This window comes from Mucilaginibacter sp. P4_A11, assembly GCF_056402535.1.
Genome location: NZ_JBFUHE010000010.1, coordinates 115,343 through 173,013, shown reverse-complemented (window position 1 = coordinate 173,013; position 57,671 = coordinate 115,343). Strand labels below are relative to the sequence as shown.

Annotated in this window: 44 protein-coding genes (2 of these 44 running past the window's edge); 32 read left to right on the top strand and 12 right to left on the bottom strand. The window is 41.5% G+C overall.

Annotation, left to right across the window (positions count from 1 at the left end):
• From AC1DUD_RS19780 to AC1DUD_RS19755, 6 genes are all read left to right on the top strand, one after another.
• Positions 1 to 141, top strand: the end of a protein-coding gene (locus tag AC1DUD_RS19780; protein ID WP_477377496.1) for a response regulator. The gene continues 2,229 nt to the left of window position 1, outside the view; 141 of the gene's 2,370 nt are visible here — the last part of the coding sequence; the start codon falls outside the window, past its left edge; its stop codon occupies positions 139 to 141.
• 99 nt (positions 142 to 240) lie between these two features.
• Positions 241 to 2,619: a TonB-dependent receptor gene (locus AC1DUD_RS19775; RefSeq protein ID WP_477377494.1), complete on the top strand. Its 2,379-nt coding sequence runs from the start codon at positions 241 to 243 to the stop codon at positions 2,617 to 2,619.
• A 28-nt stretch (positions 2,620 to 2,647) separates the two neighbouring features.
• Positions 2,648 to 3,229, top strand: coding sequence for an RNA polymerase sigma-70 factor (locus tag AC1DUD_RS19770; RefSeq protein WP_477377492.1), 582 nt, complete (start codon positions 2,648 to 2,650; stop codon positions 3,227 to 3,229).
• A 4-nt stretch (positions 3,230 to 3,233) separates the two neighbouring features.
• On the top strand, positions 3,234 to 4,193 hold the full coding sequence (locus tag AC1DUD_RS19765) for a FecR family protein (protein WP_477377490.1): 960 nt from the start codon (positions 3,234 to 3,236) through the stop codon (positions 4,191 to 4,193).
• Between the two features lie 4 nt (positions 4,194 to 4,197).
• On the top strand, positions 4,198 to 5,934 hold the full coding sequence (locus tag AC1DUD_RS19760) for a carboxypeptidase-like regulatory domain-containing protein (RefSeq protein WP_477377488.1): 1,737 nt from the start codon (positions 4,198 to 4,200) through the stop codon (positions 5,932 to 5,934).
• Positions 5,935 to 5,977: 43 nt separating this feature from the next.
• Positions 5,978 to 6,448, top strand: coding sequence for a RidA family protein (locus AC1DUD_RS19755; protein WP_477377486.1), 471 nt, complete (start codon positions 5,978 to 5,980; stop codon positions 6,446 to 6,448).
• A 58-nt stretch (positions 6,449 to 6,506) separates the two neighbouring features.
• Here AC1DUD_RS19755 and AC1DUD_RS19750 read toward each other — a convergent pair whose 3' ends face one another.
• Positions 6,507 to 6,959 (bottom strand): c-type cytochrome, encoded by a 453-nt coding sequence (locus tag AC1DUD_RS19750; protein ID WP_477377484.1) that lies wholly within the window; start codon positions 6,957 to 6,959, stop codon positions 6,507 to 6,509.
• A 2-nt stretch (positions 6,960 to 6,961) separates the two neighbouring features.
• A complete protein-coding gene (locus AC1DUD_RS19745; RefSeq protein WP_477377482.1) occupies positions 6,962 to 8,257 on the bottom strand; it encodes a PQQ-dependent sugar dehydrogenase in 1,296 nt (431 codons plus the stop codon).
• A 275-nt stretch (positions 8,258 to 8,532) separates the two neighbouring features.
• Here AC1DUD_RS19745 and AC1DUD_RS19740 point away from each other — a divergent pair, with 275 nt between their 5' ends.
• From AC1DUD_RS19740 to AC1DUD_RS19715, 6 genes are all read left to right on the top strand, one after another.
• Positions 8,533 to 9,399 (top strand): hypothetical protein, encoded by an 867-nt coding sequence (locus AC1DUD_RS19740; RefSeq protein ID WP_477377481.1) that lies wholly within the window; start codon positions 8,533 to 8,535, stop codon positions 9,397 to 9,399.
• Between the two features lie 189 nt (positions 9,400 to 9,588).
• On the top strand, positions 9,589 to 10,602 hold the full coding sequence (locus AC1DUD_RS19735; RefSeq protein WP_477377479.1) for a LacI family DNA-binding transcriptional regulator: 1,014 nt from the start codon (positions 9,589 to 9,591) through the stop codon (positions 10,600 to 10,602).
• A gap of 39 nt (positions 10,603 to 10,641) precedes the next feature.
• The gene (locus tag AC1DUD_RS19730; protein WP_477377477.1) at positions 10,642 to 11,922 is read left to right on the top strand and encodes a serine hydrolase domain-containing protein; all 1,281 of its coding nucleotides are present in this window, start codon (positions 10,642 to 10,644) and stop codon (positions 11,920 to 11,922) included.
• 315 nt (positions 11,923 to 12,237) lie between these two features.
• Positions 12,238 to 13,581, top strand: a complete 1,344-nt coding sequence (locus tag AC1DUD_RS19725; protein WP_477377475.1) for a hypothetical protein — start codon at positions 12,238 to 12,240, stop codon at positions 13,579 to 13,581.
• The gene (locus AC1DUD_RS19720) at positions 13,581 to 14,792 is read left to right on the top strand and encodes a chymotrypsin family serine protease (protein WP_477377473.1); all 1,212 of its coding nucleotides are present in this window, start codon (positions 13,581 to 13,583) and stop codon (positions 14,790 to 14,792) included. The genes AC1DUD_RS19725 and AC1DUD_RS19720 overlap by 1 nt, the downstream gene beginning before the upstream one ends.
• Complete coding sequence (locus tag AC1DUD_RS19715; protein ID WP_477377471.1) at positions 14,789 to 16,678, top strand: hypothetical protein; 1,890 nt, start codon at positions 14,789 to 14,791, stop codon at positions 16,676 to 16,678. Before AC1DUD_RS19720 ends, AC1DUD_RS19715 begins: the two co-directional genes overlap by 4 nt.
• A 16-nt stretch (positions 16,679 to 16,694) precedes the next feature.
• Here AC1DUD_RS19715 and AC1DUD_RS19710 read toward each other — a convergent pair whose 3' ends face one another.
• The 5 genes from AC1DUD_RS19710 to AC1DUD_RS19690 form a co-directional block, all read right to left on the bottom strand.
• Complete coding sequence (locus AC1DUD_RS19710) at positions 16,695 to 17,384, bottom strand: arylesterase (protein ID WP_477377469.1); 690 nt, start codon at positions 17,382 to 17,384, stop codon at positions 16,695 to 16,697.
• A 20-nt stretch (positions 17,385 to 17,404) separates the two neighbouring features.
• Positions 17,405 to 19,963: an ABC transporter permease gene (locus AC1DUD_RS19705; protein WP_477377467.1), complete on the bottom strand. Its 2,559-nt coding sequence runs from the start codon at positions 19,961 to 19,963 to the stop codon at positions 17,405 to 17,407.
• Between the two features lie 4 nt (positions 19,964 to 19,967).
• Positions 19,968 to 20,657: an ABC transporter ATP-binding protein gene (locus AC1DUD_RS19700; RefSeq protein ID WP_121224841.1), complete on the bottom strand. Its 690-nt coding sequence runs from the start codon at positions 20,655 to 20,657 to the stop codon at positions 19,968 to 19,970.
• Positions 20,658 to 20,762: 105 nt separating this feature from the next.
• Positions 20,763 to 21,362: a GNAT family N-acetyltransferase gene (locus tag AC1DUD_RS19695; protein ID WP_477377465.1), complete on the bottom strand. Its 600-nt coding sequence runs from the start codon at positions 21,360 to 21,362 to the stop codon at positions 20,763 to 20,765.
• Positions 21,363 to 21,390: 28 nt separating this feature from the next.
• A complete protein-coding gene (locus AC1DUD_RS19690) occupies positions 21,391 to 22,023 on the bottom strand; it encodes a MarR family winged helix-turn-helix transcriptional regulator (RefSeq protein ID WP_477377463.1) in 633 nt (210 codons plus the stop codon).
• Between the two features lie 209 nt (positions 22,024 to 22,232).
• Between AC1DUD_RS19690 and AC1DUD_RS19685 the strand changes: the two genes are divergently transcribed.
• From AC1DUD_RS19685 to AC1DUD_RS19650, 8 genes are all read left to right on the top strand, one after another.
• On the top strand, positions 22,233 to 24,026 hold the full coding sequence (locus AC1DUD_RS19685; RefSeq protein ID WP_477377461.1) for an ABC transporter ATP-binding protein: 1,794 nt from the start codon (positions 22,233 to 22,235) through the stop codon (positions 24,024 to 24,026).
• 35 nt (positions 24,027 to 24,061) lie between these two features.
• Complete coding sequence (locus AC1DUD_RS19680; RefSeq protein ID WP_477377459.1) at positions 24,062 to 25,822, top strand: ABC transporter ATP-binding protein; 1,761 nt, start codon at positions 24,062 to 24,064, stop codon at positions 25,820 to 25,822.
• A 169-nt stretch (positions 25,823 to 25,991) separates the two neighbouring features.
• Complete coding sequence (locus tag AC1DUD_RS19675; protein WP_477377457.1) at positions 25,992 to 26,696, top strand: NUDIX hydrolase; 705 nt, start codon at positions 25,992 to 25,994, stop codon at positions 26,694 to 26,696.
• A gap of 82 nt (positions 26,697 to 26,778) precedes the next feature.
• The gene (locus tag AC1DUD_RS19670; protein ID WP_477377455.1) at positions 26,779 to 27,243 is read left to right on the top strand and encodes a response regulator; all 465 of its coding nucleotides are present in this window, start codon (positions 26,779 to 26,781) and stop codon (positions 27,241 to 27,243) included.
• 89 nt (positions 27,244 to 27,332) lie between these two features.
• Complete coding sequence (locus AC1DUD_RS19665; RefSeq protein ID WP_477377453.1) at positions 27,333 to 30,869, top strand: PKD domain-containing protein; 3,537 nt, start codon at positions 27,333 to 27,335, stop codon at positions 30,867 to 30,869.
• Between the two features lie 2 nt (positions 30,870 to 30,871).
• Positions 30,872 to 31,888: a PorP/SprF family type IX secretion system membrane protein gene (locus tag AC1DUD_RS19660; RefSeq protein ID WP_477377451.1), complete on the top strand. Its 1,017-nt coding sequence runs from the start codon at positions 30,872 to 30,874 to the stop codon at positions 31,886 to 31,888.
• Positions 31,889 to 32,162: 274 nt separating this feature from the next.
• On the top strand, positions 32,163 to 32,564 hold the full coding sequence (locus tag AC1DUD_RS19655; protein WP_477377449.1) for a hypothetical protein: 402 nt from the start codon (positions 32,163 to 32,165) through the stop codon (positions 32,562 to 32,564).
• Positions 32,565 to 32,582: 18 nt separating this feature from the next.
• A complete protein-coding gene (locus tag AC1DUD_RS19650; protein ID WP_477377447.1) occupies positions 32,583 to 32,816 on the top strand; it encodes a hypothetical protein in 234 nt (77 codons plus the stop codon).
• A gap of 59 nt (positions 32,817 to 32,875) precedes the next feature.
• Here the strand turns inward: AC1DUD_RS19650 and AC1DUD_RS19645 are convergent, their stop codons facing one another.
• Positions 32,876 to 34,270: an arginine decarboxylase gene (locus AC1DUD_RS19645; protein WP_377022733.1), complete on the bottom strand. Its 1,395-nt coding sequence runs from the start codon at positions 34,268 to 34,270 to the stop codon at positions 32,876 to 32,878.
• Positions 34,271 to 34,515: 245 nt separating this feature from the next.
• Complete coding sequence (locus AC1DUD_RS19640) at positions 34,516 to 35,496, bottom strand: GlxA family transcriptional regulator (protein WP_477377445.1); 981 nt, start codon at positions 35,494 to 35,496, stop codon at positions 34,516 to 34,518.
• 162 nt (positions 35,497 to 35,658) lie between these two features.
• Between AC1DUD_RS19640 and AC1DUD_RS19635 the strand changes: the two genes are divergently transcribed.
• The 3 genes from AC1DUD_RS19635 (at position 35,659) to AC1DUD_RS19625 (ending at position 37,131) form a co-directional block, all read left to right on the top strand.
• Entirely contained in the window at positions 35,659 to 36,081 is a 423-nt protein-coding gene (locus AC1DUD_RS19635; RefSeq protein WP_477377443.1) for a DoxX family protein, read from the top strand.
• A gap of 63 nt (positions 36,082 to 36,144) precedes the next feature.
• Entirely contained in the window at positions 36,145 to 36,720 is a 576-nt protein-coding gene (locus tag AC1DUD_RS19630; protein WP_477377441.1) for a dihydrofolate reductase family protein, read from the top strand.
• A 90-nt stretch (positions 36,721 to 36,810) separates the two neighbouring features.
• Positions 36,811 to 37,131, top strand: coding sequence for an HTH domain-containing protein (locus AC1DUD_RS19625; protein WP_477377439.1), 321 nt, complete (start codon positions 36,811 to 36,813; stop codon positions 37,129 to 37,131).
• Here AC1DUD_RS19625 and AC1DUD_RS19620 read toward each other — a convergent pair.
• Positions 37,113 to 38,387, bottom strand: a complete 1,275-nt coding sequence (locus AC1DUD_RS19620) for a hypothetical protein (protein WP_477377437.1) — start codon at positions 38,385 to 38,387, stop codon at positions 37,113 to 37,115. The two genes, AC1DUD_RS19625 and AC1DUD_RS19620, sit on opposite strands and share 19 nt — an antisense overlap.
• Positions 38,388 to 38,539: 152 nt before the next feature.
• Between AC1DUD_RS19620 and AC1DUD_RS19615 the strand changes: the two genes are divergently transcribed.
• The 4 genes from AC1DUD_RS19615 (at position 38,540) to AC1DUD_RS19600 (ending at position 42,516) form a co-directional block, all read left to right on the top strand.
• Positions 38,540 to 38,911: a hypothetical protein gene (locus AC1DUD_RS19615; protein WP_477377435.1), complete on the top strand. Its 372-nt coding sequence runs from the start codon at positions 38,540 to 38,542 to the stop codon at positions 38,909 to 38,911.
• 67 nt (positions 38,912 to 38,978) lie between these two features.
• The gene (locus tag AC1DUD_RS19610) at positions 38,979 to 39,233 is read left to right on the top strand and encodes a hypothetical protein (RefSeq protein ID WP_477377433.1); all 255 of its coding nucleotides are present in this window, start codon (positions 38,979 to 38,981) and stop codon (positions 39,231 to 39,233) included.
• A 26-nt stretch (positions 39,234 to 39,259) separates the two neighbouring features.
• A complete protein-coding gene (locus AC1DUD_RS19605) occupies positions 39,260 to 40,369 on the top strand; it encodes a serine hydrolase (protein ID WP_477377431.1) in 1,110 nt (369 codons plus the stop codon).
• A 410-nt stretch (positions 40,370 to 40,779) separates the two neighbouring features.
• The gene (locus AC1DUD_RS19600) at positions 40,780 to 42,516 is read left to right on the top strand and encodes a phospho-sugar mutase (protein WP_477377429.1); all 1,737 of its coding nucleotides are present in this window, start codon (positions 40,780 to 40,782) and stop codon (positions 42,514 to 42,516) included.
• Positions 42,517 to 42,597: 81 nt separating this feature from the next.
• Here AC1DUD_RS19600 and AC1DUD_RS19595 read toward each other — a convergent pair whose 3' ends face one another.
• Positions 42,598 to 43,017: an RNA recognition motif domain-containing protein gene (locus tag AC1DUD_RS19595; protein ID WP_477377427.1), complete on the bottom strand. Its 420-nt coding sequence runs from the start codon at positions 43,015 to 43,017 to the stop codon at positions 42,598 to 42,600.
• 508 nt (positions 43,018 to 43,525) lie between these two features.
• On the opposite strand from AC1DUD_RS19595, the gene AC1DUD_RS19590 reads away from it, so the two are divergent.
• The 5 genes from AC1DUD_RS19590 (at position 43,526) to AC1DUD_RS19570 (ending at position 56,941) form a co-directional block, all read left to right on the top strand.
• Positions 43,526 to 45,139 (top strand): DUF6377 domain-containing protein, encoded by a 1,614-nt coding sequence (locus AC1DUD_RS19590; protein WP_477377425.1) that lies wholly within the window; start codon positions 43,526 to 43,528, stop codon positions 45,137 to 45,139.
• Between the two features lie 504 nt (positions 45,140 to 45,643).
• Positions 45,644 to 48,685: a SusC/RagA family TonB-linked outer membrane protein gene (locus tag AC1DUD_RS19585; protein ID WP_477377423.1), complete on the top strand. Its 3,042-nt coding sequence runs from the start codon at positions 45,644 to 45,646 to the stop codon at positions 48,683 to 48,685.
• Positions 48,686 to 48,695: 10 nt separating this feature from the next.
• Positions 48,696 to 50,237, top strand: a complete 1,542-nt coding sequence (locus AC1DUD_RS19580; protein ID WP_477377421.1) for a RagB/SusD family nutrient uptake outer membrane protein — start codon at positions 48,696 to 48,698, stop codon at positions 50,235 to 50,237.
• Positions 50,238 to 50,307: 70 nt separating this feature from the next.
• Positions 50,308 to 53,610 carry a VCBS repeat-containing protein gene (locus AC1DUD_RS19575; RefSeq protein WP_477377419.1) on the top strand — a complete coding sequence of 1,101 codons (3,303 nt, stop codon included), beginning with the start codon at positions 50,308 to 50,310 and terminating at the stop codon, positions 53,608 to 53,610.
• Positions 53,597 to 56,941 carry an FG-GAP repeat domain-containing protein gene (locus tag AC1DUD_RS19570; RefSeq protein ID WP_477377417.1) on the top strand — a complete coding sequence of 1,115 codons (3,345 nt, stop codon included), beginning with the start codon at positions 53,597 to 53,599 and terminating at the stop codon, positions 56,939 to 56,941. The genes AC1DUD_RS19575 and AC1DUD_RS19570 overlap by 14 nt, the downstream gene beginning before the upstream one ends.
• Before the next feature lie 7 nt (positions 56,942 to 56,948).
• Here the strand turns inward: AC1DUD_RS19570 and AC1DUD_RS19565 are convergent, their stop codons facing one another.
• Positions 56,949 to 57,671, bottom strand: partial view of a GyrI-like domain-containing protein gene (locus AC1DUD_RS19565; RefSeq protein WP_477377415.1) — the 3' portion only. It continues 210 nt past the right edge of the window; the window shows 723 of its 933 coding nt (coding positions 211-933); its start codon lies beyond the right edge, outside the window; its stop codon occupies positions 56,949 to 56,951.

Here is a 57,671-nt window from a genome sequence, read left to right as displayed (position 1 = left end):
GCGCTTACTGCTAATCTTCCTAAGGATGTAGAAGACGAAGCTTATAAAATAGGTTTTGACGACATTGTGATGAAACCCTTTTTACCTGATGAACTGCATAGTAAAGTACTGCATTACGTTTTTAAGCAGGAGCACGCGTAAAATCTTCGCATCAAGCATTCCATTTATATCTGAATAAAAATTTCATTTGCTCATAGGGGTAAAATAATCCTGGCGTGTTTCAGGGGAAATTTTACTTAAATGAACAAGTTATCCTTATTACTTTTATTTATTTTACTGATCAAGGGCTATAAAGTCACGGCTCAGGTTAAACCCGGCGGAACAACTTTTACCCAAACCATAAAAGGTACAGTTGTCGAAAAAAGCTCAAAGCTTACCATGCCGGGCGTAACCGTGAAAGTTGTTTCCATACAGCCCGAAAGAGCAGGCATTACCGATGCAAATGGCGTTTTTCATATCACACAAGTGCCCATAGGCAGACAGGTAGTTGAAATTAGCTACGCCGGTTACAATAAAGTGGTTTTATCAGATGTGTTGGTAACAACCGGTAAAGAAATTGAATTAAATGTGGAGATGGAAGCAGCCAACACCCAGCTTAATGAGGTGGTTGTAAGCGCTACATCCAACAAACGCCCTATCAATTCAATGGCAATGGCCAGTGGCAGGTCATTCTCGCCCGAAGAAACTAACCGTTATGCCGGTGCCCTTTTCGATCCGGCGCGGATGGCGCAGGGCTTTGCCGGTGTGGTAGCTGGCGGCGATAATAACGAAATTATTGTACGCGGCAACTCACCTAAAAGTCTTCAATGGCGTTTGGAGGGGATCGAGATCATCAGTCCTAACCATTTTAATAATGAAGGCTCGGCAGGTGGTGGGGTAAGCATGCTCAACTCAACCGTGATTGGTACATCTGATTTTTATACAGGCGCGCTCGCCGCCGAGTATAACAATGCCACTGCTGGTGTTTTTGACCTCCGTTTCAGAAAAGGAAATACCGATAAACGTGAATACACCTTTACCGCAGGCGTACTGGGCCTTGGCGCAACCATGGAAGGGCCATTCTCAAAGGGTGGAAATGCTTCTTATTTAGTCAGCTATCGTTATTCAACACTTGGTTTGCTTAAAGCTGTAGGTGTTGACGTATCTGATTCTGGCATCCCGCAATACCAGGATTTATCTTTTAACCTCGTTTTCCCGACAAGAAGCATGGGTACATTCTCCGTATTTGGCGTAGGCGGTGCGGGTAATGTAAATACCGATGCTAAACGCGATACTACCAAATGGGATGAGAGGATGGATTCGTACGATCTTCGTTATAATTATAAAGCCGGAAGTGTTGGCCTGAAGAATATCTTTATCGCCAATAACAGGCTTAATTTCAGTAATATCGTATCTTTCTCAGGCAGTCGTAATGCATCGAAGGTAGATAGCCTCACGTCTAAATTTGAGCCGAGTTTATTGCAGAAAAATCATTATGATAATACGGCTATCCGCTATGCGGGTATCGTAAATTATCGCTCGGGCGAAAACAACAACATTCGGGCAGGCTTAAACGCAGGCTTCCTTACCTATAATTTATATGACCTGGAATACCAGCGTGATACACACGATCTTAAAGAGCTGTTAAATCAGAAAGGCAGTGCAGCAACTTTTGATGGGTTCATTCAAAATAAACATGATTTCGGTAATAAGCTGAGCTTAAACACCGGTATCCATGTCAACTATTTTGACTTGAGTAAAACCTGGAGTTACGAACCAAGGGCTGGTCTTAACTGGCACGTGACAGCCGATCAGGAAATATCGTTAGCGGCAGGTGCTTACAGCAGGCTTGAACCATTGTCTTTTTATTTTGCCAAAAGTGCCGAATCGAACGATGCGGTGAGCACCAAACTTTCGCCAACCAAATCGGCTCAACTGGTGCTTGGTTATGAAAAGTTATTTTCCGGTCACCTGAAATTTAAGACGGAGGCATACTACCAGCATCTATATGATGTGCCTGTATCCAGCGATCCGGCTAATAATTTCTCTGTGCTTAACGTATCCGATAACTCTGCCATCAGCGGTACCGACTATCATTCGTTAGTGAACAAGGGAACCGGCAAAAACTATGGTATTGAGTTTTCTGTAGAGCGGTCGTTAAACAAAGGATATTATTTTATGATCACTTCTTCGGTGTTCAATTCAAAATACAAGGCCCTGAGCGGGCAGGAATTTAATACCACATTTAATACGCAGTATGTAACCAACCTGGTAGCGGGGAAGGAATGGGCTACCGGGCCTAATCATAAAAACCTGTTCGGTTTAAACGGAAAGGTTATTTATGCCGGCGGCAGAAAATATACACCTATTTTAGTTGATGAAACCTTTCAGCGCGATGAGCAGGTGATTGATCAGTCCAAAACCAACACATTAACTGCCGATCCCTATATTCGTGTCGATTTTTCGGCCAGCTACAGGATCAATAGCAAAAAAGTATCGCACTTTTTACTGCTCGATATCCAGAACCTGCTTAACAGGCGCAATAACACAGGTTTATTTTATAACCAGAGCAAGCGGATAATTGAGAAAAACAAATGGATAGGCATACTTCCAACCATTAATTACCGCATTGAGATTTAATTGAATGTTAACCCAAACTGATCATATTTTGGATTTAAATAGCGAACAACTGATCCCGCTGCTGCTCTCGGGCGATGAAGCCACCTTTGAAAAGGTGTATAAGCACTTCATCAGGCCCCTGCACGTGTATGCCATCTCTATTTTAAGGGACGAAGATACCGCGAAAGGGATGGTACAAAACGTTTTCATGCGATTGTGGGAACGTAAAGAGCGGCTGAATTTCAGCGGATCGATAAAGGCTTACCTGTACGGGGCCGTTTATAACGAATGCCTTAATAACCTCAGGCACCAAAAGGTAAAGGTTAACCACCAGCAACATGTACTGTATATGACGAAGGATAAAGTGGATGAAGGTACGGGCATGGAACTGCTCGACCTGAAAGAGAAATTACAGCAGGCATTGAATGACCTGCCCGAAAAATGCCGTACGGTGTTTCAGATGAGCAGGTTTGAGGATTTGAAATACCAGGAAATTGCCGATGAATTAGGCATCTCCATAAAAACAGTAGAAAATCAGATGGGCAAGGCCCTGAAAACATTACGGCTCAAATTAGTTGATTACCTGCCGTTGATCATTTGGCTTATTAGCAGGGCTTTTAATATTATTTAAGATGATGGAAGATTTATTAACCAAATACATGCTGAATGAAACCACGCCGGTTGAGAATGAAACCATCAACCGCTGGCTCAGCGAAAATGAAGATAACCGCAAGTATTTCGATCACTTTAAACTGATCTGGGATAGCAGCCGCGAGCTTAAGATAGAAAGCAAGCTTGATCCCGATGCCTCATGGGCCGAATTTAAGCAGCTTGCGCAAAACAGGACTGAAGTATCCGCGAAAGTGAGGCCTTTAAACGTTGCAAACCGCTGGCTTAAAATTGCGGCTATATGGCTTGCCATATTAGGAAGCGCAGGGATACTATATGCCGTGCTTAAACCTGGTAAACCGAATATGCTTACGCTGCAAAGCGGCAACATAGTACGCAAGGTTACTTTGGCCGATGGCTCATTGATCACCATGAATAAAAACTCGGTTTTGAATTACCCCGACAGGTTTACTGGTAACACCCGGGAGATCACCCTAAAAGGGGAAGCCTTTTTTGATGTAGCTCATGATAAGTCAAAACCATTTATGATCCATGTGAACGATGTGGTTGTAAAAGTGGTTGGTACATCCTTCAACATCAAAACCACTGGCTCTAATACCGAGGTTATTGTTGAAACCGGCGTAGTGCAGGTAATTCAGCAAGAGATTGTTGTAAAGCTAAAACCGAAAGAAAAGGCATCGGTGCAGGCCGGCCGCGTGCAAAAAGGCAGCAGCCAGGATGAGTTATATAATTATTACCGCACTCAAAAGTTTGTGGCTAATAAAACGCCGCTATGGCGCCTGGTTGATGTACTTAATGAAGCATATAAGGCAAATATTGTGATAGATAACAAAAAGCTGGTTAACAGAACTATTACAACCACATTTAAGGCAGATTCATTAGATAACATCCTGAAAACAATAGCGGAAACGCTTGGTGGCGATGTTAAAGTGATCAAAAAACCTCATCTCATCATAATCAAATAAGTTGATGGAAAAGAAATTAAGCATACTATTTTATATAATGCTGGTATTGGCAGGCTGCCTGCTCATTACCAATGCGCTTGCACAGGATAACCTTAACCGTACTGTAGCGCTTAATGTTAAACAAAAAAAGATAGCCGACATCCTCACTATTATTGGCGAAAAGGGGAAGTTTTATTTTTCATATAGTAATGATGTCATTAAAACTGATAGTGTGGTCAGCATGATATCTTCGGGGCAAACTATCAAAAGCCTGCTCGATGAGCTGTTTCACGGAAAGGTTGACTATAAGGAATCGCCGGGGTATATTATACTCCGGCCTACGCCGTATAGGTTAACCCTTGTACCCGATACCCTGGCAGGTCCTGGTAATGTTTATTACATAAGCGGTTATGTGTATGATGACATCACCGGAAAAAAACTTTACAATGCCAGCGTTTATGAAAAGAACTCGCTGGCATCAACATTGACAGATCAGAATGGCTACTTTCAGCTAAAAATAAAAGCCAATGGCATGATCACGGTTAATGTCAGTAAAGAACTTTATCGGGATACGAGTATCAACCTATTAAATAATGTAAACGTATCCATAAAACCGCGCGAATATTATTACAGCGCTGATGCCGCTAATTCAAAATCAGACAGGAGCTGGCTGGGCAGGATGTTCCTTTCATCAGGTCAAAAAATACAGAACCTTAATTTGGGAGGTTATCTTTCAACGGTTCCGGTACAAGCCTCGCTTATACCAAGTTTGGGGAGCCATGGTATGATGAGCGGGCAAATGGTCAACAATTTTTCGTTCAATCTTTTAGGCGGTTATAATGGTGGGGTTAATGGCGTTGAACTGGGGGGACTATTTAATATCAACAAACAGGATGTTAAATACCTGCAAGCTGCCGGGCTGTTCAATATTGTTGGCGGCAACGTCAAAGGGGTTCAATTGGCTGCTGTAAACAATAACGTTCAGAAAAGTATGGAGGGCTTGCAGGCGGGCGGCATATTTAATATGGTAAAAGATAGTGTTAAGGGCGTGCAGCTTGCCGGGATCTTTAACCATGTAAATGGTAATACCAGCGGTTTCCAGGCAGCAGGTATTTACAATTACACCCGTAAAAACAGCAAAGGTTTCAGCATTGCCGGCATAGCCAACGTTACAGGCAATGAAGCAAGCGGAATGCAGGTAGCCGGAATATTCAATAAGGCTCGTGTAATAAAAGGAGTATCATTTGCATTGGTAAATATTGCAGATACACTTGATGGTTACGGTATAGGTCTCTTGAATATCTCGCGCAATGGCTATGCTAAAATTGAGGTGTATAGCAACGAGATCACCACAACCAATCTCGCTTTCAAATCAGGTAATGCCAAACTGTATTCCATTATATCCGGAGGTGTTAATTTTACCGATAAGCACACCTTTTACAGCTATGGTTTTGGGTTGGGCCACGATTTTATTTTCAATAATAACTTCTCGCTTTCTGCCGAAGGGGCAACGCATTTGTTATTAGCCAAAGGATGGAAAAACCAAAATCAAATAAACCGGATAAGTGCTTTGTTGAATTTCAAGGCCGGTTCAAAAGTGAGCTTCTTTGCCGGGCCATCGTTTAACATTTACACCAATTATGGCGATCACCCCGGAGATAGCGATATTCAGCAAATCATAAAAAATAAGCCAGGTTTGATTGATTGGGGCAACCGTACAAAAGGCTGGATCGGTTGGTCGGCGGGTATTACCATATTGTAAGTTTGCGGCAAGATGTTCAACTTTGCATGATAATAATTACCTTATGAAAAAGCTCCTATACCTCATTGTGTTTTACACTTCTTCGGCATGTTTTGCCCAGGATGCGAATAAAGACGTGACTTTTTTAAACCCAACTACTGTAGGGAGGCCGTTTGGATATTCGCATGCTGTAATTGTTGATCTTGGCAAAAATAACATGGTGATTATCTCGGGCCAGGTTGGTTTGGATAAAGATGGTAAGCTTGCCGGCAACGGCGACCTGACAAGCCAAACCGAACAGGTTTTTACAAATATCAAAAGCATAGTTGAGGCCGCCGGCGGTACTATGAATGACCTGGTGGAACTGAATTATTACCTGACGGATGCATCGCAGGTACAGCTGGTTCGTAGTATCAGGGATAAGTTTGTGAACACAAAGCAACCTCCGGCAAGTACGCTGGTACAGGTGAGCAAACTTTTCAGGGACGATATTTTAATAGAGATAAAAGCGACCGCGATTATCAAAAAGAAGTGATTTATATATTAAGACTTACGAAGTTTCAAAAACTTCGTAAGTCTGGATATGAGCCCAACTACTTTTTATTAGTAGCCCTCGTAGCTTTTACCTGTGCAATAGTAACAGCGCTGGCTTTATTGCCAAAGCTGTTGCGTACAAAGGTCAGCACATCTGCAATTTCCTGATCTTTCATAAAATCATGTGCAGCCATGGTGTTTGAGTAAGTTTCGCCGTTTATCTCAACGTCTTCATCAAAGCCATTAAGCACTATTTTAATAAGCCTGCTTTTATCGCCTAAAACATAACTGGTGTTAACCAATGGCGGGTTCATGTGCGGTACACCCAAACCATTTGCCTGGTGGCAGGCTACACAATATTGGGTAAAAAGTGCTTGTTCCCTGCTTATGGATGCTTTTAAAGCGGCGGCAGGTTTCCTGGCCGCCGCTTTTTTATGTTTTGTTTGTGCCTGTGAGGTAATACTTGTAAATAAGGTTATAAATAATAGCAGAAGGGCTTTTTTAAAGGCCATTGTTATTTTTTATAGGTGATTTTGTAAATGTTTCCTGCCACATCATCAGTAACATAAAGTGAGCCATCGGGGCTTTGCGCTAAACCGCATGGACGGTGAGCTGCAGCACCTGAAGCTGTATTAGCTGTTGAACCCGAAAATCCATCAGCAAAAACTTCCCACTGACCGTCAGGTTTTCCATCTTTAAACGGCTGAAATACCACGAAATAACCTGCCTGTGGTTCAGGTGCACGGTTCCATGAGCCATGGAAAGCAATGAAAGCACCATTTTTATATTTTGCCGGGAACTGGTCGCCGGTATAAAATAATAAACCGTTAGGAGCAAGGTGACCGGGATAAGCAGCAGCCGGATCTATGGCATCTTTTCCGCCTTCAATTTTGCCATCACCACCGTACTCCGGCATCAGCATTTTTTTGTGTTGCTCCTGATCGTAGTACATATAAGGCCAGCCTGCATTATCACCCTTTTTTAGGGCATACATACATTCGGCGGGTAGTATAGCTGATTGTTTGGCTGTAAAATACTGTGGATAAAATTCAAAAAGCTGATCGCGGCCATGTTGCATCACAAAAAGCTGGTTATTTTGCTGGTTCCAGGTAATACCTACAACATTCCGCAGGCCTGTGGCATAGCGTACGCCATCGCCATAGTGCTGGTTTAGCTTATCAGCTTTAAATTGCCAGATGCCGCCTGCCGAATCCAATATGGGGCAACCTTTTTGGCCCGGAGAGCCTTTTTTACGGTCTTCAACCTGGCATGCGTTTGAGTAAGCACCGATGTTAACGTAAAGGTTGCCATCGTTATCAAGTGTTATTGCTTTAGCCTCGTGCTCATGACGGCTGATCAAACCTGTAACTATTTTTTCAGGCTGATCAGGATTGATCACTTCACTTTTATCATTCAGTTTATAACGGAAGACTTCTTCATCTGATGAAGCATACAGGTAGCCATTTTTGATGGACATACCCGTGCCGCTGTAAGCGCCAAAACTGTTTTTAACTGAAGCTTCGCCGCCTTCTTCATGCAGCATTAATATGCCTTTGCTGTTTTTAACGTTGGTGAGCTTTACATAAATATCGCCTTGCGGGGTAATGGCTATGTGGCGGGTTCCCCCAAGTTTTTCGGCAATGATGCTGGCGCTAAAGCCCTCGGGCGTTTTAAGACCTGCGTTTTCTGATGTCGAAGTGCTGTCGGCAGTTTTCTTTGAGTCGTTATTACTTTTACAAGCAGTAAAAAACATAAAGCCCCCTATAGCTACTGCGGGCAGTATGGAGCGTAATAATTTGCGGTTTTTCATGGTAAAGATTAATGGTTATCAAATTAAGTAAATATACCGATAATCCTAAAATCTGTTTTGTAGTATTGAAGTGACACTATCGTTTTTTATTGGAAGTTATCCATTAATAAAATTTGGCAGCAATAGATTGTAAGGAATGTGTTTTGAAATAAAATTTGGTTAAATGTATTATTGGCAGAAGATTGTGTTGATTAACTAATGTTATAACATATAATGCCGTGGTCGGTTAAACCATTGCTGATAGATCCCGTCCTAACTATATAAAATTTACAATCATGAAAAAGTTAGCCATATTATCAGCAATAGCAGCCGGAAGCTTATTTATCAGCAAAGCCAACGCTCAGGTATCTATCCAATTTGGTATCAATACCCCTGCTCACCGTGTTTATGTACCGGCTCCTCCGCCACCAGTGGTTGAAGAACAGCCCGTTTATGATGATAACGATAACGTAAATGTTAGTGACGATGATGACTACTATTATTTACCCGAAGTTGAAGCTTATTACAGCGTAGGAGCAGGATGTTATTATTATAATGATGGCAGTCGCTGGGTAAGCTGTGCTTACCTGCCAGGTGCTTACCGGGATTACAGCTGGCGTACCGGTGTACGTTATGAAGTGAGGGCTGCACGTCCGTTCATGCACCACGATTTTTACAGGCAAAGATGGGGCGGTTACATGGGCGACCGCGGTAACTGGGGCCACCGCTTTGACAGGAGACCGATAAACGGTTATGCTTACCGTCAGGGCTGGGGTGGAGACCGTGGCAGCTGGGGCAGAAGGCCTAATCCATATGATAACCGTGGTAACTGGGGTAATGGCAGAGATAACAGGGATAATCATAACTGGGGCAACGGTAACCGTGACAACCGCGGAGGTTGGGGTAATGGAAATCAGCCTAACAATGGGAATCATGACAACCATGGTGGCTGGGGTAATGGAAATCAGCCTAATAATGGCAATCACAATAATCATGGCGGCTGGGGTAATGGTCAGCAACCCGGTAATGGTGGTCACGATAACCACCGCAATGACAATCATGGCAATGGCCAGCCTGCAAACAACGGCGGTCATGACAGAGGCAATGGCGGCGAACGTTTTACTCAAAATGGAAATCAAGGCAGGGGCATGCGCAGGTTTTAATATTCTAACTCCCTATATATTAACTGAAAGGTCGCCTGTTACGGGCGACCTTTTTTGTTTAATGTGATTATCTTTTCCGAGCTTGTTCTGCAATCGATAAATTAATAAGCGATATAAACCATTTATTATCTACTAAACCTGTTTAGCATTACCTTTTATATTATATATTTGGTTTAAAATACTATACCCTTGAAGAAAAGATTATCTATAGTTGACATTGCCAATAGCCTTAATATATCTAAAACTACGGTGTCTTTTATCCTGAATGGCCGTGCACAGGAAAAGCGAATTAGTGATGAACTCGTAAAACGTGTACTGCAATATGTTAAGGAAGTTGGTTATAAACCAAATTCCTTGGCTAAAAGCTTGCGTACCGGTAAATCAAATATTATTGGCTTATTGGTACAGGATATTTCCAACCATTTTTTTGCCACCATAGCCCGTCGTATTGAAGATTTGGCCTACCAAAGTGGTTATAAGATTATCTATAGTAGCACTGATAACGATACCCAAAAAACTCAGGAACTGATAGCTATGTTTCGCGACAGGCATGTTGACGGCTATATTATTACCCCACCCGATAATATTGAAGAAGATATCAGCGACCTGATCAAGGACGGTTTTCCGGTGGTGCTTTTTGACCGCTACCTGCCTAAAGTGGCAACTGATTATGTTGTGGTTGATAACCTGTTCAGCACTTTTAATGCTACACAATATTTAATAGATAAAGGGCATAAGAATATTGCCTTTATTACCTATAGTTCTATCCAAACTCAAATGATAGAAAGGTGGGAAGGTTATGAAAAAGCTATGCGCCAAAGCAAATTGACGTCTAGTATAACCGAGGTTGATTTTCATACCACCGATCAGGTGCTCCTGATGTTAATGGCGGATTTTCTTGAAATTAACAAAAATGTCGATGCCATACTGTTTGCCAATAATCATTTGGGCAAATGCGGCCTGAAAGCTATCCGTAAGGCCGGCAAAAATGTACCCGGAGATATTGCCGTAATTGCGTTTGATGATTATGAGCTTTTTGAACTGTATACCCCGGCTGTTACGGCTATTGCACAGCCCATTGATGAAATAGCCGATAATGTGATCAAACTGCTGATGGAAAGGCTTAATGCTGCAACTCCCGAAGAAAAAAATCAACACATTACGTTGGCTACCGAATTAATTATCAGGGATTCATCAAACTAAAATAACTATTTTGCATCACCAATAAACCCAATTCGCGTGATGAAAAAAACCTTTACTTTTTTATTATTTGTAGCATTTGTTGCTAATGCCTTTGCACAGGGCACCGTTTTAAAAACTGCCGACCCTGTTTCGGCAAAGTTTTCGCCGGATAGGTTAAAACGGATAGATGCCATGATCGCGCAAAATATCGACTCGGGATATGTAAAGGGTGTTGTTGGTTTCATAGCGCGGGATGGAAAAATAGTTTATAATAAATCATTTGGTCTGGCCGACGAAGAGCAAAAGCGGCTGATGAACACCGATGCTATCTTCCGCATAGCATCACAAACCAAAGCCATCACCAGTGTTGCGGTGATAATGCTTTTTGAAGAAGGGAAGTTTTTATTGGATGATCCGATCTCCAAGTATCTGCCAACGTTCGCCCATCCTACAGTGGTTGACCAGTTTAACGATAAGGATAGCACATATACCACCGTCCCTGCAAAGCGGGAAATAACCATTCGCAATCTGTTAACCCACACTTCGGGAATTGAATATGCACAGATCGGTTCGCCAAAAATGAAGGCTATCTACGCCAAGGCAGGCATCCCGGCAGGGTTTGTAGCCGATAAGATCTTATTGGCTAATGCTATAAACAAACTTGGCAAATTGCCCCTGTTACACCAGCCCGGCGAGCGATGGACGTATGGGATGAATATTGACGTGCTCGGCTATCTTGTAGAAAAGGTATCAGGTAAAAGTCTCGATCAATTTTTCAAAGAGCGGATCTTTACTCCGCTGGGTATGAATGATACTTATTTTTATATCCCGGCGGCAAAGCAAAACCGCCTTGTTGCAGCTTATACTTTTGATAAAGATGGGCATATCACCAATTGGAGCAAATCAACTTTTCCATCATTTGATGTGAATTACCCAAAGGCTAATGGCACTTATTATGCAGGAGGAGCAGGTTTAAGTTCAACCGTAAAAGATTACGCAACGTTTTTGCAAATGATGCTTAATGGCGGTGTTTATAACGGACAACGCTTGTTAGCCCGGCATACTGTCGACATGATGACAACCAACCAAATAGGCGACTTGTACATCAATTCTGATAAAGATAAATTTGGTTTGGGCTTTGGTTTAACCTCACAGAGCAGTTCAACCAAACTGGGTATCAGCGAGGGCTCGTTTGCCTGGGGAGGCTTTTACGGAACGCTTTATTGGGTTGACCCTAAAGAGCACATGGTTTGCCTGTTGTTTGTACAAAACTGGCCTTTTCCGCATAACCAGATTCAGGATAAATTCAGGGCGATGGTATACCAGGCCCTGAACGACTGATTGATACTGATTTTATAAAAAAAAACTTTTTTCGCGCCTCCTATTAACGTTTCAAGGAAATATTATTTGTTACATGGTTATGGTAACAATAATACAAAGTATACTTTATTGATATATAGGAAATTAATTTCCTTGCAGTTTATTTTTGCGTAAAAATACGTGACAACATTACGTTAAATCCGCAATAATAAGCAGTGAAAATACTGAGATTTTTTTTATGAAAAGCGCTGATTTATAGGTAATTTCATGATGTATCCTTTAATGCACCTGTTGTGCTGGAAATAATTTTCAGAAATATCTTTAAACCTTATCGTGATGTTCAATAGCGTAGTATTAGATGTTTTCATCGGATTAATCTTTGTTTATCTTCTGTACAGCTTATTGGCAACTATTTTGCAAGAAATTGTAGCCCGTTGGTTCAATCTCAGAAGCAGGATGCTTCAAATGGCTATGAGGAGAATGTTGGAGGATGATAATAAATATTCGCAATTCTCTTTAGTTAATGCGGTTATAGAAATGTATTACGGAATGGTACGTTTTTTTAACCCACACTATAAATCAAAAAGCGAGCTTACCAAAACCTTTTTTAATTACCCTACAATTAAATACCTCGCTCAAAGCAGTTGGCAAAGTAAGCCCGCCTACCTCGATCCCTCAGGCTTTTCACAAACCTTGATCTACATGCTTCGGGGAGATAACTATAACGGAACCAATCCGCAAATGACTTTTATACAGAAATCGTTATTTGTTGAAAAGAGGATTTTGATAGGTTCTGCGTTTGTAGATATTGATGACGAAACGCTCGCCTTTCTGCAAAAGCTCTTCTACGATTCGGCTAATGATATCGATAAATTTAAGTCGCTGCTTGAAAAATGGTTTAATGATACTATGGATCGCACGTCCGGGTGGTACAAAAAGCAAACACGTGTACTATTGTTCATAATCGGTTTTTTCTTGGCTTATAATTTCAATGTTGATACTATAGCCATTTACAAGCTTTTAGCTAAAGATAAAACAGCAAGGCAAAACCTGGTAACCCTTGCTATAAACAATAAAGACAAGTACGAAGCATTGGTAACTAACATAGATAAAAAAGCGAAAGATAGTTCGATTACAGTTAGTGATAGCGATCTGATTAAAGCAAGAAAAGTAGTTGATGAAGATATAAACCAGGCAAACATGATAGCAGCAATCGGCCGGCGTGATAAAGATAGCTGCAAAGTTTGCGATTCATTGAAACTTAAACTTGGCGAGGCGAAGAAAATATATCAAAACGAAAGCCAGAAGCTGAAACGGTATTTTGTGGCGTTAAACACCAAACCTGGTAAAGTTGATAGCCTTAAATTAACAAAAACCCTTGATTCGATAAACAGAATTGCTCATAACGATAGCCTTCAATTCGAGCAAAAAATAGCTTATTACAACAAAACCTTTACCTGCGCCGGCAACCCTTATCAAAACCCCAAAAACCAGCTTTTGGGTTGGTTAATAACCGCATTGGCGCTATCGCTTGGTTCAACATTTTGGTTTGATTTGTTAAACAGGTTTATCCAGTTGCGTGGTACAGGGCCAAAGCCACAATCCGACGCAAGCAATAGCACTCCCGATCCTTCAGCCGGGGGGAGCCCGGGGCAATCACCAACTAACCGAGTAGGATAATGAAGTTAACAGTAAGCAAATATTTAAACGCGAGGATAGGTAAGCCATCAACCTACGCTGAGTGTATTTTATACCGTGCTCCGGGCTTTGTTATAGATATCGACGATATTGTTGCGGGTACCGAAATTGAAGGGAATGGTGTGTGGTATCACAGTAAAGATGATGGCTACTTTTACTGGAGCGGAGGAATCTCCGAAAATGACTTGGTGTTTCCCGGTAAGGAGTTTTCCGCTTTTAACGATGATGAAAAAATAATCCTTTTAAAATCGGCGAAGAAATATTACTCGACATTATTAAAAGCAAAAGTTACCGGTTTTAAGGGAATAGGAGTAGGCAATAAAAATAATGATCAAACAGCGGGCCTGGCTTTGCTCGTATTTGTAGATGCTAAAGTAGGTGTTAATCAGTTGGGTTTTGTTGTGCCGGATAGCCTGGTGTTTAAAGGTGTAACTGTGCCTGTTGATGTTATAGCAGTAGGAAACCCCGCAACCACGGCGCGAATTGTATACAGGAATAATGAAAACCTGCTGCTGGATAAGGGGAGTAAGATTGGAATGGGTGGTAGTATCTCATACGTGGACGATAATTTTCATGCTGATGAATACGGGTCGCGCACGATGATCGTGGTCAAGGGTACCCCCCAAAAACAATACCTCATGAGTTGTTTTCACGTATTACTACCTAAAATGGTGAATTCGAACAAAGACATTTACTATAACGCTAACAATGTACAGTGCGAAGTTCCTTCGAGCAAACTGAACAGCCATGCTTCTCAAGATATACTAACTGTTTTTGAAGGGCATTACCACGGTGGATATGATTATGCTGTTGCCGAAATAGCAAATATAAATGATTACATGAATGGGGTTGATGGCGTAAAGTTCACCGATTATTACAAACTTAATGAAATAGATAGCTTGCAAAATAAACAAGTTAAAATCTACGGCGCTACATCGTATATCCAAAATGCTACGGTAAGCAATCCACATTGCGATATCGCGATTGATTGCGGAGGTTTTGCGCGTGAATACGTAGGTCTTATAACGACTGAAAAAGTGATACTGGGTGGTGATTCGGGAGGCCCTGTAACTGACACCGCCGGTAAGCTGATTGGTTATGTTGTAGGTGCAACAATTAATGACTTATTCACCTATATATTGCCTGTATATAATATATTTTCTAACCACGGATATTTACTGTTTAAACCATGAAAAAGCTTCTAACTATTTTATTATTAACAGCAGCGTTTAATGTTGTTTTTGCGCAATCTGATTCTCTTACAATCCGATATGCAGAATTGAAAGGTATTAAACAGGTAAAAACAATTGATACAAGTAAAACTAAATATGTAATGCACATACAAGGTATACCAAAAGACACAGTGGATTTATTGTTAAAGAATTCGATCTTTAAACAAAAAAACAATGGTGATCAATCATTAGAAAATTACCTGAAAGGTGTTTTAGGGACAGAAGGGTATGCTGATAGTGTCAGCAGGATTAAATCTTCGTCAAACTTAAATCTCTCCCTTGATAATAAAATAAATAACGGCAACTTATCGGTAGGGGATTCCGTGACTTTGATACTTAGAACTGGAACAACATCAGTTGATAAATCGAAGAGTTTTGTTTTTATAAAAAGAGCCGATAGTAAAGCAGCATCCGATACAGGTAAAGTTAAGGCTGAATCAGATAGGGATAAAGTGCTGGCCGCATTATTACCACGTGACACTGCTTTCACCGGTCCTGCATTTAAATTTATTGATAGAGATATGTTTGACGGGTTAGCCACGTTTGGTTATTCATCCTTAGTGCGCTGTATGAGTGATCAGGACGATAAACGGCTTCCGGGCGAATACATTTGGCTGTATGATATGCAGCGCGGTGATTATTATACATTAAAAAAGATAATTAAAAAATCATCTGCCACCCGTAAAATTAACGGACTTAATTGTGACGGTAAATATGTGGAATACTACAAATGGGTAAAATCAATGTTTTATAGCCCGCCGGTAGGAGCGCAGTTTAAAGTTGAACTCATGAACTATACCAGCAACGATGCGCTTAGTCTAACCCTTTCGTACCGGGATAATTTTTTGGAGGATGAAGGCAAATTTTCGACAATGCTGAACAACGCTGCCAATTTTAAAAAAGATACCACAAAAACTGACACTGCAAAAAAAGGCGGCGCAAAGACAACCAGTTCGGGTGACGATAAATTGGCATTGACAACGGCGGTTAATTTAATTGATTGCAAGAACGATTTGTACTATTACACCAAAAACTTTTATTTCAATTCCGCAACCATCGAAAAACACGCCCGTAATATCCAAGCTATAAATAAACACGTCCATGAGCAATTCGGGATGTCGATGGCCGAAGTGATAAAGCTTTATAAGGGCGATAAAGATGATAAGTTAACGCTGCTTGTTAAATATATTGAACTGTTGTACAATAAGATTTATAGCTATAAAACCACATCGTTTTTGGCCGAAAAACTTAAAAATCATGATTATCTGACAATGACTTTAAAGGACGCCCAGGGTAATGTGAAGAAAACAGAGGAGATCAGGTTAAGTGGCGGGTTTAAAATTGATTTTAGTTCGGGCGTACTCATCACCGGTCTTAAAAACCAAACATTTGCTTTTATGGATACCACTGTGAAATATCGCCGTAGCAGCGATACAACAACATCACTAAAAACACTAAAAGATACAACCGGCCGTATCGCTATAAGGCAAAATAACAGTAAGCAAAAAATTGGGTTCGGAATCCTTATGCACGCCTATCCGAGAATAAGCAGCAATTACAATATCGCAATTACAACAGGCTTATCGGTAAACACGGAAACAGAATTAAATGTATTGTTAGGCGGCAGCGTATTGCTGGGTTCAACCCGTCGCCTGGTACTGTCAGGTGGTGTGATCTGGGGTAAAACGGATCGCCTAAACAGTACGGTTAAACTGGGGCTTAACCGGTCCGATCCTAACAATATATACTCAACTCCTAAGTTTTACACCGATAGCACAGTTCCGGTAATTTCCGATTGGAATCACAGCTGGTTCTTTGGTATTACTTATAACTTTACGTCAAGGTAACTGGTATTTAGAACCTTTAATTTTTTAAGGCACCTTTTAATACTTCCCAAACATTATTAGCTACAATTTTAGCACCCTGAGCGGTAGGGTGGATGCCATCACCCTGGTTGAGAGTTGGTATACCAGCCACGCCCTGCAGCAGGAATGGAACCAGCTCCATTTTATTTTTGGCAGCGAGCGTAGGGAATACGCTTTTGAACTTGTTTGAATAATCTGCACCCATATTTGGCGGTACCTGCATTCCCAGCAAAACAAGTTTGGCATCAGGGTATTTAGCTTTTACTTTATCTACTATGGACTGAAGATTTTTAGCAGTTTCGTTTACCGGGATACCTCGAAGGCCGTCATTGGCGCCAAGTTCCAGTACAAAAACATCTATCTTTTGCTTTAACAGCCAATTGATCCGGCCGTTTCCGCCTGCGGTGGTTTCACCGCTTAGTCCTGCATTTATCACTTTATAAGGCAATTTCAATGAATCAACCCGTTTGCTGATCACGCCAGGAAATGCATCAGCAGGGTCATCAAGACCGTAACCGGCTGTAAGGCTATCGCCAAAAAATAAAACTATTTTTTTTGATGCGGAATCGGTTTTTGCCACTTCGGCTGTAGCCTGCGTTTGATCATTATTGGATGATTTAGCGCCATTGCCGCAGCCCGCAATGGTGAGGGCTGTAAGCAGGATGCCGGTTAGTGTAACTTTGTTCATATAAAATAAATACAATGCGCTTAAGCGTTTGTTCTTAAAATCTCCAGCGGTGGTTTGTTTAGTACTCCACGGCTGTTTAGCAGGCCGATAACAACGGTGAGCAAACTGACTATCAAAAATAACATAAGAGCCGGTAAAACATTAACGCTATATGGTATTTCAAAACTATATTTTGCCAGGAAATAAGTACTTGCAAAGGCAATCAGGATTCCGGTCAATGCCGATAAACTGCCCAAAAACCAATATTCCAGCGCGGTTATAGCGAATATTTGCTTACGGCTGGCCCCGAGAGTACGTAATAAAACACTTTCCTGGATGCGCTGGTATTTGCTGATCCGCACCGAGGCAATCAATACTACGATGCCCGTTATGATACTGAAAGCGCTCATGAAACGGATAACATAGCTTATTTTGCTCAACAACTCATCAACAACGCTCAAAATTAAACCAAGATCAATGATAGAAACATTGGGATAAGCCCTTACTACCAATTGCTGAAAAGCTGCCGATACCTTGTTTGATGGCACATGCGTCATCAATACATGAAATTGCGGTGCATCTTCCAGTACACCTTTAGGGAAAACTACCTGGAAATTGGTTTGCACCTTTCCCCAGTTAACTTTACGGATACTGGCCACATAAGCCGGCATTTGTACGCCTTGTACGTTAAATACTATTTTATCGCCTATTTTGAGGTTCCCGCGTTTGGACAGGTTTTCTTCAACAGACACCGGGATCTCTTTTGAAGGATCAGCCTTGCCGATCCATTTACCATCCAGTAGTTTTTCTGACGCCGTTAACGAATCCCTGAAGGTTACCCGGTATTCCCAGGCAAACACGCCGTGCTGTATTTTGATGGTGCTGTCTTTGGTAACATCAGCAGCGGTTTTGCCGTTAATTTGCTCAATGCGCATGGTCACAATAGGCACCTGCTGCAATACCGGGAGGCCCTGTTGTTTTGTTAATTGCACAACGCCTTTTTCCTGGCTGTTCTGGATATCAAACAGGATCATGTTTGATTGATTGCCGCTGGATGAAAGGTTTACCTGCTGCACCAACAACGTTTGCACAAAATAAAGTGTGCAGATAAACATGGTACTTAGCCCAATGGATACATTGAGGATAATAGTTTGATTATTGGGGCGATATAAATTGGCAAAGCCCTGTCGCCATAAATAACTCCATGAGCCTTTAATAATGGTTTTAGTGATGCGCATCAGTAACCAGGCCGTTGCGGTAAGGATCATGAAAGCGATCAGGATGCCTAACGTAAACAGGATACTGCCAATCACACTGTCCAACTGTAAATAAGTAAAGGCTATCACAAAGATCAGGATCAGCAAATAAACCAGCCAGCGCAAAGGATCACGTCTGCTGCCGGTTTCGTCAAAGGAGATGCGGAGCGTGTTAAGCGGCGAAATGTTTCGTACAGATATTAATGGCAGCAAAGCAAACAGTATAGAGATGATAACACCCAGCAAAATGCCCTGGCCTATAGCCATCCATGATATTTGTACGGAAATGGTAAACGGTAAAAAGTCTTTAAATACCAGCGGTAACAAATGTTGTACAGCCGTACCTAATATTGCCCCGGTGACGGAACCAATGATCCCAATCCCTACTATTTGGATTAGGTAGATTAAAAATGCTTCGGATGATTTAACACCCAGGCAGCGCATAATGGCTATTGATGCTATTTTTTCCTTTACATAAATATGGATAGCACTGGCTACGCCAACGCAACCCAACAGTAAAGCAACAAAGCCTACCAATGATAAAAAGCGGCTCAGATCGCCAAAGGCACGGCCTGTATTGTCCTTTTTTGTTTCGATAGTTTCAAAGCGCATCCCGGCTTTGTCAAGCATCGGGTCGATCTTTTTGCTGAGCTTATCTACATTGACCGACGAATTGAATTTATAGTAAAAGCTGTAATTAACCCGGCTGCCGATTTTTATAAGTCCGGTTTGCTCCAGGTATTGCATGGGGATATAAACCACCGGGGCTATGCTCGCCATAACGCCGCTTTGCCCTGGTGCCTTGTTTAGGATCCCTGCAATCAGGAATTTGAGGTTGCCCACTTTAACCGAGTCTCCTACTTTGGCGTTGAATTGCAGCATCAGGGTTTTATCAACCAACGCCATTTTGCCCTGTTTAAAGTTAAGTCCGGCGGCCTCGGGTGTGGTTTCTAAAGTGCCATAGTAGGGGAAACCTCCCTGCAACGCCCTGATCTGCACCAGTCTTGTGCCCTTGGTGCGCGGAAAATAAAGCATAGATGCAAAGCTCCGTTCCTGCGAGCGCTCATTGCCCAATGAGTCGAGCAGGTGCTTTAATTTATCATCGACGGGTTTATTTCCTGATATAGCCAGATCAGCGCCAATGAGCGTAGCTGCCTGATCGTTTACATCATTTTGTACATTGTATTTGAACGAATAAATAGCCACCAGTGCAGCTATGCCAAATACGATGGCCGAAATGAAAAGGAACAGCCTTGAGCGGTTGCGCCTGCTATCGCGCCAGGCCATGCGGAACAGCCAGGGGATATTTATCTTTCTTTTGAAATCAACAGCGGTATTATCCATTAGCTTATCCGTTAATGGTTTTTTCGTCAGCAATCAGTTTGCCGCCCTTTATCCTGATAATGCGCTGTGTTTTGGCTGCCAGCTCAAGATCATGCGTTACCACAACAAGGGTAGTGCCCGCTTCTTTATTCAGATCGAAGATGAGCTTGATCACTTTATCGCTGGTTTCGGCATCAAGGTTACCGGTGGGTTCATCGGCAAACAGGATCCGGGGTGCATTGGAAAAAGCACGTGCCAGGGATACCCGCTGCTGCTCGCCACCTGAAAGCTGGAGTGGATAGTGATGACCACGTTCTGATAGCCCCACTTTATCTAATAGATCCAGAGCTCTTGCCTTGATGTTTTTTTCGCCCCTGAGCTCAAGCGGTACCATTACATTTTCGAGGGCAGTGAGCGTAGGTAATAGCTGGAAATTCTGGAATATGAAACCTACATGCTGATTGCGCACCTGTGCACGCTGATCTTCGGTAAGCTTGTTGAGGTTGATGCCATTGAGTTCAACAGTGCCTGAAGTGGAGCGGTCGAGCCCGGCGCAGAGGCCGAGCAAAGTAGTTTTCCCACTGCCTGAAGGGCCAACTATGGCATTGGTTGAGCCAACTGCAACTGAAAAGTTTATTTGATCAAGCACCGTAAGCGTACGGCCGGCACTTTGGTATGTTTTACTTAGACTGGAGATATTGAGGATATTGTCCACAGATGTTTTTTTATGGTATAGATACGAAAAAGCCGGGGTTGTTACCAAGCCCGGCCATTGAATGTTCAAGTATTATGCCATCTTTACTTTTAGCTGACATAGGGTTTAAAGCCGTTTTTTCAAATCATCTTTTACTTTATAATCCCACTCGCTTTTTAAAATACTGAGCACTATGGAGTCGCGGCGGGTACCATTGGCAAGCGGCGTATGGCTTCGCAAAACACCTTCAACTATACAGCCAATGCTTTTCATAGCAGCTATGCTTCGCTCGTTTCGGCCATCAGCCCTGAACTCCACACGTTCTATTCCCAGTTGGTCAAAAGCAAACTGAAGCAGTAAAAATTTACAATGTTTGTTAAGTCCGGTGCCCCTGAATTTTTCGCCATACCAGGTATAGCCTAACTGTAAGGTTTGATAGGCAGGCTGAATATCGTAGAAACGGGTACTACCGGCATATTCGCCGTTTGCTTTATCAAAAATTATAAAAGAATATTCTTTGCCTGTAGCACGACCGTTAACGGCTGCCTTAATGTAGGCCCGCATTCCATCCTCACCGGCAGCGCTTGTTAATGAATAATTCCAGGTACCGGGTTCATTAAGCGCGAATGGCAACAGATATTCGAAATCAGTTTCCACTAATGGGCGAAGCAGCACGCGGTCATCTTCTAAGGTATATGCTGTTTCGGGATTGAAAGGAGTGCTCATGATCAAGTGTTATTAGCTGTTGCGAAAGTTAAGCTTTATCCGCCATGGCATACTCGTACATCTGGTCGAAAGGTTTATTTTTTAGTTCGATGGCTATGCCGGAGTTGCGTTGCTCGCAATATTTGAGCATTTCGTAACAATCGGTTAAGATATCATCGTCAACACCTTTAAAGGTCATTTCAACCACCTTGCCTGATATTTTATAATATTCGTCAAGTGCTGCGATCCCTTTTGCATTTACTTTGATCAACTTAGCCCGTTTATCATCGGGCGAGGTACGTTCATCTATCTTGTCTTCACGGATTAGGCGATTAATAACCTCCATACCGGTGGTAGTTTCTGCAAACATGTAGTTGATCAGGTCACTTTTTCGTACTTCGCCCAGGTGAAGCAAACCATTCAGGTAGTAAAAGCTTTCGGCAGGGGGGATACCAATGTGATTTACCGCCGACCGGAAATAAAGGGAATAAGCGCTTAAGATACGGCCAATAGTTTTAAGCAGGTAAGCACCGTTCATAATCCGTTCACCTTTTTTACCTGCCTGTTTGGGCTTTGGGCGCTGCTTTTGCAGGTAATACCTGCAAAATGCCTCAACAGTAGGCTGCTCACTTATTTCCTCAAATGCAGTCCATTCGTCAACTAATTGTACTACTGGTTTCATTTTATTCCGGTTTAGGTGTAAAATTATAAATTTATTTCTAAAATGTTTTAATTATTCCTAAATAGAAATATATTTGTCAAACTATATCGAAATTGAAATATCTGGGAAATAAAAGCAGTTTGCAGTTTCGTTCTGATTTATTTCGATAATTTTAAATGCAATAAAAATGTTTTGCGGGCTCAGTCGTCAACCCTAATAAAGGCGCGATTTTGAGATCGGCAAAAGAGAATTATAAATCAAAGATCACCATGCAACCTGATCCTACAAAAAAACCAAACAGCAAACCACCTGGTGTATTTAGTTTGCTAAAACCATATAAAGGGCTTGTGGCCTTATTATTACTATTTGCTTTATTGGGTAATGCCATGAACCTTTGGCTGCCTAAAATTATAGCCAATGGCATTGATGCCTACTCCAACCACCATTTTGTGCTCAATGAGGTTATGGCGAAATTCCTGACGGCAACTGTGGTAGTGTTTTTGTTTGCCAGTTTACAGGCTGTCGTTCAGATATTTGCATCGGAAAGAGTGGCGCGTGACCTTCGGCAGCAGCTGGCCGATAAAATATCACGCCAAACTCATGCTTTTATTGAGCAGGCAAATCCTTCAAAGCTGTTAACCAACCTTACTTCTGATATCGATTCAATCAAGCTGTTTGTGTCTCAGGCATTGGTTTCTATCGTATCATCGCTGTTTATCATTATTGGTTGCAGCGTTATGTTGCTCACTATTAACTGGAAGCTTGCACTGGTTGTTATTACCATTATTCCAATCATCGGCGGTACATTTTTTTATGTTTTGAAAAACGTACGTGCGCTGTTTATCAAAAGCCGCGGCGTTATTGATCAGCTTAATAAGGTAATCAACGAGAGCATACTTGGCGCGGCACTTATCCGGGTGATCAACTCGCAGCAGTTGGAATACAACAAGTTTTTGGCCGCCAATACCGAGGCAAAGGATTATGGCTTAAAGATCCTTGGTTTTTTTGCCGGGCTCATTCCTATCGTAACGTTTACGGCTAATATGGCGGCATTCACTATTTTAGTAATGGGCGGTCATTTCGTGATCAGCGGTAGCATGAGTTTGGGTAGTTTCGCGGCGTTTAACAGCTATTTGTCCTTATTGATCTTCCCGATCTTTATTTTGGGTTTTATGAGTAACCTGATAGCCCAGGCAACGGCTTCGTTCACCCGCATCAGCCTGGTTTTGAACGCACCCGATGTTACAGACGGTGGTCCGTTGAAAGATACTTTACGTGGAGATGTTGAACTAAAAGGTGTTACCATAACTTACGGGCAAAAATCGGCACTGAAAAACATCTCCTTTAAAGTTAAGGCGGGTTCCAAGATAGCTGTTATAGGGCCAACATCGGCAGGTAAAACACAATTGTTGTACTTGCTCACCGGCCTCATCAACGCAACCGCTGGCGAAGTGTTGTTTGATGGCAAACCGCTTACCGAATATGATAGTGAAACCTTTCACCGGCAGGTGGGGTTTGTTTTCCAGGATAGTATCATCTTTAACATGAGCATCCGTGAAAATATAGCGTTCAGCGATACAGTAACTGACGAATCGCTTCAAAAAGCTATTGAAACAGCCGAGCTAAGCGCATTTATTGATGGCCTGCCCGATAAGTTGAGTACAATAGTTTCTGAGCGGGGTTCAAGCCTTTCGGGAGGGCAAAAGCAACGTATTATGCTTGCCCGGGCCCTGGCAGTTAATCCAAAGGTTTTGTTGCTTGACGATTTTACAGCAAGGGTTGATAATAATACCGAACAAAAGATCCTGGCAAATATCCAAAAGAACTATCCGGGTTTAACACTGATATCGGTAACCCAGAAGATTGCTTCTGTTGAACATTATGATCAGATCATTTTACTAATGCAGGGCGAAATTGTTGCCACCGGTGTACACGATGAGCTGATGAAAACCAGTCCGGATTATGTACAGATTTTTAACTCACAACAAAGTACCAGCAATTACGAACAGGGTGTTAACCACTAAGCATTACGTTAACAACTGAAAAAATATTGATCACAATGAACTACGATCTTAACCAATTAGGTAAAAATCAGCCCAAAACTTCCACGCTGGCCGGCTTAAAAAAGTTGTTCCAGCTTATGGCTCATGAAAAGCGTACGCTCATCATTGCTTTTTTTGCCATCCTTGTTAACTCCTCACTTAACCTGCTTGGGCCGCTTATTATCGGCCACACTATCGACAAATATGTGCAGCACAAGGATTTTAGCGGTGTTTTGCACAATGCGGCTGTTTTAATTTGCATGTACCTGGTAGCATTATTTACCAGTTATAAGCAAACTACGCTAATGGGCGGGGTGGGGCAAAGGATGTTGTTTACCCTGCGTAATTCTATCTTTAATAAATTACAGCAGTTGCCGGTAGCTTTCTTTAATCAAAACAAAGCAGGCGACCTGATATCCAGGGTTAATAACGATACCGATAAGCTTAACCAGTTCTTTTCCCAATCGCTGATGCAATTTATTGGCAATATCTCTACCATGATTGGCGCAGGTATTTTTTTACTGGCTATCAATATAGAACTGGGGGCAGCAGCTTTATTTCCGGCATTGGTTATTTTGTTTTTAACGCTGGCATTATCGCCATGGATAAAAAGGAAAAATGCGGCCAACCTGAGCAGCACAGGTTCGCTTAGCGGTGAGATCCAGGAGAGTATTAATAATTTTAAGGTGATCATCGCCTTCAACCGGCGCGATTATTTCCGCAAGCGTTTTGATATCGCCAACAACCATAACTATAAAACTGCCATTGGCTCTGGCATGGCTAACAACGTGTTTGTGCCCGTTTATGGTTTATTTGCGAGCATGGCCCAGCTTATCGTACTGTGTTTTGGTATTTATCTGATCAGTAAAGGCATGTTTTCTGTTGGTTTGCTGGTAAGTTATTTATCATATGCTACCAACTTTTACAATCCCTTGAGACAACTGGCCGCTTTATGGACAAACTTTCAGCTGGCGATGGCAGGCTGGGACAGGATCTCGCAGATCTTATCCCTTGAAACTGATTTGCCGATACTTGAAGCCGGAGTTAACGAGCCTGATGCTGCTTTATTAGAGTTCAGGCATGTGCATTTCAGTTATGATGAAAGCAGGGAGATACTTCATAATATCTGCTTTAAACTGGAACGGGGCAAAACCTATGCACTGGTTGGCCCTACAGGTGGAGGTAAAACAACAACTGCGTCATTAATAGCGCGTTTGTATGATCCAACTAAAGGGTTGGTATTACTTGGTGGAAAAGATATCAGGAGCTTTACTGCCGAAGAACGCAGCCGGAAGATAGGCTTTATTTTGCAGGAACCTTTCCTGTTTACGGGTACGGTAAGGGATAACATCCTGTATGGCAATGAGCTTTTTAAAGATCATACCAACGAAGAAATGGAACAGGTGATCAGGGATGCAAACTTGGGCAGCCTGCTTGCCATTTTTGAAGAGGGCCTGGATACCAAAGTTTTATCAGGTGGTGATAGTATCAGTTTAGGACAGAAGCAGTTGATTGCCTTTATGCGGGCCGTTTTGCGTAACCCGGAAATTTTGATATTGGATGAGGCTACCGCCAATATTGATACCATTACCGAAAAGTTATTGAGCGATATTTTGGATAACCTGCCAAAAAGTACCACAAGAGTGATTATCGCGCACCGGTTAAATACGATTGAAAACGCTGATGAGATCTTCTTTGTAAACTCTGGTGAGGTGATCAGAGCAGGATCATTTGATGATGCGATGGATTTGTTGTTACAAGGAAAAAGGGTAAGCTGATCTTTTATAGGATAAACGGTTATCAGGGTTTTGCCTTGTTTTTTATCCTGATTTGATAAATCGTTTTAAATTTTTGCTGATAAATTACCGGCTTATAAAATAGTTGTCCGATCAACACTAAATAATTGCTAAATTATTTTTACCATTGCATATAAACTTAACTTAAGTTATGCATAAGTACAGCGGCGAATCGCGCATTTTAGTAGCAACAGATTGTATCATATTTGGATTTGACGGTGCAAATATTAAGTTATTGCTTGTTCAGCGTGGCCTTGAGCCCGAAAAAAACAAATGGAGCCTGATAGGTGGTTTTATAAAGCCTACCGAATCGCCGGAGGATGCAGCTAACCGCGTACTTGAATTACGTACAGGGCTCAGGAATGTATACATGGAACAATTCCAGGTATTCGGCAAGCCAGAACGTGACCCGGTAGAAAGAACGCTGTCCATAGCTTATTTTGCGCTTATCGATATCCATCAATATGAGGCTCAATTGAGTGAAGAATATCATCCCGAATGGTTTTTACTTGATGAAATGCCCGACCTGATATTTGACCACAATGAAATGGTGCGCCTGGCTAAAAGACAGCTGCGTTATAAGGCCGCGCTTCACCCGATATTATTCCAACTATTGCCCGAAAAGTTCACCATTCCGCAATTACAGGCGCTTTATGAAGGCGTTTATCAAACCAAGTTTGATGACAGGAACTTTAGCCGTAAGCTGCTTTCAACCGGGCTGCTTGTAAAACTTCCGGAAAAGGATAAACTTTCATCAAAAAAAGGTGCTTTTTATTACAAGCTCGATCAATCACATTACGAGGAGAACTTTGAAAAGTTCCTGAACCTGGTGCCTAACCCTGATAAGTTTTTTTAGCACATGGTTTATTTGTTTTTTTGAATTATCGGTTTAAATTTAAAGAACAAAGGAGGCGGTCGCCTTTTATAAACCAATTTTAATGAACCAAAGCGTTGCGCAGGCAGGTGTGCTGTATATTGATGATACGGTATGTAAGCTTGATGATTTTAAAAGCCAGTTCGGCCAGTTATTTAAAGTTTATACAGCGTCAACAATAACGGAGGGCCGTCGTTTGCTGGCCCTTAATGAAATAGCCGTGATTATCGTTAATCAGCTAATGCCCGGGGGGACAGGTATTAGTTTTCTCGAGTCGGTTACACAAATCAATCCCCACACCATAAGGATCTTGTTGACGGGTTTTTTAGATAGCAATATTGTTGCTGATACAGTTGCAGGGAGTATAGTTTACAAAACCATAGCTAAGCCCTGGCAAAATGATGAGCTGAAATGTACTATTCAAAATGCCCTTGAAGTTTATGACCTGCGAAAGCTCAATTTTGAACTTACTCATAAACTGAATATAGCAAATTATGAACTTGAACGGGTAACTAAACAGCATGGTTAATTTTACATAGTTATCATACCATATCAATTAAAGGTTTTGTACTTTTAAAGGGTAGTTAATACTACTAAACCAAATTCAACTGAACACCTTTGAGCAGGATAAACTTTTTGCGGGCGTTAAGTCTCGTGTTTGCTTTCATATGCTTTGTTGTTTGTACTTATGCACAAGGTTCATCAAACCAGGGTACAGAGTTTTATACCGCCTATATTGATCATATTGATGGTGCTGCCGGCAGTTCTAACGCATTGGGTAAAGGCAGCCAGATGGAACTTTACATAACCGCCGATGTGAACACAGCCGTAACTGTTGAAGTTGCGGATGGTAGCTTTTCAAGCACTTACCAGGTTAGGGCGAACGACATATTAACCGTAGATATTCCTCCCGGAGCTTTTATAGGTAACCAGGGGCAATTTTTAAAAGGCATTCATATTACTTCGTTTAAACCTGTTGCAGTTTATGCGCATATTTTTGCGGAAAATGTATCTGGTGCAACACTTTTGCTGCCGGTTAATACCCTTGGTAAAGATTATCTCTCTATCAACTATAAACAAATATCAAACTCAAATAACGGTACAAAAACTACTGAAGGTGTTCCTTCATACTCTACTTTCGCGGTGATAGCTACAGAAGATAATACCACCGTTGAAATAACGCCTTCGCAACTCCTGTTAAACGGAATTCCTGCTAACCAGCCTTTTACCGTCAATTTAAAAAAAGGCGAAGTATACCAGGGGTTATCAGCTACTGACCTAACCGGAACCCGGATCCGTTCAATTGTAAGTGCTACCGGGGCTTGTAAAAAGATAGCTGTTTTTTCGGGCAGCTCAAAAATAAGTATCGGATGCCAGGGGGATAAGGGATCATCAGATAACCTTTTTCAGCAGGTTTATCCATTAGCTGTTTGGGGCAAAAATTATATAACCGCGCCTTTAAAGACACGCAATTATGATATTTTAAGAATAGTGCTTAGCTCGCCCGATACAAAGGTTACTGTAAATGGAGCAGCACCACAGGGAGGACTAATTAATGGCCTGTATTACGAGTATACTTCAACTGCAACCAATGTTATCTCGGCCGATAAACCGATCCAGGTAGTTCAGTATGCTGTAACCCAGGGTGAAGGTTTAAACTGTCAACCTATCAGCGGCGATATAGGCGATCCTGAAATGATCTATCTGACACCTATTGAGCAAACACTTGACCACGTTACGCTAAACTCGACCCATAATTATCTGATCCAGAATAATTTTATTAATGTTATTATTAAAACAGCCGCTGTGCCAACTTTTTCGCTCGACGGACAGCCATACACCCAATTTTCACAAGTGCCCAACAGCATTTATTCATACGCGCAAATCAATGTAAGCGCAGGTGTACATAATATTAAAGCATCAGACGGGTTTAATGCGATAGCTTATGGCTTTGGCCGAACCGAATCATATGGTTACGCGGCGGGTACCAACCTTAAAAACCTGAACGAGTTTATTGCCTTGTTAAACCCGGCCGATAATTCGGTGCAGGCAAATGGCTGTTCTGATACGCATTACAAGCTACAGCTTACACTGCCATTCCAAACCAACAAAATTACCTGGAACCTTAAGAACGGCAGCGTACCCGTTATTATGAATAACCCAACACCAACCGGCTCAATCATAAAGGATTCGAAAGTGCTTTATACTTATGAGTATCCGGCAGATGAAGTTTACAACGATGGCGATTACAGTGTTGTGGCTACTGTTTTTAACCCCATTGCCGATGAATGCGGATCAAATGAAGATATTGAGTTTGATTTTAATATCTCTGTGCCGCCGGTTGTAAAGTTCAGTTCTGCCAATACCTGTTTTGGCGGCAATGTTCAATTTACCGATCAGTCAACATCCGGCACGCGGCAGATTAAAACCTGGCGATGGGATTTTGGTGATGGAATAACTGACGTAGTGCAAAATCCCATACATAAATATGCCCAACCGGGCGATTACCTGGTTACATTGTTTGTTACCAACGAAAATGGATGCGGCGGGGCATCCGATCCAATAAAAATTCACATATCGCGGCTTCCTGTTGCTTCGTTTAGTTATTCATCGCCAGGCTGTGCTGGTCAGGATGTTACGTTTACAGATAACTCCACATCTGCCGAAGGGGACATTGTTAGCTGGCGATGGGACTTCGGAGATGGTACTCCGGTTGAAACCCTTACAAGCAAAAATCCGTTTAACCACACTTATAATACACCGGGGGATTATTTGGTTAAATTGACTGTAACAAATAGTAATGGTTGTGCAAGTAATATAACCCCGGCGCATGTTAACATTTATCCTGTGCCAGTAGTTGATTTTTTATTGCCCGATGCCTGTGAAGATGACTTTGCTCAGTTTACCGATCAAAGCACAATTGCCGATGCCACAATAGCTGATTTTACTTATGAATGGAATTTCGGCGATCCTAACGCAACTCCGGGTAACGCTAATGTCGCTCATGAGAAAAATCCTAAACATAAGTTTTTGGCAGGAAATTACCAGGTAACACTTAAGGTTACTTCAAAATATGGCTGCTCTTTTACCTCGGCCCCAAAATCATTGACAATTAATGGGAGTAATCCAAAAGCTGTAGTAATAGTTCAAGATCCGGCGGGCTTGTGCAGTGCCCGGGAGGTGTTTTTTAAAAATCAATCCTCAGTCAATTTTGGAGAGATTACCCGGCTTGAGGTCACTTATGACAGCAGCGACCCTTCAACTATGGTAGTTTATGACCACCCTGCATCTGGGATGCAGCTAAGGCATAAATATCCATTGTTTACAACAGGGTCGCGCCAGATTAATTTACGCGTAGTGGCATATTCGGGCACATCATGTTCTGATGTTGCAGAGGTTCCGGTTACTTTAAAAGCATCGCCTGTAGTAACCTTTGATCAGGCTCCTGTTCTTTGCATCGAATCGGAGCCTATGAAGTTAGTGCCAAATCTTGCTGGTCCTGCCGGTTCGGGAGCGTTTTCGGGAACTGGGATCAGTACCGATGGCGTTTTTAATCCGGCTGTTTCCGGTGCGGGCGTATTTGATATCAGGTACATCTACACAGCTACGGATGCCTGTGCAGATACCGTTGTGCAGCAAGTTAAGGTAGATCCGTCGCCTCTTGTTTCGTTAGGGCCGGATTTTACCATGCTGGAAGGTACTAAGCACATTTTAAAACCTGTAGTGAATGACGATAACTTAAGTTATAAATGGACACCTGCAACAGGTCTTGATCATGATGATGTAGCTAATCCCGTGGCAAGCCCGGCACAGGATATTACCTACCAGGTAATGGTTACGTCGGCACATGGATGCGAGGCTATGGCCACTGTATCAGTAAAGGTTTTGAAGTTTTTAGTTGTCCCAAATGTGTTTACTCCCAACGGAGATGGAGTAAATGATTTTTGGAATGTTAAATATTTAGAAAGTTATCCAAATAATAAAGTTGACGTATACAACCGATTCGGAGAAAGGGTATATTCGTCAATTGGTTATAGTGTGCCCTGGGACGGGAGATACAATGGTTCATATTTGCCCCCCGGAACTTATTATTATATTATTGACCCCAAAAATGGCCGCGAGGTTATTGCAGGTAATGTGACCATTATCAGATAAAAATGAAGCGAATTTTATATACTTTAATAGTTATTGCTGTAACATCTCAATTGACAAAAGCCCAGCAACGACCGCAGTACACGCAATACGTATTCAATAACTACCTCTTAAATCCTGCGTTAAGTGGTATTGAAAATTATACCGATGTGAAATTGGGCTACCGCAGCCAATGGACAGGGCTTGACGGAGCGCCTGTAACATCCTATTTTTCGGTGAACGCGCCTATCGGCAACAGGTTTTTACAGGGCGATGCTACGGCATTTCCGGCAGGTGGAGGTTTAAATCCGTCGAGCAGGTCATATACGCAAAACTATATGGCTGCAGAGCCGCATCATGGAGTAGGTTTAATGGTAGTGTCTGATAAAACCGGCCCAATAACACAAACTAACATTGATGCAACTTATGCTTACCACCTTGGGCTAACTGAAACGTTAAATTTGGCTGTCGGCGTATCTGCCGGAGTAAGCCACAATGTCATCGACGTTAGTAAACTTACGTACGTTGATCAGAACGACCCAACCATCAATAACATTACAGGTTCACAATGGAAACCTGATTTAGGTGTTGGTGTATGGGCATATTCGTCTAATTACTTCTTTGGCGCATCGGTACAGCAAATTCTGCCGCAAAATTTATATGTAACTACATCAACAACTGCTGTACAAAATAAAACTGTGCCGCACTATTTTGTAACAGGTGGGGTTAAACTTTTCGTGTCTGATGATATTACGCTGATGCCTTCTGCTTTGCTGAAGTTTATAGCGCCAGTTCCGGTAACTTTTGACGTGAACATGAAAATGTCGTTTAGGGATAAATTCTGGATAGGTGGTTCATATCGTCGCAATGATTCATATGCAGCATTGGTAGGGTTTAACTTGAACTCGCTTATTAATGTTGGTTACTCTTATGATTTTACAACATCAGCCTTGAACACCGTTAGCCATGGTTCGCACGAAATTGTGTTAGGCATCCTGCTTAATAATCGCTATAAAGTAACCTGTCCGCAGCATACTTTTTAATTTTTAAAAACGTTTTAAATATATAAACGCAAAGTATTTCCTGTGAGCAAAATTGCCGCCATCAAATGGTGATCTGTGTGCTCATTCGGGATATCTGGCTATACATTCTTACGTAAAAAATTCTACAGATAATCCTGAACATCTTTGTCACATTCAGTTATTATTGTTAGCAATAGTAGATTTGTTGCTGAAATGTATTTTCTTAAAAAGATAAAAAATAAAACAATACAATTGATTTGTAGGTTTAATTTAATAACAACTAAAATTAAAACCTATGAATACCAATAATGAGAACTGGGGAAACCAGGATAATGACAGCAATGATTTTAAAAACAGCACCAATTCATTTTCTGTAAATGACGGTGAAGCTTATCCAAACCGCGATCTTGAAAGTAACGATGGTGATTTGGATGAGGCAGATGATATTGTTGACTATGACGAAAAACCCGAGGTAGAAAAGCCTGAGAAAGAAAGGGTAGGGAGCCATAGCCAATCAGAAGTTGACCAGCCTAACAAGAGCGCGGATACTTCATTCAGTGAACAAACTGATGTAACGCCACCGAATAAAAAGGAGTTCCCTTCGGTAGGGCCGGCCAAAACCGATTTTGAGAGCCGTCCGCATGGCCGTACAACTGGCCGTATGCTTGGTCATGAGCCCGGCACTGAAGGGATTTAATAATAGGAGGGTATAATCATGATTGATTATAGAAATGATGACCCTGCCCGCGGGCAGGGCAATATTAAAGGGGCAATGGGAAGCCATATTAGCGATAGCTATAACAACGCTGTTAGAAGGAATCCCTGCCTCGAAACTAAAGGTCCTCAAAAAATGCACTTTAGGGTTTTACATGAGGATGGCAGCCTGGCCGATCTCCCGGATCCAAACGTTGAGGGAGCAGGTGTTGGTGATGGCACAATAGGCCGTTAACAAACAAAAAAGGTGACCAAAATGGCCACCTTTTTTGTTTATCTTTTTATACTGAGCAATTAAGTAGTATAGCCCAGAATTTTTAATACCTGTTTACTGTTCTGCTCTTCGCCAAACACTTCAAAGTTAAAAGTTTCGTCCCTGTTGCGGCGAATGATCACATGCTTTGGTGATGGCAACAAGCAATGATGAATGCCACCGTAACCGCTTAATACTTCCTGGTAAGCACCTGTATTAAAGAAGCCTAAATATTGCACCTTACGGGTTTTAGGCATAAATACGCTGTTCATGTGTGCTTCCTGGTTGTAATAATCCTGCCCATCGCAGGTGATACCGCCAAGGTTTACACGCTCGTATTCTGAATCCCAGTTGTTAACCGGCAACAGGATGTATTTTTGGTTCAAAGCCCAAACATCAGGCAGGTTGGTAATAAACGAGCCATCAAGCATCAACCATCGTTCACGGTCGTTTTGTTGTTTACGGCCTAAAACTTTGTATAGGATGCCTGAAGCTTCGGCTACAGTGTATTTACCAAACTCGGTAATGATATCCGGCTCCATGGTGTCATGCTCGGCGCAGATCTCTTTGATCCGGCTTACAATTTCGTTGATCATGTACTCATAATCAAAATCGAAAACCAGTGAGTCTTTAAACGGCATACCGCCGCCAATATCAAGTGTATCCAGGTGCGGGTTAACCTTTTTAAACTTGCAGTAAAGGGTTACGTATTTTTCCAGCTCGTTCCAATAGTATGGTGTATCAGAGATACCCGAGTTGATGAAGAAATGCAATAGCTTAACCTGGAAGTTAGGGTTATCCTCAATTTTGTTATGATAAAAATCGATAACATCTTCCATCCGCACACCTAAACGCGAAGTATAAAACTGAGAGTCAGGCTGCTCTTCGGCCGCTATCCGGATACCCAGGTTACAAGGGGTATCCATCTCAATTTCATCATCGTAAAGGTTAAACTCCTCTTTATTATCCAATACCGGAATGATGTTTTTGAAACCATCATGCAGCATATCGATAATATAGGTTTTGTATTGGAAGGTTTTAAAACCGTTACATATTACTGTTATGTCCTTTGTCACGGTGCCTTTTTTCTCCAGGGCATCAATCATTGGCATATCAAATGCCGAAGATGTTTCCAGGTGGATCTCGTTTTTCAGGGCCTCTTCAACAATATGCCTGAAATGCGAGCTTTTGGTACAATAGCAGTATTTATAGCTGCCGCGATAATTATTTTTGATGATAGCCTGTTGAAACAGCAGTTTGGCCTGCTGGATCTTTTTGGATATCATAGGCAGATAAGTAAAGCGTAGGGGAGTACCGTACGTTTCAATCATCTCCATCAAATTTAGGTCCTGAAAGTATAGTTCATCGTCGATGATCTCAAAACCATCCTGTGGAAAGCCTACACTTAAGTCAAGAAATTCCTGGTAACTCTGCATCCTTAAAAATTTTGGGGCAAAAATGTAATTTTTAAACGGAATATCCGGCTATTTGTTAGGATAATTTTTATTGACAGAATGTAATGTTTTTGTAGTGAAAATAAGATGCTGTCTTAAGTGCTGTAACACAGTTTGTTCCAATCAAAAAATGACAGATATTTCGACATTTTTATTTGCCGGTTATTGATGTGCTGATATACACTTCAAATGCAGTAAAAAAGTGTGCGGAATTAAGACACGCGCAGCTATGCTACCGCGGCTTCCTTATTATACTTATTACGGTAATCAATAGGTGATATCCCGGTGATTTTTTTGAAAACCGTGCGGAACGCTTTGGCATCGGTATACCCAACATCATACATAACCTCATTGACGTTTTTGGGTGTACTTTCCAGCTGTTTTTTAGCCGCTTCAATTTTTACACGCTGGATGTACTCAACCGGGGTGTTGTTGGTAGCTTTTTTAAAGCGGCGTTCAAAATGCCTCCGGCCGATGGCATATTTTGATGAAAGGTCTTCAACCGAGATCTTCTCGGTAACATTATTTTCTATGTATTCCTGGGCTCGTTTTATCGGGTCGTCTTCATGCTTCTTTTGCCCGGTGAACATGGCGAAAGGTGATTGGCTTTTCCGGTCGATCTCCAATGCATAGATCTTGGCCGCCATAATGGCTATCTCCCGACCGGCGTATTTCTCAATCAACAGCAGTAGCAAGCTCCAGTAGGAGGTAGCTCCACCGCTTGAGTACAGCCCCTGTTGTTCGGTAACAATGCGCCCGTCAACCAGCGTCACTTCCGGGAACATGCTCCGGAATTTATCAGCAGTAATCCAATGGCTCGAGCATTCTTTGCCATTTAACAATCCGGTGGATGCCAGTATAAATGAACCTATACATAGGCTTGCTATTTCGGCACCGTTACGGTATTGGTTTATGATCCAGGGCACAAAATCCTGGTTTACTTTCACCGCGGTTTCCAGATCGCCACTTATGGCCGGGATGATCACGATATCGCTTTTCTGTAATTCGCCCAATAAAATATCGGGATGGACGGAAAACATGCCGCCATGTACTTTAATTTCCCTGGCGAGCCCAACCATATGTACATCAAACACTGGCTGCCTGCCCATTGATTGTAAAAAGTCGTTGGCACCGGTAAAAATAGTCCGGGCATCAACAATACTGGCCAAAACCGCTTCATTGGGTATCAGGATAGCAACATGTTTCATTTTATCGATAGTATAATTGGTTATCTTTAAATAAAGGTAGCGAATACCAAAGTCGCAATCAACCCCTTAATATGTCCATTTTGCACACTACATGATTTTGGCTTCCGGGATAACTTTGTATCGTCAACAAATCAATAATCACACACACAAAATAATATCATCATGAAACCAAAAACAATTAAAGCCCTGTACTGGATCTTTACCACGCTTTTTTTACTGGCAATGCTTGGCGATGCTTACGGAGGCATCACTATGCAGCAGGCCGGTAAAGATTCTTTAGCTAAACTTGGTTACCCCATGTACCTGCTGGTTATAATGGGTTCGGCAAAAATAGCCGGTGTGCTGGCCATAGCTCAAACAAAATACCGGGTGGTTAAAGAATGGGCATATTCGGGCTTTACCATCAGCTTTATCGGGGCGTTTTTATCATGGTTTGCCATTGGTGCAGGTGCTGCTATGCTTGTCCCGCCAGTGGTAATGTTAATTGTCATGTTTTTTACTTACTACTTATGGAAAAGGTATAAGCAGGTAAAAGACCTGCGCTTAACCAATACCAAACTTGCCGGGAATACCGAACTGGCTTAATCATATTAATTTAATTACTCAATCCCGGGTTTACTTGCTAAGCCCGGTTTGTTCATTTATATCATGCGCAAATTGGTAGTATCCTTAAATGTTACGCTGGATGGCTTTGTGGCAGCAGATGATGACAGCCTTGACTGGCACGCACCATACTGGACTGATGAAATAGCCGAAACAACAACAGAACTGCTTAGCCGGGCAGATACTATTTTATTGGGCAGGAATACCTACCAGGCCATGGCTGCCTACTGGCCCTTCCAGGCTAAAAGCATGAGCTTTCCCCGTACGGATATTGCTTATGCCGATATGATGAACAACTATCAAAAGGTGGTTATTTCCTCAACGATGAATGCTGTTTTGTGGAACAATTCTTTATTGCTTAAAGGCAATTTACGGGGAGAAATAGCGCATTTAAAAAAGCAGCATGGCCGCGATATTCTTACTTATGGAAGCGTCAGCTTAGTGAAAAAACTGGTGGTGGTGAATTTAGTTGATGAGTATCAGTTTTGGGTCCACCCGATAACCATAGGCAAGGGCAAATCGCTATTTAATAAGTTAAAGAATAACATGCCGTTAAAATTGGTGCGGCAGAAAGTTTTTTCATCGGGTGTTGTTTTGATGGTTTATCAAACACATCATTAACTTTGGCGGGCTTTATAGATCATGTTTTTACTGCTGACACACTGTTGTCAATAGTGTGTTACACCTTTGTATGAAAATATGTGATCTATTATGAACAGGGCCGACAGGTTGCTCAGGGTATTAGTGTTACTGCAAACCAGGGATGTGGTGTCCATTGAGCTGTTGAAGGCGCATTTTCATGTCAGTACACGCACGGCTTACCAGGATCTTGAAGCCTTAAAGCAACTTAAAATAACAGTAACATTTGAAGCCGAAAAAGGCTGTTTTGTTTTAGTTGCCAGCTGCCCCTCGCCGAATAATAGCGAGATCGTTTCTCAGCCGATGATGGTTATCCCTCCGGCCATAAAAAATGAGTTGTTATCAGTTATTCCACGCGAGGTAAATAACGATCCTCAAAATTCATCGTCATAGTTTACTTTGCCATTCGTCAGTCGCACATAATCCACCGACCCTGTACCCTGGAAGCGAAATAAAATCCCGATTATTTTAGCACGACTGATGCCTTTATCCACCGTGTAAACAGGTTTGTTATCAATAAAGATTTGGGCCTTGCCGCCATGTGATACTATTTTAAGCGGCACATCTTTTTCAAAATCAACCCCGAAAGCAGAAAGATCGTGCTTTTTGCCGGATACCTCGTAACCTGCAAAATACATATCCAGGTCAGATACGCAGCCTTTAGTGCTTAAAGGGACCCAGATAGCTGTACCTTTACACAAAATATAAATAGTGCTCAGGCGACAGGCAGCCGCGCCTTCATTATAGTTGTTTTTGACAGATGTTTCAAAAGTGAAATCGTTGCTGTAGATCTCCCCGAAATCTGTAACGTTGGCATAAACCACATAAGGAGGGGTGGGCTGCATGGCAATATTCCGCTCTTTGATCTTTTGGGGCGAGAGGGAAAGCTTACCATCTGCCATAGCATCCTTCTTTTCATAGTAAACCGGTACCGGTTGTTTTTCAACTATCGGCAACCAACCGTTTGATTCAACCAGCAGTTCGTGCTGTTTCACAATCTTGCCGCCAACAATGAGCTTGGCATAATAAAAATCGGGGAAGTAATAAATAGACGTATGCTGGCGGTCGTTTTTAGAAACGTTAACCCGCAGGTGCCTGTCCCATGATTGCTGGATAGCGACCGAATCGTAAGGAGATTTGCTGGCATCAAAGTCAAATACCACCGAGTTGGGCAATCCCGAAGTGATCACCTTTTTACTGCTGAAAGTATAATCTTTGGATACGATAGGTGGTTTCGGACGCTCGGTACGTGAAGCGATGATCACAACTAATAAAATGCCTACCAGCGTTAAAATGCCCAAAGCGTAAGGCATCGACCTGAAACTTTTTTTTACCGGCTTTGGTTTGGGTGGATCTTGCTCCCCTGGCCTGCCTACGGGGACAAATTGCATGCTGAATACCCTGAAGTTTTCATAACCCAAAAACTGCACCAGCGTATCCATGGTGTAGGTATTGGGCAGGCTGTCATATTTAACTTTACCCCAGATGCGCTTCAGCGTAACATGGCTTATAGACGCACCGGTTTTCTCCCTTATCTTTTCGCTTAGGTTTATAAAATCCTGGTTCTTCCAGGTGCTGCTATCGCCCCAGCCGGTGAAAGTCTCGTATTGTTTTATCAGTTCGGTAATAAGCAGTTCTTGTGCGGGCATATCCATTGGTCAAAAATAGCCGGTAAATGAGTTCAGATGTTATTTGTACAGGCTTGTACCAACTTGTACAGGCTGTGAATTGCTATAGCCTGGCTGGCAGGCTAATTTTAACAGCAATTAATAAACCTAAATATACCATAACCTAACCAACAATGAAACAAATAATAAGCAGGATCAGCACCTACATTTATGCTACAGTAATGTTTGTATTCGGGATCCAGCATTTTATGTATGCTGATTTCGTGGCAACGCTCGTGCCCGGCTGGATCCCCTTTCATCTTTTCTGGGTATACCTGACGGCTATTGCGCTTATAGCTGCTGCTGTAAGCATTTACGTTAACCTGTATGCCCAATGGGGCTGTTTTTTATTGGGATGTATGATATGGGTATTTATTTTAACTATACATATCCCGTTACTCATTAATAGTCATTTTGACGCCGGTAAAATAACCAACGCCCTGAAAGATACCGGGCTTGCGTCATGCGCATTTATACTTGCGGCCTTTTACGAGCGGGAGGGGTGATTAATATCAATATCATATGTAACATAAATGCGTTTGTTGTAGTCTCTTTACCATCAATCGGCACGTTATGAAGTTGAATTTTAAACACTTTTTTTTGTTAGCAGGGCTTACTGTTTTAGCCGCAGGGGAAACCTTTGCCCAGCAAACCAAAGCAGCTAATATTGATACCCTGGTACAAAGGGCTAATAGATTGGGTTTATTTAACGGTAATGTGCTGGTGGCAGATCGTGGAAAGATCATTTATAAAGCCGCCATAGGCTATGCTGATGCAGGCAAAACAATTAGCTTACAGATCAATATCGCTTCCATATTGGTTCGATAGCTAAAGAATTTAATGCTGTTGGTATCATGATGTTGCAGGAACAAGGCAAATTGAGCCTTGATGATAAGGTATCCAAATACCTGCCCCAGCTACCCGCCTGGGCCGATAAGATCAGGATCATTAACCTGTTGCAATACACAAGTGGCTTACCCGATGTGAAATGGAAGACTGTTAAAAGTGATGCCGATAATATGGCCGATTTAATGAAGGTTGATTCGCTTGATTTTGAGCCGGGTAAAAAATATGCTTATAATAACAATAACGTTTTTCTGCAGCGTCGCATTATCGAAAAAATAACTGGCCTTAGTTTTAAGCAATTTGTTGAAGATTATGAATTGAAGCCTGCCGGTATGAATACCGCTATCGTTGACCCTACGGAGCAGGATGCACTTGTTGCAAAATCATATGATAATAATGGGAAAGCGGATGGTTTGGTATATCCCATATCTGGCTGGACTGCCGTAACGCTCGATGATTTTTATGCCTGGGCTAACGCGATAGACAAGTTTAAGTTAATAAGCCCTGTTGCCACACGCGAGATCATTAATGGCATAAGCCCGGGCAGGCAATCGGGCCTTGGCGGTGGCAGTATGGATAACGACAAAATGATCAGCCATATCCACGATGGCACCTCTTTAAATTACCAGGCTTTATTGGTAAGTAAGGAGCCGCATGGCGTTACCATTATACTGATGACCAATAATAAGCAGGGAAATCTATACTCCATAGAAAAGTCGATTGAGTCGATTTTGGAAAACAAGCCTTATGTGCAGGTTAAAAGATCATTTTTGGATGAGTTTAGCACCAAACTTGATTTAATGAGCGGCGACCAGATCATCAGTTTCTACAATGATCTTAAAAATAAACGCAGGAGCGAGTACAGTTTTGATGACGAAAACACCTTAAACGAAACAGGCTATTATCTGATGAATAAAAAACGCTTGGCTGATGCTGTTACCATTTTTGAATATAATACCAAATTGTTCCCGAAATCGGGCAATGTGTTTGACAGTCTGGGCGAGGCCTACTATAATCAGGGTAATAAATCGTTAGCGCTGTTGAATTATAAAAAATCATTACAGCTCGATCCCGCAAATGATAATGCCAAAAAGATCATCACCGAACTGGATAAATAGGGTAGCCGCAGTAAAAATAAGGGTTTATTGACAGGCTGAATTGTTGCAAACACTTACCAACTCCTTTACATCCGTCTGTTAATGCCGGCTTGTTTTGTGCAGGCCGGCTAACAGATACGAATTGCCATCCACATTTTGGTTCCGGCAGCAATGGCAACGATAAACCACGTTGATCGTCCGAAACCAGGTTTATTTACTGCTGTGAAAATTTGTAAAACTTTTACAGCAGCATCTTGTTCAAATAACGTTTGCCGGATACTGCTCCTGTTGTACATTTTAGTTTAAAACTTATTGCATATTGAGCTGGCATATTTAAAAAGATGATTTAACTTTAAGGCGTTCTGTTTTGGTTATTTATTGCATATTTGAACCAAAACTGAACCAGATAATTTGAAAATATACAACCACTTATGCAGGAATTAGACCCCACCATTCTTCAAAAAGCAAACTCATGGCTTCAAGGAAATTATGATGCTGATGTAAAGCAGGAAATTCAAAAGTTAATTGACGATAAGGCTTTTACCGAACTAACAGATTCATTTTATCGCGATCTGGAATTTGGTACCGGAGGCCTTCGCGGTATCATGGGGCCAGGCTCGAACCGGATCAATAAATACACGATAGGTGCGGCTACACAGGGATTAGCTAATTACCTGAAAAAAACATACCCCGGCGAAAAGATCAAGGTAGCTATTGCTCATGACAGCCGTAATAACGCCGATTTGTTTTCGACTATTACAGCCGAAGTTTTTTCGGCCAATGATATTTATGTTTACTTTTTTAAGGCACTACGTCCAACTCCGGAGCTTTCATTTGCCGTACGTCATTTAGGTTGTAAAAGCGGTGTAATGCTTACAGCATCGCACAATCCTAAAGAGTACAATGGTTACAAGGCCTATGGAGCAGATGGCGGTCAGTTTGTTTCGCCGCATGATAAAGCTGTAATGGACGAGGTTGCCGCTATTAGCAGCGTTGATGAGATCAAGTTTAACCGTGTTGACGCCAATATCGAAGAAATAGGAGAGGAAATTGATGAGCTTTACCTGAGCAAGATCACCGAACTTTCTGTTTCACCCGATGCTATTGCACGTCAAAAAGATCTGAAAATTGTTTTTTCACCCATTCATGGAACGGGGATCACTTTAGTACCACAAGCCCTGAAAAGGTTTGGTTTTGAAAATGTGATTCTGGTTGAGGAGCAAATTACGCCCGATGGTAACTTCCCTACTGTAGTTTATCCAAATCCGGAGGAGAAAGAAGCATTAACACTTGCCCTTAAAAAGGCACAGGAAACTGATGCCGACCTGGTTTTGGCTACAGACCCTGACGCCGATCGTGTAGGTATCGCCGTAAAAAATACCGATGGTGAGTTTATTCTGCTTAACGGTAACCAAACCGGTGCAATGCTGATCAATTATTTGCTGAGTGCATGGGAAGAAAAAGGCAAGCTTACCGGTAAAGAGTATATTGTTAAAACCATTGTTACAACAAACCTTATCGAGCGTATAGCCGAAGCCAAAAATGTTACTTACTATAACACGCTTACAGGCTTTAAATATATCGGCGAGCTGATGACCCATTTTGAAGGCAAGCAAACCTTTATCGGCGGTGGTGAAGAAAGTTACGGTTACCTGATCGGCGAACTGGTAAGGGACAAAGATGCTGTGGTTTCAAGCGCCTTCATTGCCGAAATGACCGCTTATTACAAAGACAAAGGCAGCAGCCTGTTTGAAGCTTTGATTGATACTTATGTACAATATGGTTTTTACAAGGAGAAGCTGATCTCCCTGACCAAAAAAGGTAAAACCGGTGCTGAGGAGATCAAGGAAATGATGGAGAAATTCCGTACCAACCCTCCGGCTACTTTAGGCGGCTCAAAAGTAAGTACGCTTAAGGATTATGAAAAACGCGTAGAAACTGATTTGGCTACCAATACAAGCAAACCAATTGAATTGCCGGCTTCTGATGTTTTACAATTCATTACCGAAGACGGAAGTATAATTTCGGCCCGTCCTTCAGGCACAGAGCCTAAAATCAAGTTCTATTGCAGCGTAAATGGTAAACTTGACAGTAAGGAAGCTTATGCAGAGACAGATAAACAGCTTGATGCTAAAATTTCCTCAATTATGCAGGATCTTGGTGTTTAAGTATTTGTAATAACTACAAAAAATCCCGGCTAATATCATTAGCCGGGATTTTTTTATTTGTGACTTATCGGGAACTTCTTATTACATCGTTTTCCTGGGGCGCCGCGGTCTGTCACCTGCAGGCGATTGCTCATTACTGCTCCGGTAATTGCTTTGGCTGTTATAGCTTCGTGTATCGCTGGGCCTGTTACCACTGTTATTACGGTTGTTATTGTTTCCGTAACCGAATGACTTGCGTGGCGGCGGGGTTTTCTTAACAAAGTCGTCGTTTATTTTTACGCTTAATACACGATCGGCAATAGGGGTGCCGTCTAAAGCGATCACCGCGTTCTCGGCCCCGATGCGATCCTTCATTTCAAGAAAAGCGTATCCCTTGCATATTCTTGTTTTTTTATCGCGTACAATTTTAATCGTTTCCACATCGCCATGCGGACCTATCATTTTAACAAGTTCCAGCTCTGTCATTTCCAGAGGAAAGCCGCCTACAAATAATTTGACCATTTATAAATTGAGATTAAAGACGATAGATAACCACCGTATACAAATTTCGTTTGATTTTTTTTAAATAAAGGATGTTTTCGTGTTAAAACCAAAGTTTATTTTAATAATTCGGCCTCCGCGGGCCGCAAATGATGTAAAAGGGGCGTTTTGTGCCCATTTTAAATGTAAACAATCAATACAAAGCGGAAAACGACTTGTGTGCATCCTCAAGGATTACAGCTGGGTTTGTTTTGCTGCTTTTCGGTTTTCAAGCTGTTTGCTGCTGAATATATAGCAACTCCGGTCTCGGTTTTTTATCCATTAAAAAACAAAACTAAAACGCATTAGCAATGCTTCAAATCCATATATTTGAGAAGATAAACCTGGAATAATTATGCAATTATCCCAATTTATAACCTTTTTAGTTGCCGTTTTAATTGACTTATTGAGAATTTGATCTGCCAAAACCGTGTTTGATTAAATCTCTTATTAGCCATGTACATTACTGTTAAAAACCTTTACAACAAAAATGAAATACATCCTCTGTCTCCTGCTTTTTTCATTAATTAATTTTTCCGCAAATGCATTAATCGATACCAATACTTTACTTGAGGAGTTAAAAAACGAGATAGCGAAGAAAAATACATATGACGGCAGCAAAGACGTTAGGATCCAGAAATTAAAGGCATATCAATCAAAACTTTCGCCAACCAATTATGACGCAAGGTTTGATACCTGGGATAAGCTTTATACCGAATACAAATCGTACCAATTTGACTCGGCCTATGTTTATGTCGATAAAATGATATCGCTAAGCAAGGCAACGGGGAATAAAAAGAAAGAATATTATAGTTATGTTAAGATGGCTTTTATCCTCCTTTCATCTGGGATGTTTAACGAAACCTTTGATTATTTACATAAAGTAGATGTCAAAGCGTTAAGTAATGCTGATAAAGTGGACTATTATTTTTTTTTAGGCAGATGCAATTACGATCTGGCAAATTATAGCAATGACAAATATTTCAGTCCCGATTACGTTAAAGCCGGCAATAAATTCATTGATTCGGCTGTGTCATTTTGCGGCAATGATCACATAATGCATACTTATTTGCTTGGCTTGCAGGATTACCAGGAAAAGGATTACAAAGAGGGGCGGATAAGGTTCAGGAAATTACTTGAAAGGGATATGCCAATTACCATGCACCTGCGTGCAATGGTATCATGTTCGTTGGGGGCAATTTGTCTTGAAGATAATGAGCACGAGGAGGGCCTTAATTTGATGATCAGATCGGCAATAGCTGATATAAAGTCATCAACCCGCGAAACTGTTGCCCTGTATACCCTTGCCGAGCTGTTGTATAAGCAAGGTAATATCAAAGACGCTTACAGTTTTATCCAGTTGGCCAAAGCTGATGCCGACTTTTATGGCGCCCGTCAGCGTAAAATACAAATAGCGGCAATTTTACCCTTAATAGCTGCTGCTGAGCTTAATAATACAGAACATCAAAAAAACCGTTTCCTGGTATTTCTGCTGGTTATTACTGCACTCGCGTTGCTGGTAGTCTTCTTCCTGGTGATGATCGTTAAGCAATTAAAAAAACTAAAAATCAAAGAAGGTATAATTGAGGGGAAAAATGTGCAGCTAAACCACATTAACGGAAAATTAATTGAGGATGCAAAAATCAAGGAGGAGTATATAGGGCAATTTTTTAAAGCCATTTCTGGATATATTGTTAAGCTTGAAAACCTAAAAATCTCTATTGATGCCAAACTTTCGATGAAAAAGTATGATGCCATTCATACGTTTGTAGACAATATTGATATAAAAAAAGAAAGAGAAAATCTGTACTACAGCTTTGATCATATATTTTTGAAGATCTTCCCTAATTTCATTATGGTATTTAATGGCCTGTTTGCCGAAAAAGATCAGATCTGGCCCGAGGAAGATGAAGTATTAAATACTGATCTGCGCATATTCGCACTTATAAGGATGGGCATTGCGGATAATGAAACCATTGCCAAAATATTGGAGTATTCTGTTAATACAATTTACGTTTATAAGATGAGGATCAAAGCAAAATCACTGCACCCCGATCAGTTTGAACAACGTATTATGGATATTAAGGCTTTTGACTTTGATTAGTTTTTTAATAACAGCGTGCGATCAAAAAAACCTGTAAAGCAGATAATTTTATAGATTTTTTAGCATAAAAGTATTATAAATGTCTAAAAAAACATTATATTTTTTCTATGTAAAATTTATATAAGTTGTTGATTAGTAATTTTTTAAATAAAAAAAACATCGATAAAATTTATAAAAATAGTAAAATAAGCCATTTTCACCTTTCCCGGCAACTGTAATTTCTTTTCTGAGTTTATTTATAATTAAATTGCATTAGATTTTAACATGTAATAATTGTAAACAGTTACATTTTTAAACAACCAATTATTGTTAACCTTATCCTGTACTAACCTGCTATTTCACTTGGTACCGGAATGTTCTCATTGATTTGTGCTTATAATTCAGATTATTATCAAAAGTGATATTTGAATAATACGGGCATGCGTTGTACTGATGTACGTACTCATTATTATGGGTTAGAAACTAAACCCAAACAAAACCAATTTCAACTAAATCTCAAGTTTTATGCAAATTAAACATTTACTCAAAGTATGTTTCTTTGCTGTTTTTCTCTTTTCGATGGAGCCTGCTATGGCCCAGAATAAGGTGATAACAGGTAAAGTAACCGACAAAAAAGATGGGTCTCCATTAATTGGAGTATCGGTAGTAATAGCCGTAGGCGCACAGGGCGGCGCCATAACGGCTACAGACGGATCTTATAAAATCTCCGTTCCGGCAAACGCCCCAAGCCTTACGTTTACTTATGTTGGTTATCTTAATGCAACAGTGCCGCTAAACGGGCGCACCACTGTTGATGTGCAGCTTGCAGAGGCCAACAGGGCCCTGAACGAGGTTGTAGTAATAGGCTACGGCACCCAGAAAGTGAAAGATGCAACAGGATCGGTTGCCACATTAAGTACCAAAGACTTTAATAAAGGGGTTATTTCAACTCCCGACCAATTATTACAGGGCCGTATCTCAGGTGTTCAAGTTACCCCTTCGAGTGGTGAACCTGGCGCCGGTGCCGCAATCGCGATACGTGGTGCAGGGTCTATCCGTACAGGCGATGGCCCTTTGTACGTTATAGATGGTATTCCAATTGATAACAGCGGCGGTACGGCCGGTAGTTATGGCGTTGGTGCCGGTAACTCATCTGCACGTAACCCATTATCATTTTTAAACCCGGCCGATATTGAAAATATCTCGGTTTTGAAAGATGCATCTTCTGCTGCTATTTATGGTTCGCGTGGTGCAAATGGTGTAATTTTAATTACCACACGTAAAGGCCGTAAAGGTCAGGGGGTCCAGTTTTCATCAAATACAAGTGTTTCATCTACTGCAAAACGTTATGATGTACTTGGCCGGGACGCTTTTTTAAAGGCAGTTACAGATGTTGGTGCTAATGCAGCGCCTGCTGCCGATGGCGGTGTTGACTATGGCGGTAATACCGACTGGCAGAAACAGATTTTCCGCAGCCCGATATCGCAAAACTATAACCTGAGCCTTGGCGGTGCAAGCAAAGATAATACCGGCAGCTTCCGTGCATCTTTCGGCTATGATGATCAACAAGGTATCGTAAAAAAATCGAGTTTAAAACGTTTGAACGGACGTATCAATGCTTCGCAATCTTTCCTGAACGACAGGCTTAAGTTTGATTTACAATCAACTTATTCAAATGTAAAAGATCAGTTTGCCCCGGTTACCAATAATGCCGGTTTTAACGGAAGCTTAATCGGTGCCGCAATACAACTAAATCCTACAGCCCCGGTATATGATGCCCAGGGAAGGTATTTTAACTTAAACGGCTATAATGATGCGGGCTATCCAAATGGTAATAGCTTCAGAAACCCGGTATCATTATTAAACCAGATAGACGACCGCGATAACATTAACAGGTTCCTGAACAATTTTACGGTTACCTTAAAGTTATTTGCAGGCATTTCCTACAAGGGTAACTTCGGTGCGGATATATCAAGGGGAGTAAGGAAAACTTACTATGATCCTAAAATTGTTGGGTATACCGATGCAATAGGGATCAAGCAAGTAAACTACCCTTCACCAACAGGTAACGGTACGGCTATTGTCACCCATAACGAGGTATCGAATTACACAACAGAACATACCTTAAACTACGACAAAAAGTGGAGGGACGGTAGTTCGATCACTGCTTTGGCAGGTTATTCATACCAAACTTTTAAAAACTTTGCCCGCAATGAATTTGGTTTCGGAACTTCTACCGCAGGAGTGCTGGTTAAAAATTATGACGATTTTAAAACCCACCTGCCTTACCCGGTTGGTGATAGCTCAAGTTACAAGCTGCAATCATACTTTGCACGTGTAAATTATTCATATAAAGATCGGTATATTATAACAGGTACTATCCGCCGAGACGGTTCATCGCGTTTTGGTGATAATCATAAATACGGTAATTTCCCGGCTGTTGCGGTTAAATGGCGTATCACCAATGAAGAATTTATGACTAAGGGCGGTTTATTTGATGATTTGAGCCTAAGATTAAACTATGGTAAAACGGGTAACCAGGAAATTCCTGATTTAGGTTCACAAAACCTTTGGCAATATTTGAATTTTCCAGGTACTGCAACTGCGCTTTTGCACCAGAATAACCCTGATCTAAAATGGCAATCAAACATCACTTATGGAGCCGGGTTGGATTTCTCGATCATAAACGGACGTTTGAATGGTTCGGTTGATTATTTTCATAAATCTATAAGAGATCTGTTGTTCCGCCAGGATCTTCCTCAACCAACGGCCGCACCACAGCTTTATAAAAACCTTGATGGTGATGTTATAAACCAAGGTGTTGAAGTTGGTTTAAATTTTGCTGCTGTACAGGGTAAAGATTTTTCATGGGATGTTGCATATAACATGACATTTATCAGCAATACCCTTAAAAACTTTAAAAACTATATCGTTACCGGTAATATTGACGGCCAGGGCCTTTCAGGTGCTTACGCTCAGCTTATTACTAATGGTGTGCCTTTGTACACCTTCAATATGCCAAACTATGCAGGTTTAGATAAAAATGGTTTCGGTATTTATCCGCAAGGCATTGACGTACCTTCATTACAAGGCAGCCCTAACCCTAAATTTACAGCCAGCTTAACCAACAACTTTAATTATAAAAACTGGAGCTTCAGCTTTTTCCTTAATGCTGCAACTGGCTTTTACATTTATAACAACACCGCCAACGCCTTTTTTTACAAAGGCAACCTGCTTAGCGGTCGTAACGTAACTAAAGATGTAGCTGCAACCAATGAAAGTCCGCTAAACTCGGGCGAGGTATCTACCCGCTTCCTTGAAAAAGGCGATTTCTTAAGGTTAAGTAATGCTACCTTAGGATACACCTTCCCAATTAAGTCAAACGCGATTAAAACGTTAAGAGTATCACTTACAGGGCAAAATTTGTTCCTGATCACAAATTATTCAGGATTAGATCCTGAAGTTAACACAGATAAACAACGAAACGACGTGGCTTCAAAGGGTATCGATTATACCTCTTATCCTAAAGCCCGTGTATTTACTTTAGGTGTAAACGCAAGTTTTTAACAACATGAAAATGAAAAAAATTACATCACAGGCGGCTATCGGTTGCCTTGCTTTGATGATCGCAAGCGGTTGCGCGAAACTGAACGAAAAAACATATGGGTCAAAATACGTAGATAATAACCCTACCGGATCTGCCGCCGAGCTTAACGGTGTGTACTCACAGCTTTACGGCCAAACAGACCAGGCAAATACATATGCTTTGCAAGAGCATCCAACAGATGAGATGATGGGGCCAACCCGCGGCACCGACTGGGGCGATTTTGGCACCTGGCGCAAATTACACACCCATACCTGGACACCTATCCATAACCAGGTTAATGATACCTGGGATCAGCTGAATATAGGTGTGTTCCGCGCAACACAGGTTATAAATAAAGCTACTGATAATAATATCAAAGCTCAGGCCAGTTTCCTAAGGGCTTACTTTATGTTCCAGGTAGTTGATTTGTACGGGCAACAGCCGTTTCGTGACCCTGATGCGCCAACCTCATCTATTCCAACAGTTATGAGCCGCTCGGAAGCTACAGCTTTCATGATCAAAGATCTGGAATTTGCAGAAGCCAACCTTCTCGCAACAACAGCTAACATTGGTGTGGCCAACAAGGCAGCGGCCGATGCGCTTTTAGCTAAAGTTTATTTGAACAAAGCTGTTTATACTTCTACTACAGTTGGTGGCCCGTTCACATTTGCTAAGGCAGATATGGATAAAGTTATTGAATACGCCAATAAGGTAACCAATGCAGGATATACATTGGAACCGGCCGGCAAGTATTTTCAGGATTTTGCATGGGATAACTCAGAGAAATCTCACGGCAATATATTTGGATTTTACAATACCGAAACCTCTGCCCCCGCGTCAGCTAAAAACCGTTGGAGAATGGGATTGCACTATAACCAAACACCCGATGGCTGGAACGGATTTACAACACTGGCCGATTTCTATAAATCGTTTGAAGCAACAGACGAACGTCGTGGTGTAGATTATCCGGGACTGACAGATAAAGTTGGGTTAAGGGCAGGTTTTGCCGTTGGCCAACAGTATGGTCCTGGTCATAAGGCTTTAACACAGCGCAGCGGTAAACCGTTGGTGTTTACAGAGGACGTTAACCTCAATTTCTCAACCGAAGCCCAGGGCATCAGGGTATTCAAATACTTCCCTCAGCCCAAAGCCGATAACACAGTTAATGACGACAACTCATCAAATGACTATGTTCTTTTACGTTATGCCGACGTAATGCTGGAAAAAGCAGAAGCTATTTTACGCGGTGGTACTGATCCGTCTGGTCAAACAGCTTTACAGATCGTTAATTTGATCCGTACGCCTCGCGGTGCTACTGCCCTGGCTACAGTTGATTTAACATCCATGCTTGCCGAACGCGGCCGCGAGCTTTACTGGGAAGGCTGGAGAAGGAATGACCTGATCCGCTTTGAAAAATTTAACGATCCGGTTGATCAGCGCCCGGCTAAAACAGATAAAACCAAAACTGTTTATCCAATACCACAACGCGCAATTGATACCAACCCTAACCTTAAACAAAACGCAGGTTATTAATATTTGAGATTTATTTGATTGAAAGGAACGTAGCGGAAAATTCCGCTACGTTTGTTTTATCTCTGATTATATGCTTCCAAAACTACCCCTGTTTACTTTTTTTGCCGCTTTCGTTATTTTATGCTCATGTAATGGTGGTAACAAAAACACTTTGTTTACCCTGCAGGATAATGAAGCCATTGGCATCAATTTCATTAACCAACTAAATGATCAGGACCGTACCAATGTTTTCACCTTTCGTAACTATTACAATGGCGGTGGTGTAGCCATCGGTGATATTAACAATGATGGCTTAAACGATGTTTACCTGACATCAAACATGGGAGGTAACCAGCTTTATATCAATAAAGACAATTGGAAATTTGAGAACATAACCGATAAGGCAGGGGTTAAAGGCACTAAGTATTGGAGCACCGGGGCAACCATGGTGGATATCAATGGCGACGGATGGCTTGATATTTATGTTTGTCATAGCGGCAACGCCCGTGGCAACGAAAAAGGCAATGAACTGTTCATTAACCAGCATAATGGTACGTTTAAGGAAGAAGCCCAAAAGTATGGCCTGGTAGATAATGGATTATCAACCCAGGCAATATTTTTTGACTATGATAACGATGGCGACCTTGATTGCTTTGTATTAAACAATTCTTTCCGGCCGATAGAATCATTTGATTTTAGTAAAAACCTGCGTGCCGTGGTTGACGAACTGGGCGGCGCACGTTTGTACCGTAATGACGGCGGCCATTTCACTAACGTTACTAAAGAGGCTGGTATCTATTCAAGCGATATCGGTTTTGGTTTAGGTGTTTCTGTAGCCGATATAAATCAGGATGGCTATCCCGATATTTATGTTTCCAATGATTTTTTTGAACGCGATTACCTGTATATCAATCAAAAAAACGGAACATTTAAAGAAGATATTCAAAATGAAACCGGCCATTTGAGCCTGGCATCAATGGGATCGGACATTGCCGACGTGAATAACGATGGGCAGTACGATATCTTTACTACAGAGATGCTGCCCGAAGGAGATCAGCGTTTGAAAAAGATGACCTCGTTCGAATCGTACGATGTTATCAAAGCAAAACAGCGGGATGGTTATTATAATCAATACATGCAAAACTGCCTTCAGGTTCGCAATGGCGATGGCACCTTCTCCGAAACTGCATTTTATTCGGGAGTGGCTGCAACTGACTGGAGCTGGGGTGCCCTGATGTTTGATATGGATAATGATGGATGGAAGGACATATTTGTATCAAACGGGATCTACAAAGACCTTACTGACCAGGATTATATCGAATTTTTAGGCAATCGCGACAACATGGCCAAGATTGCCGAGGGCAGAAAGAAATTTGATTATAAAGATTTTACTGATAAGATGGTTTCGACCCCTGTATCTAATTATGCATATCTGAATAATCACAACCTTACGTTCACCAACAAATCAGCCAGCTTTGGTTTAGATAAACCTGGCTTTAGCAACGGGTCATCCTATGCCGATTTAGATAATGACGGAGATAATGATCTCATTATAAATAACGAAAACGCCCCTGTTTCTTTTTTTAAAAACAACGCCGAAAAAAATGGCAATTACCACATCCAGCTAAAATTAAAAGGAACGGGATTGAATACATTCGGGATAGGCACTACAGTAAAAGTGTTTATGAAAGGTAGTTCACTAATTTATTATAACCAGCCTACGCGGGGCTTTCAAAGCTGCACATCGCCCAATTTACTCACTATTGGTACAGGTAAATACAACTCGATTGATTCGGTACAGGTAATATGGCCGGGCAATAATTACCAGTTGCTAAAAAACGTAAGCGCGAATAAGGTTTACACTGTTAAACAAGCCGATGCCAACTTGAAATACAACTGGACAAAGCCTGTTGTGAAAACACTGTTTACTGATGTAACTCATTCAATATTTGACAGTATCCCTAAGCATAAAGAGGATGATTTTATCGATTTTGATAATGAGCGCCTGATGCTCCAGATGTTATCTACCGAAAACCCATATATGGCAACCGGCGATGTTAACGGCGACGGGCTTACTGATTTTTACTTCGGCAGCTCAAAAAATGGCGTCGCAAATATTTATATCCAGCAAAAGAATGGACGGTTTAAACAAACCATTCCACAAGATTTTGAAAAGCAGGAATACCTTGAAAATGCAGGTGCTGTTTTTGGCGATTTTGATGGCGATGGTGATCAGGACCTGATAGTAGGAGTAGGAGGTAACGCCGATGAGGCCGGAAATCCGATCTATAGCCCGCGTTTTTTTGTGAACGATGGAAAAGGGAATTTTCACCGGGACCCTGAAAGGGCATTGCATGCTGCCGTTAATGCTTCGGTAATTGTTTCTGCCGATTATGACGGCGACGGTAAACCCGACCTTTTTGTTGGGGGCAGAAGCGTGCCCGGTCTTTATGGATGTTCACCTCAGTCGTTTGTTTTTCATAACGATGGCAACGGGCATTTCACCGATGTTTCGAAAACTGTATTAGGTGCCGATACAAAATTAGGGATGGTAACTGCTGCAAAATGGGCTGATATTGATAATAATGGGTCGCCCGATTTGATAGTAACCGGTAACTGGATGGGTATCAGGATCTTTAAAAACAACAAAGGGGGATTTACTGAGGATAACCAACTGGCCAACTACAAAGGTTGGTGGGGCAGCCTGGAAGTGGCCGATGTAGATGGTAACGGTACGCTTGATATTATTGGCGGTAACATTGGTCTTAATTCAAAATTCAGGGCATCGTTTGATCAGCCGATGGAAATTCATGTGAAGGATTTTGATAATAATGGAACCAAAGAATGTGTAACTTCCATGTATAAAAGTGATGGCATAAACTATGTTTTTCATATGAAGCCGGATCTGGTGGGGCAGATGCCTATCCTGAAAAAGCGCTTTCTGCGCTATATCGACTATGCAGGTAAACCATTTGATGAGGTGTTTACAGCCGACATGCTTGATGGCGCCGAAATCCATCAAATGAACTTTCTTTCGTCGGCGGTGTTTTTAAATAAAGGCGGCAAATTTGTTTGCAAACCATTGCCTGCGGATGTCCAACTATCCATGGTAAATACAATTTTGTGTGCGGATATTGATAATACTGGTATTAAAAAAATCATATTAGGGGGCAACTTTTATGGCTTTAAGCCTGAAGTCGGCAGGCTTGATGCCAACCGCGGCCTTGTTTATCAATACACAAAAAATGGGTTTACTTATTTCCCGGCAGCCAAAACGGGCCTGAATTTAAACGGGCAGGTACGCTCATCGGCAGTTATTAAAAATGCGACGGGTAAAAATTATTACCTGTTTGGCATTAATGACGAACCGCTTAAAGCTTATGAACTACGTTAACACCAATTTAATGCTGTTTACCAAATATATTTTAAGATATCTCCCTGCTTTGTTTTGCATTGGTGTGGCAGGCTTATTTTCCTGTAAGCATAAAAAGGCAGGGGAGGGAATATTTAAATTGCTCCCGGCAAATGAAACAGGAGTAAACTTTGTAAATAAAAATATTGTATCCGATTCGGTTAATATTTTAGATTACCTGTATTTCTACAATGGGGCCGGTGTAGCCGCTGCCGATTTTAACAATGACGGCCTGCCTGATCTTTATTTTGTATCAAACCAGGGGCCCAACAAACTTTACCTTAACAAAGGAGGGATGAAGTTTGAGGATATTACCGATAGAGCGGCTGTTGCCGGTACAGGTAATTGGAAAACCGGCGTAACGATAGTTGATATCAACGGCGATGGGTTTAAGGATATTTATGTGAGTGTGGTATCGGGTTATAAAACTTTTAAAGGCAAAAACCAGCTTTATATCAATAATGGAAATTTAACTTTTACCGAAAGTGCCGCTAAATACGGGCTCGATTTTGCAGGTCTTTCCACCCAGGCTTCATTTTTCGATTATGACAAGGATGGCGACCTGGACATGTTCCTGCTTACATCCTCAGTTCATAGCAACGATACCTACGGTGATTCTACGCAACGCTTTAAATACAGTCATGATGCGGGCGATCATCTTTTTAGGAATGATCACGGGCATTTTACAGATGTAACGGCCGGTGCAGGAATTTATTCGGCCCCGATTGGCTATGGCTTGGGAGTAAGCGTGGGCGATTTAAACAATGATGGTTGGGATGACATCTATGTAAGTAACGACTTTTTTGAGCAGGACTATTACTACCTCAATCAGCATAACGGCACTTTTAAAGAGGAACTAAAGAAAGCTTTCGGCCACACCAGCTTGTTCTCGATGGGAAATACCATTAGCGATATCAACCAGGACGGTCATCTGGATGTGCTTAGCACTGATATGCTTCCTGAAGAGATGAAAGTGCTCCGTTCAACCATTAACGACGAGCCGCTGGATATTTACAACCAGGAAGTCAATGCAGGGTTTTATTATCAGTATTCAAAAAACTGCCTGCAGTTAAATGTGGGCAATGGCAACAAGTTTGTTGATTTGAGTTTGTATAGCGGGGTTTCGGCTACAGACTGGACATGGTCGCCATTGGTGCAGGACTTTGATATGGATGGGAGGAAAGACATGTTCTTCTCCAACGGCATTAAACGCCGGCTTAATGATATGGATTATCTGAAATATCTTGGAGATCCTATGGTTATGCAAGCCTACAAGGAGAACCGGGTTTTTGACAAGGATAAGATCAACAAAATGCCCGAAGGCGGTGTACACAACTATTTTTATCATGCTGAGGACAAGCTGAAATTTACCGATGCATCTTCGGGTAATGACATGCAAGAGCCTTCCATCTCGGCTGGGTCTGTTGCTGTTGATTTAGATAATGACGGCGATCTTGATATCGTGACCAATAATATGGATGAACCGGCATTTATCTACAATAATACTACGATGGAAGGCCATAAAGAAAACAAGCCAACTTATCTTAAATACACTGCAAAATATAATCTTTTAAACCGTGATGGCATCGGCACAAAGCTTTTCCTTAAGTCGAAAGATCATGTAGATCACCAGGAAATACAAACCAGCAACGCTTACGAAAGCAATTTAAATAACGAGCTGCTTTTTACATTTGCCCCTGATGATAAACCTGAATCACTGTTAGTAGTGTGGCCTGATAACAGTTACGAGCTGATCAAAGATTTTAGGCCTGGTCAGAAAACGATTTTAAGGTATAACCCACAGATAGTTGATAGCCGCAAATCGGTGTCTGAAGTTATAGATGCATTCATCAGCAATAAAAAACAGTTTGATTACAAGTCAATAAAGTCTACGCTCCTTGCTAACGTTAAAACTTTTGATACTCCTGATTTCAATTACTACTCCCTTTTGCCGCATACCTATTTACAACATACCCCTGCTATTGCTGTAGCCGATGTTGATAATGATGGCATTGATGATATTTATGTAGGCGGGATTGCCGATGAGGAAAAGTATATACTTGCCGGTGATAAGTCAGGAAGCTTTACAAAAATAAAAGTGCCCTTGTTTGATCAGTATAAAAATACAGCCGACGAGCAGGCAACATGGGCCGATGTAAATAATGATGGCAAGCCCGATCTGATCGTCGTTAGTGCCAACCACCCATTCCTGGAAACGGAGAAATTAGTACAGCCCAGGTTATACCTCAATAAAGGCAATTTTCAGTTTGAATATCAGCCATTACCCAAACTCAATTATCAGGCATCAAAAATCACGATGTTTGATTTTAATGGCGATGGTTTAAGTGATATATTATTTACAAGTGCTGTTTCATTTAAGGATTATACGGCAGTTGTCCCATCTTCGGTATTGATAAATAGAGGCGGCGGTAAGTTTGAAATAAGCAATAACAAAGCTTACGACGAGATTACTAAGCTGCAATATGTTACAAATATTACCTCTGCCGATATTGATGGCAACGGCAAGCCTGACCTGCTGATTGCTGCAGAATGGCAGCCGGTTCATATTTTCCTGAATGATGGGAAAAGATTAAATCGCTTTTCGTCGCCCGTTTTAGATAAAGAGAAAGGTTGGTGGCAGTCGGCCATGATAGCCGATGTTAATGGCGATGGCAAAGCCGATCTTATAGCCGGTAACTGGGGATTGAATAATAAATATAACGTTACTGCCGATCAGCCGCTTTATGCCTACAATACCGATTTAGATAAGGATGGCAAGAACGACCTGATCCTCTCGTATTTTTATAAAGAACTATACTACCCGTTCCGCCCGAAAAATGATCTAGAACAGGAGTTGCCGTACCTTAAAAAGGAATGGCTCAGTTACCAAAAAATGGCCGACAAAACCACCGCCGAAATATTTAAAGATAAGTTAGACGATAATAACCGATTGAGCGTAAATCAGTTTAATAGTATTTTCGTGAGCGATGTAATGCATGCCACTTCGGTTACTGCACTGCCTTATCTATATCAGCAGGCCCCGGTTAAGTCAATATTAAAGGGAGACAATGGCGATATACTATTGAATGGTAACTTTTGGGGGGTAGTGCCTTACGAAGGTAAATACGACGCGCTTGGCCTGGTAAACCTGCATTACAATAAACAGCAAAAACAATTTGATACCCCGACTTATCTTTTAAATAGCGATATCAATTCACAGGAAATTACCTATCTGGCGCATGTTAAAATCATGAATGCTAATGCTTTCCTCGCTGTTACTTATGATGGAAGGCTGATATTATTAAGTAATTAAGCCAGGATCACAATATCGGATAATATATTTTAGTGATCCATTTAGATGTGTCTTTTTGCGCCTGTCTGTCTGTAACAAGCGATTGAAAAGGCATAGCAGGTGATATCAGCCTGTGATCTTTCATATAGATCTTTATTTGTGCCAGGGCATTGTTAACAGTGTTTTGCCCGCCTCTAACATCAGCTACTAACAAATTACCACCCTTAGGTATATTGTTTATGCTTGTTTTTTGAGAAGGGGTGATCCTTTTGTTTATCGGCAGGGCAATGGTTACCTGGTATTCTTGATCATCTGTTTGGGTAACATTAAGCATAGGGGAATTTGTTTGTTTGGCACCCTGGTTTCCTGCCTGCTGTTGTAATATTTTTACAGTATCATAAATGACTTGTGAAGAGGGGTATTCCTGCTGGGTATTAGCGGAAACAAGTAAAACGGTATCCTTAGCATGGTTCAGGTAGATCTTATAGCCATAAGTGTTTCTTTCATCCTCAAGAAAATGTTTAAGGCTTAATAAAATTTCAGCAACTTGATTTTCTGCATTTTTAGTTTTGAAATAATTAACTATCCGCGATGAAAAACCTGTATCGCTTTCGGCAATTGCATCCCATTTAACATTAACAGAGCCTTCGGCATCGGCAAAATAGATTATTTCACCATTAAAGCTCTCGTTATCTTTTTGCAGTTTAAAATAAACAGCAGTATTGGTCATTTGATCAATACTGACCCTGGT

What these genes read in the sequence shown, in the direction of transcription:
- AC1DUD_RS19775 (WP_477377494.1), top strand. Translation starts at nt 241, where the DNA reads ATGAACAAGTTATCCTTATTACTTTTATTTATTTTACTGATCAAGGGC.
- AC1DUD_RS19765 (WP_477377490.1), top strand. Translation starts at nt 3,234, where the DNA reads ATGGAAGATTTATTAACCAAATACATGCTGAATGAAACCACGCCGGTT.
- AC1DUD_RS19760 (WP_477377488.1), top strand. Translation starts at nt 4,198, where the DNA reads ATGGAAAAGAAATTAAGCATACTATTTTATATAATGCTGGTATTGGCA.
- AC1DUD_RS19755 (WP_477377486.1), top strand. Translation starts at nt 5,978, where the DNA reads ATGAAAAAGCTCCTATACCTCATTGTGTTTTACACTTCTTCGGCATGT.
- AC1DUD_RS19750 (WP_477377484.1), bottom strand. Translation starts at nt 6,959, where the DNA reads ATGGCCTTTAAAAAAGCCCTTCTGCTATTATTTATAACCTTATTTACA.
- AC1DUD_RS19745 (WP_477377482.1), bottom strand. Translation starts at nt 8,257, where the DNA reads ATGAAAAACCGCAAATTATTACGCTCCATACTGCCCGCAGTAGCTATA.
- AC1DUD_RS19740 (WP_477377481.1), top strand. Translation starts at nt 8,533, where the DNA reads ATGAAAAAGTTAGCCATATTATCAGCAATAGCAGCCGGAAGCTTATTT.
- AC1DUD_RS19730 (WP_477377477.1), top strand. Translation starts at nt 10,642, where the DNA reads ATGAAAAAAACCTTTACTTTTTTATTATTTGTAGCATTTGTTGCTAAT.
- AC1DUD_RS19725 (WP_477377475.1), top strand. Translation starts at nt 12,238, where the DNA reads ATGTTCAATAGCGTAGTATTAGATGTTTTCATCGGATTAATCTTTGTT.
- AC1DUD_RS19720 (WP_477377473.1), top strand. Translation starts at nt 13,581, where the DNA reads ATGAAGTTAACAGTAAGCAAATATTTAAACGCGAGGATAGGTAAGCCA.
- AC1DUD_RS19715 (WP_477377471.1), top strand. Translation starts at nt 14,789, where the DNA reads ATGAAAAAGCTTCTAACTATTTTATTATTAACAGCAGCGTTTAATGTT.
- AC1DUD_RS19710 (WP_477377469.1), bottom strand. Translation starts at nt 17,384, where the DNA reads ATGAACAAAGTTACACTAACCGGCATCCTGCTTACAGCCCTCACCATT.
- AC1DUD_RS19705 (WP_477377467.1), bottom strand. Translation starts at nt 19,963, where the DNA reads ATGGATAATACCGCTGTTGATTTCAAAAGAAAGATAAATATCCCCTGG.
- AC1DUD_RS19695 (WP_477377465.1), bottom strand. Translation starts at nt 21,362, where the DNA reads ATGAGCACTCCTTTCAATCCCGAAACAGCATATACCTTAGAAGATGAC.
- AC1DUD_RS19690 (WP_477377463.1), bottom strand. Translation starts at nt 22,023, where the DNA reads ATGAAACCAGTAGTACAATTAGTTGACGAATGGACTGCATTTGAGGAA.
- AC1DUD_RS19680 (WP_477377459.1), top strand. Translation starts at nt 24,062, where the DNA reads ATGAACTACGATCTTAACCAATTAGGTAAAAATCAGCCCAAAACTTCC.
- AC1DUD_RS19675 (WP_477377457.1), top strand. Translation starts at nt 25,992, where the DNA reads ATGCATAAGTACAGCGGCGAATCGCGCATTTTAGTAGCAACAGATTGT.
- AC1DUD_RS19670 (WP_477377455.1), top strand. Translation starts at nt 26,779, where the DNA reads ATGAACCAAAGCGTTGCGCAGGCAGGTGTGCTGTATATTGATGATACG.
- AC1DUD_RS19660 (WP_477377451.1), top strand. Translation starts at nt 30,872, where the DNA reads ATGAAGCGAATTTTATATACTTTAATAGTTATTGCTGTAACATCTCAA.
- AC1DUD_RS19655 (WP_477377449.1), top strand. Translation starts at nt 32,163, where the DNA reads ATGAATACCAATAATGAGAACTGGGGAAACCAGGATAATGACAGCAAT.
- AC1DUD_RS19650 (WP_477377447.1), top strand. Translation starts at nt 32,583, where the DNA reads ATGATTGATTATAGAAATGATGACCCTGCCCGCGGGCAGGGCAATATT.
- AC1DUD_RS19645 (WP_377022733.1), bottom strand. Translation starts at nt 34,270, where the DNA reads ATGCAGAGTTACCAGGAATTTCTTGACTTAAGTGTAGGCTTTCCACAG.
- AC1DUD_RS19640 (WP_477377445.1), bottom strand. Translation starts at nt 35,496, where the DNA reads ATGAAACATGTTGCTATCCTGATACCCAATGAAGCGGTTTTGGCCAGT.
- AC1DUD_RS19635 (WP_477377443.1), top strand. Translation starts at nt 35,659, where the DNA reads ATGAAACCAAAAACAATTAAAGCCCTGTACTGGATCTTTACCACGCTT.
- AC1DUD_RS19630 (WP_477377441.1), top strand. Translation starts at nt 36,145, where the DNA reads ATGCGCAAATTGGTAGTATCCTTAAATGTTACGCTGGATGGCTTTGTG.
- AC1DUD_RS19625 (WP_477377439.1), top strand. Translation starts at nt 36,811, where the DNA reads ATGAACAGGGCCGACAGGTTGCTCAGGGTATTAGTGTTACTGCAAACC.
- AC1DUD_RS19620 (WP_477377437.1), bottom strand. Translation starts at nt 38,387, where the DNA reads ATGCCCGCACAAGAACTGCTTATTACCGAACTGATAAAACAATACGAG.
- AC1DUD_RS19615 (WP_477377435.1), top strand. Translation starts at nt 38,540, where the DNA reads ATGAAACAAATAATAAGCAGGATCAGCACCTACATTTATGCTACAGTA.
- AC1DUD_RS19610 (WP_477377433.1), top strand. Translation starts at nt 38,979, where the DNA reads ATGAAGTTGAATTTTAAACACTTTTTTTTGTTAGCAGGGCTTACTGTT.
- AC1DUD_RS19605 (WP_477377431.1), top strand. Translation starts at nt 39,260, where the DNA reads ATGATGTTGCAGGAACAAGGCAAATTGAGCCTTGATGATAAGGTATCC.
- AC1DUD_RS19600 (WP_477377429.1), top strand. Translation starts at nt 40,780, where the DNA reads ATGCAGGAATTAGACCCCACCATTCTTCAAAAAGCAAACTCATGGCTT.
- AC1DUD_RS19595 (WP_477377427.1), bottom strand. Translation starts at nt 43,017, where the DNA reads ATGGTCAAATTATTTGTAGGCGGCTTTCCTCTGGAAATGACAGAGCTG.
- AC1DUD_RS19590 (WP_477377425.1), top strand. Translation starts at nt 43,526, where the DNA reads ATGAAATACATCCTCTGTCTCCTGCTTTTTTCATTAATTAATTTTTCC.
- AC1DUD_RS19585 (WP_477377423.1), top strand. Translation starts at nt 45,644, where the DNA reads ATGCAAATTAAACATTTACTCAAAGTATGTTTCTTTGCTGTTTTTCTC.
- AC1DUD_RS19580 (WP_477377421.1), top strand. Translation starts at nt 48,696, where the DNA reads ATGAAAAAAATTACATCACAGGCGGCTATCGGTTGCCTTGCTTTGATG.
- AC1DUD_RS19575 (WP_477377419.1), top strand. Translation starts at nt 50,308, where the DNA reads ATGCTTCCAAAACTACCCCTGTTTACTTTTTTTGCCGCTTTCGTTATT.
- AC1DUD_RS19570 (WP_477377417.1), top strand. Translation starts at nt 53,597, where the DNA reads ATGAACTACGTTAACACCAATTTAATGCTGTTTACCAAATATATTTTA.